Origin of the sequence: Mediannikoviicoccus vaginalis, from assembly GCF_928097925.1 — a bacterium.
In the GTDB taxonomy this organism is placed as follows: domain Bacteria; phylum Bacillota; class Clostridia; order Tissierellales; family Peptoniphilaceae; genus Mediannikoviicoccus; species Mediannikoviicoccus vaginalis.
Window position 1 is genome coordinate 346,030 of sequence record NZ_CAKMRI010000001.1, and the last position, 57,671, is coordinate 403,700.

Sequence of the window (57,671 nt, forward strand, 5' to 3'; positions counted from 1 at the left end):
GGGAATTATATTTTTAGTTGCCGCAATTACAGATTTTTTTGATGGGCACTTAGCAAGAAGTAGAAATTTAGTTACAACATTTGGTAAGTTTATAGACCCTCTTGCTGATAAGATGTTAGTTGCAGCCGCTTTAATAATGTTTATAGAGCAAGGTATATTTCCTGCGTGGACAGTTGTAATAGTTATAGCAAGAGAATTTTTAATAACTGGATTTAGAATAATTGCAGCTTCTGAAGGAGTAACAATTGCAGCTAGCAAGTGGGGAAAGTCAAAAACAGTAACACAATTTGTGGCAATTGTAATGGTACTTTTTATGTCAAAACTAACATTTATTCCATTTACAGTAACAAGTGTTATCTACTATATTTCAGTAGCGCTAACTGTTATTTCAGGAATGGATTATATTATTAAGAATAAAGAAGTATTGGATTTAGAAAATATTTAAGGAGAGTAAGAGCTATGAATATTTCAAGTGATAAGAACAAAAACGAATCGATACAAAACGCTTTTAAGCATATTGAAAAGCAATATGGTAAAGGTGCGGTTATGATTTTAGGTGAAGCACCTAAACAACAAATAGACTCTATTTCTACAGGTGCAATTAACTTAGATATAGCACTTGGTATTGGTGGTATACCTAGAGGAAGGATCATTGAAATTTATGGACCCGAATCTTCAGGTAAGACTACTCTTGCCCTTCACATTATAGCAGAGGCACAAAAAAAAGGTGGCATTGCTGCATTTGTTGATGCAGAGCATGCCCTTGATCCTATCTATGCTAGAAATTTAGGTGTAAATATAGATCAACTTATTGTATCTCAACCAGATACAGGAGAACAAGGACTAGAAATTGCAGAATCACTAGTTAGAAGTAGTGCCATTGATGTCGTAGTTGTAGACTCTGTAGCAGCCTTGGTACCAAGAGCAGAGATAGATGGAGATATGGGTGCTACACATGTTGGTCTTCAAGCAAGGCTTATGTCTCAAGCACTAAGAAAACTAGCTGGAGCTATTTCAAAAAGTAATACATCTGTAATATTTATTAATCAGCTTAGAGAAAAGGTTGGAGTTATGTTTGGAAACCCAGAAACTACAACAGGTGGTAGAGCTCTTAAATTCTACTCTTCAGTAAGAATGGAAGTTAGAAGGGGAGAGGCTATTAAACAAGGTGAAGATATTATTGGAAATAGAACAAGAGTAAAGGTAGTAAAAAATAAAGTAGCACCACCTTTCAAACAAGTTGAATTTGATATTATGTATGGACAAGGAATTTCAAAGTTAGGAACAATTCTCGACATGGCTTCCGATGTTGATATAATAAAAAAAGCTGGAGCATGGTATTCTTACGGAGATGAAAGACTCGGCCAAGGTAGAGAAAATGCTAAAGATTATTTAGAACAAAATCCAGATTTACTCAACGAAATAGCTGAAAAGGTATATAGCCATTTCAATATAGCTGGTCATGAAGTTGAAGAAGCTACACTGGATTTTAGTACAGATATAGAAAATGATTAAGCCTCCTGAAAAGGAGGTTTTCTTATAGGTGAAATATGAAATTTTTATTTTTTACAGACACTCATATTAGAGCTTCAAATCCATCATCTAGAAAAGATGACTATATAGAATCTTTAAAGCTTAAATTTGAAGAAGTTGGTGAAATTGCAAAAGAAAATAATGTAGACTATATTCTACATGGCGGAGATCTATTTGATAGGCCAGATGTCCCAGTAAGAATAGTTGGCGCTTTTGCAAATATTTTAAATTCTTATAACAAACCAATCTATATTATTTCAGGTAATCATGATATATATGGACATAATCCCAAAACAGTTGAAAGGTCTATGTTAGGACTTTTAAATCAAATTAATTTTGTAAAATTAATTAATTTTCAAGAACCAATTGTACTCACAAAGGATAATTTAAAAGTACAGATTTCAGGTGTTCCATATATTTACGATATAGAATCCAACTATAAGGATTATTATTTTCCAACAAGACTGGAAGGCGTAGATTATCATATAGTCATGATTCACAGTTTTTTAATAGATAAACCATTTATCGACTCTATTAGTCATACCTTAATTGACGAAATAAAGGACGTAGATGCGGATATAGTTCTAGCAGGACATTATCACACAGGTTTTGGTGTAAAGCGATTTAATGACAGATATTTTGTCAATCCAGGATCTTTAGCAAGAACATATAACTCAACTGCAGAAATTAATAGAATTCCAGCTGTTACTATTATTGAACTTTCAAAAGAAGAATTAAGAATAGATGAGATAAAATTAAAATCTGCAAAAAAGGGCGAAGACGTATTTAATAAAAGTGAAGATAGATATAAAATAAAAAATGAACAGATTGAAAACTTTAAGCAACTCATCAGAACAAGTGGAAACTTGGAAAACTATAATACACTTGAAATTTTAAAAGAAATTTCAAAGGATAAGAACTTTCCTAAACGTATAGTAGATGAAGCTATTAGAAGGCTGGGAGAAGTAAATGAATAACGATATTAAGATAGAATACATTGAAATAGAAAACTTCCAATCACATTCACATACAAAACTTGAATTTGATGAAGGTGTAAATGTCATAATAGGACCTTCAGATAGTGGCAAAACAGCAGTTATTAGAGCTATGAAGTGGATCTTCTTTAATGAGCCATCTGGTACGGATATTATAAAAAAAGGAGAAACTGCGGCTAAAGTTACCTTGAAACTTAACACTGGATTTAAGATTATTAGAGGAAGAGACAAAAGTAAAAACTATTATGAGCTAGTAACTGAGGACGGCGAAGTTCAAAGATTTGAAGGTTTTGGATTAAATGTGCCACAAGAGGTAATAGATATAACAGAAATGAATAAAATTGATCTTGGAAATATTAAGATGTCACTAAATATTTCAGAGCAATTGGAAAGTCCTTTTCTAATTACAGATAGCCCTTCAATTAAAGCAAATGCCCTTGGGAAATTAGCTGGTGTTGACATTATAGATAAGGCATTAGGAAATTTATCCAAAGATATCTACGAGATAAATAACGATAGAAAGTCAATTGAAAAGGAAAGAAAAAACCAAGAAAGTTTTTTAGAAAGTTTTAGGTATTTGGATGAAGAAAAGACTAAAATAGAAAGACTTGAAAATATTTTTCATCAAGTTGATGAATATAAATCTAAACTCAGTATTTTAACAAACTTAGAGAAAAAACATACAAACAATTTAGAAAAAACAAATGAAACAAAAGAATATTTAAAAAAGTTTAAAAATTTGGATGAACTTTCTATTTTATATGAAAAGCTTATTTTAAAAGAAAATAATCTTAAAATTTATTTGAATTTAAATAATAGGTTAGTATACACCGATTCGAAAATTAAAGAATTAAATTTATTTTTAAAAAAAGTTGACACTGATAAAGTTTATAATATTTATTCTAAGAGTTTTGAAATATATAAAAATCTAGAAAAGTACAATTTAGCTTACAAGAATTATACTAATATTACCAAACAGATAGGCCAGTTGGAAAATATTTTAAAAAAATATCCCGATACAGAACAATTAGATAAATTAGTATTAGAGCTTTCAGATTTAAATATAAAAAAAGAAAAAATGGAAAGTTTAAAAGTTAAGTATGATCACATAAATCAAAGGTTAAACGAAGGAAATAAGTATATTACTAAGTTAATTTCTAACTATAGAGCAGCTGTTAATACTTATATAGAACTTTTAAAAGAAAGCGGAACATGTCCTATATGCTATAACAAAATAGATGATAAACATATAGAGAGTATACTTAAAGAATTAGAGGTTTAAAAATGGAACAAAATACAGATTATAATGCTAAATTAAATGAATTGAAGAACAAATTAGATGTTGCAAAAGCGAATAAAACTAAAGCAGAAGGTATGCTTGAAACTTTGAACAATAATAAAGAAGAAATTATTGTTTCCATCAGAGAAATGGGAATTGAGCCTGAAGATCTTGAAAATGAAATATTGAACTTACAAACACAAATAGATAGTTTACTATTTGAAGCTGAAAAGTTATTAGCAGAGGAATAAATGTTAGAATTTAATTATGATAATCTTAAAAATACATTCATAGATAAAAAAAACAAATATTATCAAGCTCTTGGAGAAAAGAAATCTATTGAAAATAATTTAGAAAGATTAAAAGATAATCTTAAAAAATTAAATGAAGAATCAGAAGACCTGATACTTGTGGATACACTTTTAAAAGAAACTGCAGATTTTTCACGTCTACAATCATCGAAAGAGATAGAAGCAATCGTAACCACATGTTTAGATTTAGTATTTAATTCAAAAATGGAGTTTAAAATTGAGTTAAGTCAACTTAGAGGAAAAAATTCTGCGGAGTTTTTTATAATTGAAATGGATGAAGATAAAAAATATACTTACAAAATAGAGGATACAAGAGGTGGGGGAGTGATAGATATACTTTCACTTGCACTTAGAATTGCATTTATATTAAAAATTCATCCTTCAATAGAGGGCCCAATTGTCCTTGATGAACCTGCAAAACATGTTAGTGATGACTATGTCTTCAATATAGCAGATTTTATTAAAAAGATATCTGAGGAATTTGGAAAGCAAATAATTATAATTTCTCATAACGAACATCTTGCCTCTATAGGAGATAAAAGTTATAAAATACACAAAGAAAACCTAAGTTCTATAGTAGATGAACTTCAAATGTAACAACTTGACTTTTAGTCGTGAAAACCTTATAATTTATTTATATGTGTGATTATTAAATGTAATTATTCATATAAGAATCTTGAAAATTTAATAGAGGGGGCTTGTCAATGGACAATAATATTATTACTATAATTGCAAGTTTGATAACCCTTGTAATCGGCTTGGCAGTCGGTTTTTTAATCAGGAAAAACATCGCTGAAAAACAAATTGGTTCAGCAGAGGCTCATGCAGCTCAAATTATTAATGATGCTGGAAGAGAAGCTGAAACAACTAAAAAAGCGATGCTTTTGGAAGCTAAAGATGAGATATTTAAATTAAGAACCGATCAGGAAAATGAAAATCGAGAAAGAAGATTGGAAATTCAAAAATCTGAAAAAAGAATTCTTCAAAAAGAAGAAAACTTAGAAAAAAAGAGTGAAAAGTTAGACTCAAAAATTCAAAAACTTGACTCAGATTTAAAAGATGTTGAAGAAAAGAATAAAGAAGTACAACAACTTTTAGAAAAGCAAAATACTGAATTAGAGAGAATAGCTGGTCTTACTGAAGAAGAAGCTAAAGAAATTCTTCTTTCAGATTTGAAAGAAAAAGTAACACATGAACAAGCAATGATTATTAAGGAATTGGAAGCAGAAACGAGAGATAAGGCTGATGATATCGCTAGAGATTTAGTAACAGCATCTATACAAAGATATGCAGCAGACTTTGTAGCGGAATCTACAGTTTCGGTTGTTTCACTGCCTAATGATGAAATGAAGGGTAGGATTATTGGTAGAGAAGGTAGAAATATAAAGGCCTTCGAAACTCTTACAGGTGTTGATTTGATTATTGATGATACTCCTGAAGCAGTTGTATTATCCGCTTTTAATCCAGTTAGACGTGAAGTGGCTAGAATAACATTAGAAAAGCTAATAATGGACGGTAGAATTCATCCTACAAGGATTGAAGATCTTTTTGAGAAATCAACTCAAGAAGTTGAACAAGCTATTAAGAAACACGGTGAAGAAGCATGTTACGAAGTTGGACTTCATGGAATTCATCCAGAGCTAGTAAAACTTTTAGGTAAGTTGAATTACAGAACAAGTTATGGACAAAATGTACTTAAACACTCTGTAGAAGTTGCTCAAATAGCAGGAATGTTAGCACAGGAAGTTGGAGCAGATGTAAGACTTGCTAAAAGAGGTGGCCTAATGCATGACTTAGGAAAAGCAATAGATCATGAAATTGAAGGACCACATGTTCAACTAGGCGTTCAAGCGGCAAAAAGATACAAAGAAAGAGCTGAAGTTATTAACTGTATAGAATCGCATCATGGTGATGTGGAACCAACTTGTATTGAAGCTGTTTTAGTACAAGCAGCAGATGCTATTTCTGCAGCTAGACCTGGAGCTAGAAGAGAGGCTCTTGAATCTTATATTCAAAGACTTGAAAATCTAGAAGCAATAGCAAATTCTTTTGAAAGTGTTGAAAGTTCTTTTGCTATTCAAGCTGGAAGAGAGCTTAGAATTATGGTAAAACCAGAAAAGATTTCAGAAGACGAGATGATTTTACTTGCAAGGGACGTAGCTTCAAGAATAGAAAGCGAGCTAGAATATCCTGGACAAATAAAAGTAAATGTTGTTAGAGAAATCAGAGCAATAGATTACGCAAAATAATATAATAAACAAATTCTACTTCTGTAGGATTTGTTTTTTTATGGTAATATTAATTGGAGGAACTATGTTTGATTTACATATTCACAGTACTTATTCCGATGGAAAACTAGATCCAGAAAGTATAATAATTAACTTAAAAGAACAAAAAATTCAAGGATTTTCTATAACTGATCACGACTGTATAGCTGGTCTAGAAGAAGCAGCAACCATTTCAAAGATGTGTAATATTAAATTTATACCTGGCATTGAATTTGGTGTGTCTTATAATGGTAGAGAAATACATATTTTAGGATATTTTATAGACTATAAGAACGAAAAGTTGAATGATTTTGTAATTAAATTACAAGAGAATAGAAAAGTGCGAATTAGTAATACTTTAATAAGATTAAATGAACTTGGTGTTAAAATTAACGAAAGTAGTTTAAATATATATAAAGGTAGCGATTTTATTTCAAGATCACATATAGCAATGTACTTGGTTGATAATAATTATGTTAAAAGCATTAATGAAGCTTTTGAAAAATATCTTGGTGAAAGTGGATCTGCATATATTGAAAAAAACGAAGTGGAACTTAAAGATGTTTTAGATATTATAAAAATTTCATCAGGCGTATCAATACTTGCTCATCCATTTAAAATGAAGGAAAAGGAAATTATAGATATTATAAATTCAGGAATTGATGGAATTGAAGTTATTAATTCCAAACATAGTAGAGATACAATAATTAACTTAATGAAAATAGTAGATAAATATAATTTAATTCCAACTGCAGGTAGTGATTGTCACGGAAGATTATATGATGAAAATTATTTAATGGGAAAGTTCTTAAGTCCAAACTCATCAATAAAAAGGCTTGAGAGTCTACACAATTTAAGAAAGTAGGTATAAAATGTATAACATTAAAGCAGCAGAAGTAAAGCCATCTATTACTTTAGAACTATCAGCCAAGGCTAAAAAGTTAAAGTCAGATGGAAAGCAAATAATAAATTTAACAGTTGGAGAACCTAATTTTAATACTCCTGATTATATTGTAAAAGGTGCTTTAGAGGGAATTGAAAAAGGATTTACAAAATACACACAAACTTCTGGAATTATAGAATTAAAGGAAGAAATTGTTAAAAAGTTAAAGAGCTTTAATAATATTAAATATAATAGCTCCAATATTTTAGTATCAACAGGAGCTAAACAATGCCTGTTCAACGCTATATTTTCAATTATAAATGATGGAGATGAAGTTATTATACCAAGTCCTTACTGGGTTAGTTATACTGAAATGGTAAGACTTTCAGGTGGAAAATCAGTTATTGTTGATACATCAAAGGAAAATGAATTTAAGATAGATGTTAAATCTCTTGATGAAAAATTAACAAACAAAACGAAGATATTAATTTTAAATAATCCAAATAATCCTACTGGTTCAGTTTATAATGAGTCTGAACTTAAGGAAATTGGAAATTGGGCTGTAAAAAATAATGTAATTATAATTGCAGATGAAATATATGAAAGACTTACTTATGATACCAAACATGTTAGTATTGCATCATTAAGTGAAGAAATTAAAAATAATACCATAACAATTAGTGGATTTTCAAAAACATATTCAATGACTGGCTGGAGACTTGGTTATTGCGCTGCACATGAAGATATTATAAAGATAATGAATGCGGTCCAAAGTCATACTACAGCATGTGCAAACTCTATTGCACAATACGCTGGATACGTAGCACTTAGAGACGAATCAAAATATAATGGCATAACAAATATGATTGATGAATTTAATAACCGCCGTAAAAAAGCTATTGATTATATTTCAAAAAATTCAAATCTTACTATTAACTCACCAAAGGGAGCTTTTTATATCTTTATCGATATCGAATCTCTAATAGGTAAATCCTTTAATGGAAAAATTTTAAACAGTTCAATAGATATTTCTGAAGTATTACTTGATGAATTTAATATTGCAGTTGTTCCAGGAATAGGTTTTGGAAATGATGATTATATAAGAATTTCATATGCAGCAGATGAAGAACTAATTATTGAAGGCATTAAAAGGATTATAGAATTAGAAAAATTAGCAAAATAGTCTTAATAGTGGTACTTTCCTTTTAAATCCGTTTTTGATATGTTGATGAGTAATTAGTCACAAAATTATTTTAAAGGCCTTAGAACGCAAAATAAGGCCTTGTTTTTATGTTTATACCTATGATTTGAATATAAAGCTTCTTTACATATTCTGATTTATGCTGTATAATAAATTTAATGAACTTTGTCACAAAACTATTATTTTGCGACAAAATAAAAAAATTAAAAAGGTGACTTATGAAAGACTACCCTCTTATACTAATAGACTTTTTAGACTATATAGAAACAATTAAAGGACATTCCCCCTCCACAACTAAGGAGTATGGATATAGTATTTCTTGTTTCTTAAAGTACATTATATATCGATTCAATATGGAAAAATATAAAAAAGAAGAAATTGTTGGAATTAATATAAAAGATTTTCCTGAAGATTATTTGGATAAAATTGAGCTAGCGGATTTACATTCATATCTTGCTTACACAGATAGATATAAAAATCACTCCACTACTACTAGAGCAAGAACTGCTTCTAGCCTTAGAACTTTTTTCGACTATTTATATAAAATTCGAAAGATGATTTCAAACGATCCTGCTCATAATTTGGAAACTCCAAAAATAGAAAAGAAAAATCCCATTTATTTAACTTTAGATGAAGCAAAGAGATTAATAAACGCTGTAAAAATTGTTGAAGATGAATTTGTACAAAAACGAGATCTTGCAATAATACTCTTATTTTTAAACTGTGGTCTTAGACTTAATGAACTTACAAATATAAAGATTTCTGATTTTAAAGAAGACACAATAAATGTAACTGGAAAAGGAAATAAAGAAAGGACTATCTATTTAAATAATGTATGTAACAAAGCAATAGATGACTATTTAAAAATTAGACCTGATATAGAAGACCCTTACCTCTTTATCAGTAATAGAAACTCTAAAATAAGCAATCGTACAGTACAAAGAAGAGTTGATTTCTATTTAGAAGAAGCTGGATTAGATACAAATGTATTTTCCGTCCATAAATTGAGACATACTGCAGCTACTTTGATGTATAAGTATGGAGATGTGGACATATTGCTTTTAAAGGAGATTTTAGGCCACGAAAATGTATCTACAACTCAAATATACACTCATGTAGATAATGAAGGGCTTAGAGATGCAATTTCTAAAAATCCATTAAATGAATTATAGCGATCCCTATTTAGGTATCGCTATAATTTGTCCAGGATATATTTTAGAATCCTTTAAGTTATTTATTTCTATTATTTCATCTACAAAATTTCTTATATCTCCTTTATAATCCGATTCTTTTGCTATATCCCAAACTGTTTCATTGCTTCTAACTGTATATGACATATACTCAATCTTTGATTCATGCCCTTTTGACAATGTATAATTAAATGCAAGTGCTACTATTGTAATTAGTGTCAATATAATAATACTCATGCTTACATAAAATCTAAATTTATTTACTATTCTATACTTTTTCATAACGTCCTCCGTTCATATGTTCGTTAAATATATGATATCGAACATTTGAACGATTGTCAATACTTTTCGAACAAATTTTCGCAATTTAGAACTTATGTTTGTTTACTAAACATCTATATGCTATAATTTACTTAAATGAGGTGTTAATAATGTATGAAGATTTAAATAAAAAAGAAATGATACTTCTCGAATTTTTAAAGAATTTCATAAATGAAAATGGATATCCCCCATCATACCGAGAAATTATTGAAGATATAAAGATTATAAAATCAACGTCTACTATCAATTCATATTTAATACAGCTTGAGAAAAAGGGTTATATTAGAAGGGATCCTACTAAGAATAGAGCTCTTGAAATAATTGATATGGATGATTATATGACTGTTGGCAAAAAAGAAACATATGATATACCTATAGTGGGTATGGTCACAGCTGGCCAACCAATTCTTGCAATGGAAAATATTGAAGATACCTTTCCCCTACCTATTGAGTTTTCTCAAAAAGGTGAGTTATTTATACTAAATGTATCTGGAGAATCAATGATAGAAGCAGGAATTTTGGATGGAGATAAAATAATAGTAAGAAAACAAAATGTTGCAGAGAATGGAGATATAGTTGTAGCTCTTATAGAAGACTCAGCCACAGTCAAAACTTATTACAGACATAGTGATCATATTGAACTTAGGCCTGAAAACTCAAGCATGTATCCAATAATAACAAAGCAAGTTGAAATTTTGGGAAAAGTAATAGGATTGTTTAGAGAAATATAGATGGACTAATCCATCTATATTTTTATTTTGTTCATTTCTACAAATTTTTGTAAGACTTTCATCAAAGCCAACTTGCATTGATAGAAGTTAAGTCCACCTTGATAGTAAGCTACAAAAGGCTCCCTAAGAGGACCATCTGCAGATATTTCTATGGAAGAACCGTCTATAAAAGATCCTGAAGCCATTATAACCTTGTCAGTATATCCTGGCATATCCCAAGGATAAGGGGTTACAAAAGAATCTACTGCAGAAGCTTCTTGAATGCTTCTACAAAATTCAACTACTAATTCTTCATCTTCAAATTGAATTGCCTCAATTATATCGTATCTAGTTGAATTAGAGTTTGGAAAAGTTTTAAAACCTAAACTTTCAAAAGTAGATGCAAATAACAAAGCTCCTCTAAGTGCTTCCATTGTAACTTTAGGAGCAAAATACAGTCCTTGTAGTGTTGTTCTTGTAGTACCAAATGTCAAACCAGTTTCTTTCCCGAGGCCTGGAGATGTGAGTCTTATAGCAATTCTTTCAATTAATTTATGTGTACCTACAATATAACCACCACTTAGAGCTATTCCCCCACCTGGATTTTTTATAAGAGAACCAACCGTTAAGTCAGCCCCCAATTCTGAAGGTTCTTGTACTCTTGTAAACTCTCCATAGCAGTTATCTAGCATAACTATAATGTTTTTGTCTAGAGATTTAACAAAACTTATAGCCTTTTCTATCTGCTCCAAACTAAGTGCATCTCTTAGACTATAGCCTGTAGATCTTTGTATCATTACTAGTCTTGGTTTATTTTTTATAATCTTATCTTTCACAGTGAATAAATCTATATTACCATCTTCAAGTAAATCTACTTTGTCATATTTAACGCCAAGTTCTATAAGTGTACCTGTGTTCTCACCCTCAATACCAATAACTTGTCTTAATGTATCATATGGATCACCATTAATGGAAAGTATCGAGTCCCCTGGTAATAAACTCCCCTGTAAAGCCAATGCTAATGCATGAGTTCCAGAAGCAATATTTGGTCTAACCAATGCATCCTCAGCTTTAAATACTTTCTTGTATATATCTTCTACTTTATCTCTTCCAGGGTCTCCATATCCATAACCTGTGGTCCAGTTAAAGTCAGAAGATGAAAGTTTACTTTCCTGCATAGCGTTTAATATTTTTAAAAGATTGTATTCTTCTATTTCTTTTAGTTTATTAAATCTTTCCTGTAATCCTTCTTCAATATTGCAAACATAATAATATGTTTTTTCATCTATTCCATATACATCTTTGTAAAATTCTTTATTCATCTATATCCCTCAAAATATACTCGGCTATCTTTTCAAAATCGTAGCCATATTTCTCTATGTCAATCCAATTTATCCTATTATCTCTTCTGAACCATGTGTATTGCCTTTTTGCAAGTCTTCTAGAGTTTCTTTTAAGAAGTCTTAACATTTCATCATAATCGGTTTTATTTTCTAAATAATCTACAACCTCTTTGTATCCGATTCCCTTGAATGAAATAGAATTTTTATCATATTTTGAAATTAATGACTCTACTTCTTTTAAAAGACCTTCATCAATCATTTCGTCAACCCTATGGTTTATTCTTTCATAAAGCTTTGATCTTTCTTCTTCCAAACAATAGATATGAAAGTTATAATCTTTATTCTCTTCTCTAAAATTATCATTTTTTTCAGAGTATTTAAGGCCCGTCGTATGATTATACTCAATAGCCCTAATAATTCTTTTAATATTATTTCCATGTATTGTCTGAAGTGAGTTAGGATCCTTTGATTTGAGTAAATCTAAAAGAGCTTGAGATCCTTTCTCTTCATATATTCTCCAAAGTTTATTTCTATATTCTTCATTTGGCTCTTCATTACCAAATTCAAGTTTGTAAACTAAGGAGTTTATATATAGTCCTGTACCTCCAACAACAATAGGAGTTTGTCCTTTTAATAATAAATTGTCAATTATTTGAAAAGCATCTTCTTGAAAGTTTGATACATTGTACTCTTCATCAGGATTTACAACGTCAATTAAATAGTGCTTTATATCGTCTTGAATTTCTCTACTTACTTTTGCAGTTCCTATGTCCATTCCTCTGTATATTTGCATAGAATCTGCTGAAATTATTTTACTTTTGAGTTTATTTGCCAAGATTAATGATAGCTTGGTCTTCCCTACTCCCGTTGGACCAACAATTAAAATTACGTCTTTCATTATTTGACCCTCAAAAATAGTTTTTCAAGTTCATTTTTACTAACTTCTATTATAGTTGGTCGTCCATGTGGACAAGTTAGAGGATTTTCGCATTGTAAAAGTTGTTGTAAAAGTCCTTCAAGTTCCAAGTTCGACATAAAGTCTCCTGATTTAACAGATGCTTTACAAGACATAGAAATTATCTTATTAATAATTTCTGAATCATCAAAGCTGTTAATATCATCATTTAACCTATCCAATATATTTGTAAAAAGATCTCCTGTTTTTGGAATTTCTAAAATTTCAGGAAGTCCTCTTATTATAAGTGTATCGTTGCTAAATGCATCAACTTCAAAACCTAAATCATAGAACATATTAGAGAATTTCTTATATAAATCAATTTCTTCACTTGTAACAGTAATTAAAATTGGACTTATGAGTTGTTGACTAGCAACTTCTTTTTTCTCATATAAATTTAGAAATTTTTCAAAATTTATTCTTTCATGTGCAGCATGTTGATCCATTAGTATAATCTTATCTTCTGTAAGAGATTGAAAAATATTATAGGTTTTGAAAATAGTCCCAATATATTGATATTTTTTTTTTCTTTACTTGATTCACTAAAATAACTTATATTGTCAATTTCAATATCTTCTTCATCTTCAATTTCATTTTTAGTAAAATCATCAGAAGGCATATATTTCTCTTCTATGACAACGTCATATTTAGCATCCAGGTCTGAAATGGTAGAATCTTCTTCATTGTTAGAACAATTTTCAAAGTTTGTAATACTATGGATACCATTAAAGTTTAAACCTTTTTCTTCATCTGAATCAGAATATCTATTTAGTAAATCTTTAAGGTCATTATTATAAAGCTTTGGAACTTCTTCGTCCTTATCCTGTACAGATAAGTTTAATAGATTCTTGCTTTCATTTAAAATTCTAGGCAATTCTTTATTAATCGAATTTTTAATATCATCTAAAATAACAATAGAAACTTTTTCTTTATTTGGATGAATATTTACATCAATAAGATTTGGTTTTATATCAAAAAATAATTGAAAAGCTGGAAATCTTCCATTAGGTATTAATGAACCATAGGCTTTTTCTATTGCATTTGAAATATCTGAGTTTTTTACGTATCTTCCATTGATATAAATATATTCCATGGACCTATTGGAACGGTAATATCTATTATTTGATATATAGCCCTTGATGCTAAAATCCTTTTTATCAATATCAACTTCTAAAAGCTCTTTTGTAAATTCAAATCCAAAAAGCTCTGATAGATTGGATTTTAAACCTTGACCCTTAATAGTTCTAAAAATTTCTTTATCATCCTTTACATAAGTAAATCCAATATCATTATTACCTATAGCAAGTCGATACATAATTGAAGTTATAGCATTGGATTCTGATATTGTTGAACTTAAAAACCTCTTTCGAACAGGTATGTTGTAAAACAAATCTTCAACAATTATAGAAGTACCATTATTTTTTGCAATATCACTATGTGAAACCAGTTGTGATGACTCAAATATAAAAGAAGATCCTATATCGTCATCTTTAGTTTTTGTTTCTATAGTGGTTTTGGAAATGGAAGTTATACTTGCTAGAGCTTCACCTCTAAAACCAAGAGAAGATATATTATAAAGATCGTTAAAGTTATCAAGTTTTGAAGTAGCATGTCTTTTTACTGCAACTTCTACTTCTGACTTTGAAATTCCGCATCCATTATCTGTAACTTTTATATAATTCAATCCACCTTCAGAAATTTCAACTTTAATTTCAGTGGCCTTTGCATCTATTGAGTTTTCAACAAGTTCTTTAACTACAGAAAAAGGTCTTTCAATAACTTCTCCTGCAGCAATCTTTTGAATTGTGTCTTTTGAAAGTATTTTTATCATAGTACCTACAAATCCTTAGCTTCTTTAATTATTTCATCTAATTTTGTCAATGCTTGCATAGGGGTAAGCATATTTACATTAACATTTCTAATTTTATCAATAAAAATCTCATATGAGGAGTCAACTTCTTCGTGACTCATATCAAAAAGAGATTCTTCTATAATTTCTGAATCATTTTCTCTTTCTCTCTCAATATTTGAAAGTATCTTTTGGGCTCTATTTGTAAGCTCAAGTGGTAAACCGGCTATTTTAGCTACCTCAATACCATAAGATCTATTTGATTTTCCTTCCACAATTTTTCTTAGGAATACAATGCCATCTTTATTTTCTTGAATTTTAACCTTCAAGTTAATAATATTATCCATTTTTCCTTCAAGCTCTGTCAATTCATGATAATGTGTGGCAAATAGAGTTTTTGCTTTAATTTTCTTGCTAATATATTCAAGTACTGCCCAAGCTATACTTAGTCCATCAAAAGTGCTTGTACCTCTTCCAACTTCATCTAGAATTAAAAGGCTATCCTTAGTTGAGTTTTTTATAATATTACTAACTTCATTCATCTCAACCATAAAGGTACTTTCTCCCTTATATAGATTGTCCGATGCACCAATACGAGTAAATATTTTGTCCACAATGGATATATTTGCTTCATCAGCAGGAACAAATGAACCTATTTGTGCCATTATCACAATTATTGCTATCTGTCTTAAATAAGTTGACTTACCGCTCATATTCGGTCCAGTAAGTATTTGGATGTCATTGTATCCTAAGCCTATAGTAGTGTCATTGCTTATAAAATTCTCTAAACCTATAGAATTTTCAACAATGGGATGTCTTCCACCACTTATTTGTATAAGGCCTATATTGTTTAAATTTGGCCTAACATATTTATTTTCATATGCGACAATTGCAAGGGAATTGAATACATCTATTTCAGATATTATTTTTGATGTTTCCTTTATACGATTAATACAATCAAGTATTTCAAGTCTAATTCTATTAAATATCTCATATTCTAGGTTTACTATTTCAGAATCTGAACTTAAAATCATGTTTTCAATTTCCTTGAGTTCAGGAGTAATAAACCTTTCAGAATTAGTCAAAGTTTGTTTTCTTTCAAAATAATCTGGAACAAATTTTAAATTGCTTTTTGTTACATCTATAAAATATCCTAATTTTTTATTAAATACGACTTTTAAATTCTTTATTCCTGTTTCTTCTTTGAGCTCTATCTCGTATTCAATTAATCTTTTCTTTCCTTTTATTCTATTATCTCTAACTTCATCTAGATGTGCATCAAATCCAACTTTTATAATATTACCTTCTGTAATTAATATTGGTGGTTCTTCTACAATGGAATTATTTAATAGTTCATAGATATCAGTCAATGTGTCTAACTTGTCAACCATTGATTTTAAGACTTTACTGTCATTTTCTAAAATAACTCTTTTTATTTCTGGAAGTTTTTCAATAGAAATTTTTAAAGAAACTAAGTCTCTAGCATTAGCTCTTCCAAAGGATAATTTTCCAATAAGTCTTTCCAAATCATATATCTCTTTTAATAAATTCGATATATTATTTTGTAAGGCTCTAGAATTGTAAAAAGAGTTTACTATTTCCTGTCTATTGATAATTTCTTTTTTATCCATCAATGGCCTCTCTAGTAGACTATGGAGAAGCCTACTTCCCATAGATGTAGAGGTCTTATTTAATATTGAATAAAGTGAACCTCTTTTTGATTCCGTTGATAGATTCTTATGAATTTCTAAGTTTATAATTGTATGAGAATCAATGTTCAAATATTTATCTACTTCAAAATAATATGCGTTTTTAATATGCGTTAAGTTTTCACTTCTATAATTATAAATGTAACTTAATAGCATGCTTATAGCTTTGAAGCTTTTTAAATCTTTTAATTCAGAGGTAATTTCCTTTTCATTTATAATTTTCAAATGCTCATCTGTATCGATATTTTCTGAAGTAGTTAAGGTAATGTTATTTAACTCAGCTAAGTTACTTAAAAAGTCCTGCGAAAAGGCTTTATTCTCATTATAGATAATTTCTGATGGACTTACTTTTATCATTTCATTTTCTATCTTTTTTTCTAATTCTTCATAATTGGAATATCTGATTTTAGTGAAATGAATATTTCCATCTAATATATCAGAATATGCTAAAGTTACTATATTATCATCAAAGTAAATGGCCATTAAATAGTTAAAATCAGAAGAATCTGTCGATTCTTTATTAATTATTGTGCCAGGTGTTACCTTGTCAATTATCCCTCTTTTAACTATTCCCTTTGCCTCTTTTGGATCTTCTAATTGCTCACATATTGCAACTTTGTAGCCTTTTTCCACAAGTTTTGATATATAGGTATCAGCAACATGATATGGAATTCCACACATAGGACATTTTTGATTATTACCACAATCTCTTTTAGTTAAGGCTATTTCAAGCTCTCTTGAAGCTGTTATAGCATCATCAAAGAACATTTCATAAAAATCTCCCAGTCTAAAAAATAGAATACAATCTTTATTCTCTTCTTTTACTTTCATATACTGTTGCATCATTGGAGTTAAATTTTCCATTATATCACCTTATATTAATTCTCCGCTAAGTGAAAAAGAGTTATGACTATTAATTTTCACTTGAACCAGTTTTCCTATTAAGTCTTTAGGCCCTTCAAAATGAACAAGCTTATATCCTCTAGTTCTTCCCGTTAATATATCTTCGTTATTTTTGCTAGGTCCTTCAACTAATACTTCTACCGTCTCACCTAACATTTTTTCATTATTTTCATAAAATATTTGATACATCTCTTCTATTAGTCTGTCAAATCTTTTCTGACTTACATCCCTTGGTATTTGATCATCCATTGTAGCAGCCTTTGTGCCTTCTCTTTTACTATAGATAAAAGTAAATCCTTGGTCATATCTAACTTCTCTAACTATTTTAAGAGTCTCTTCAAAGTCTTCCTCTGTTTCTCCAGGAAATCCAACAATAATATCCGTTGATAGAGTTATTTCAGGAATTTTATTCTTTAATTTTTTTACAAGATTTAAATAATCCTCTTGAGTATATTTTCTGTTCATTGCCTTTAACACTCTGTCTGATCCTGCTTGGAATGGTAGGTGTAGGTTTTCGCATACTTTATCACATTCAGCCATTGCATCAATTAAATCATCTGATAGATCCTTTGGATGGCTAGTTAAAAATCGAATTCTTTCAATTCCATCAACCTTATTTATCATTCTAAGTAAATCTGGAAAAGAACAAGCTGTGTCTAAATTCTTTCCATATGAATTTACATTTTGTCCAAGTAGAGTGACTTCTTTATAACCCTTATGTGCAAGTATTTTTATTTCTTCTAATATACTTTCCGGACTTCTACTAACTTCTCTTCCCCTTGCATAAGGTACTATGCAATAGGTACAAAAGTTGTTACATCCTGTCATAATATTTACATATCCTATAAAGTCATGGTCTCTATTTAAATTTGGTATTTCGTCAATTAAATCTGTCTCTGATATATCTACTACCATCTTACCAGTATTTAAATGTCTGTCTATAAGGTTAGGTAGCATAGAAATATTTTTAGTACCGAATATTATATCAACATGTCTGTATTTTTCTCTAATGACATCCCTTGCATCACCCGTTTGCATCATACATCCACAAACCGCAATAATCATGTCTGGTTTTTCTCCTTTAAGTCTTTTTAAAGCACCAAGTTGTCCATAAACTTTAAGCTCTGCATTTTCTCTAACAAGACATGTATTGTATATAATAAAATCCGACTCTTCTAAATCTTCAGTTCGCTCGTATCCTAGATTTTCTAAAATATATCTAATCCTTTCAGAGTCATGTTCATTCATTTGACATCCATAAGTTATTATAGTGTATTTCTTTTTCATAAAATCTACTCTTCAATTGCCTTTCTAATTAAATCATATTTTTTTACAGGAAAGTCTATTTTTGTCTTAAATATCTCTTTAGCTCGCGGAACTACATTTACAACTTCTCCCTCAGCATTTGTCATTTCACCCATTATAAACTTTTTGTATTTATATTCTGGTCCAAACACTTCAAGTTCATCTCCTGAAAATATTCTATTTCTCTGCTCAATTGTAGCTATTTTTGTACTCTTGTCATAGTCTAGAACTACACCTACAAAATCATAATTTCTAATATATGAGCTGGTTGTATAGAGCTGATCATGTTCATCTGGTTTTTTGAAAAAGAATCCAGTTGTAAAATCTCTGTGAGAAACTTTTTTTATTTCATCTAAAAGCTCTGTTGCTAATTCTTCTGTATAAGTTCCATTATAATAAGCATCTATGGCAAGTCTATAGCTTCTAATTACTGTAGCAACATAATATAATGTCTTTACCCTTCCTTCAATCTTTAAGCTATCTACGTTGGCTTTAAAAAGTTCAGGAATATGCTTTATCATACATAAATCTTTAGAGTTAAATATGAAGGTACCATTATCATCCTCCTCAATTGGATAATACTCACCAGGCCTTTTTTCTTCAACTAAGTTATATTTCCATCTACATGCCTGAGCACAGTCTCCCCTATTAGCATCTCTACCTGTCATGTAGTTACTTAGTAAACATCTTCCAGAGTAGGAAATGCACATAGCTCCATGTACAAATACCTCAAGATCTACATCTGGTACTTCATTCTTTATATTTTCTATTTCTTCTAGTGATAGTTCCCTTGCAAGTACAATTCTCTTAACTCCCATATTTTCCCAAAATCTAACGGTCTCATAATTTGTTACGGAAGCCTGAGTTGATAAATGTATTTCAATATCTTTACTTACAGACCTAATAACTGAATATATACCAGGATCTGATACAATAAGTGCATCTACCTTGCTATCTACAAGAAACTGTACATATTCTTTTAATCCTACTAAATCTTCATTATGTGGAATAATATTTAAAGTTATATAAATCTTCTTATTATTCTCATGAACAAACTCTATAGCTTCTAACAATTGCTCATTAGTGAAGTTTTTAGAAGCCTTTCTCATTCCAAATTCTGGACCAGCTAAGTAAACCGCATCTGCTCCATAATGAATTGCATATTTTAATTTTTCTAAATCCCCAGCTGGGGCAAGTAATTCTATTTTTTTCAATCTAAACTCCTCATCAAAACAATATCCTATAAGAGATTAAATCTTATAGGATATTGACATTCCATCATCTATAGGTATAATTGACGTTTTGTATTCCTCTAAATTCGAAATATATTCAAGGAACTCATTTAATCTTTTGACGATAGTTATTTTTCTATGACGTTTTGTAAGTGCCTCTTCATCACATACCATACCTTTAAAAAGTACGTTGTCACATACAATAATACCTTTATCATTTATCAATTTCATAGACTCTTCAAAATACTTTAGATACTGTCCCTTTGCTGCATCTATAAATATCATGTCAAATTTTTCGTCACAATCTAATAGATATTCATAGGCATCACATTGAACGACATCAACACTATCACTAAACTCAAAATCCATTATATTTTTTTTAGCAATTTCAACCATTTTTTTATTTTTTTCTAAAGTTATTATTTTAGCATCTCTATATGCTAGATTCATAATAATGGATGAATAGCCTATTGCTGTTCCAAGTTCCAAAATCCTTTTAGGTTTTTGCAAACTAACAATAACATTTAAAAAGTTGGCCACTTCAGCTTCAATTATTGGAACATGGTTTTCTTTAGCATATTTTTCTAGCTCCAATAGCTTTGAATCTTTTGTACTTGATAAAGATCTTATATAATTTTCGACATTTGAATCTACTATCATTAATCTAATTTAATTTCCTCTTCAATAGCTTGAAACACTTCTTGAAGTTTCATAGAAAAACTAGCTTCAGAAAACAAAAACCTACTAACTTCTGGATTTAAGGACAATATATTTTGTAAATTTTGAAGATTTTTAAAGTCTTCATCTGTAGCCTTATTCTCTTGTTTTTTTAATTCATAATCCAGAATTTTTCTTCTGAAGTCATCAATCATATCCTTGTTTTTTTCATCTTTATAAACTGTTTCATGTAATTTTTTATATTCTATAAACTCAGAGCTTTGTGCAAGCTCTTTGCCTATTTCAGTTGCTTTTGAAACTAAATCCATCATAATCTCCTAAACTTCTATAATTACAGGAAGTATCATTGGTCTTCTCTTTATTTTACTAAATACAAATTTTTTCAAATCTTCTCTAACTTGATGTTTAATACTTCCCCAGTCTTTTAAATTATTCTCTTGACATTCTTGTAGAGAATTTTCAACAACATGCTTTGCATCATCCATTAAAGACATGCTTTCTTTAACATATACAAATCCTCTGGAAATAATATCTGGATCAGATAAAATTTCGTTTGTGTCTTTATTAACCGTGATTACAACCACAATAAGTCCATCTTCTGAAAGATGTTTTCTATCTCGAAGTACAACATTTCCAACATCACCTACTCCAAGACCGTCTACTAATATATTTCCAGCATAGTCTGTATCTAATAATCTTGCGCCCTTTTTAGTAAACTCATAGGTATTTCCATTTCTACCAATAAATATATTTTCGCTGTTCATACCCAGTGACTCTGCTAATTCTCCATGAACTTTTAAATGTCTATACTCGCCATGGGCTGGTATAAAATACTTAGGTTTAACAAGCACATGCATAAGTTTTAACTCCTCTTGACAAGCATGTCCTGAAACATGAACATCAGCTAAGGCATCATAAATTATATTTGTACCTATTTCAGTTAATTTATTTATTATTTGAGACACAGTCTTTTCGTTACCAGGTATTGGTGTTGCAGAAATAATAATAGTATCCGTAGGTGTAAGTTTTACCATCCTATGCTCTCCATAGGCCATTCTTGTTAAAGCACTCATTGGCTCACCTTGAGAACCTGTAGTTAATAATACAATCTTGTCACCATCATATTTATTAATATCTTTAAGTTCAATTAAAGTATTATCTCTAACATCAAGATAATTTAATTCCTTGGCAACGGAAATAATATTTATCATCGATCTACCTGAAAGGGCAACTTTCTTATTATAGTGCTCTGCAGCATAAATAACTTGTTGTATTCTATGCAAGTTAGATGCAAAAGTTGCAACAATGATTCGTGATTTCGCTTTTCCGAATAAATCTATAAATGTTTCTCCTACGGACCTTTCACTTAGAGTATAACCGCTTCTCACAACATTTGTACTGTCAGCAACAAGTGCTAAAACCCCATTTCTTCCTATTTCAGCAATTCTTGTAAGATCCATTCTATCACCGTCAATTGGAGTATAATCTATCTTAAAATCTCCTGTAAAGAAAACTACTCCCAGTGGAGTATTGATAGAAAGGCAAACGGCATCTGGTATACTATGACTTGCTTGTACAAATTCAATATCGAAACATCCTAGTTTTATAGTTTGACCTTTCTCAACAACTTTTAAATTGTTTGAGCTAAGATTATGTTCAATAATTTTATTTTTAATTAAACCAATAGTTAGATTTGTAGCATATACATCAATATCTAGTTTTTTAAGAACAAAAGGTATTGCACCTATATGGTCTTCATGTCCATGGGTTACTACAATCCCTCTAACTTTGTGTGCATTTTTCTCTAAATAATCAATATCTGGTATAACAATATCAATTCCAGGCATACTTTCATCTGGAAAAGTCAATCCAGCATCAACAACGATGATATCATTGCCATATTCAACCACAGTCATATTTTTACCAATTTCAGATATTCCTCCAAGAGGAATTATTTTCAACTTTCCATCCTTGTTATTTTTATTGTTTCTACCATTATATTTCTTATATGTTTTTCCTTTTTTATTTGGCATCTAAATCTCCTTACTTACTATTTTTCTCCTGACATTGAGAGCAGATACCAAAAAACTTCAAAACATAATTTGTTACTTTAAAACCATAATTTTTTCTTATACTTTCTTCTATATCACTTGTTAAGTCATAACTTACTTCTTCAACTTTATTACATTGTGTACAAATTAAATGATGATGTTGATGTTCTTCATCTCTTGTTAACTCATATCTATATCTATTGTCATCAAAATTTAATTTGTATACTAAGTTAAGTTCCTCAAATAATTGTAAAGTTCTATATACTGTTGCTATACCAATATCTTTATCTTTTTTATTTACAATTAAATGTAGTTCTTCCGGACTTAAGTGCTCAGAAGAATTTTCAAGTAATGTTTCAAAAATAACTTCTCTTTGCTTAGTTATCTTGTATCCATTATTTTGAAGTATAGATTTGAATTTATCTAAATCCATTGCTATCTACCTCCCTTTTTGTCGTTTTCCTCTTTTAATTCTAAATATATATCTACAACCTCATCAAGTTTTTTTTCATTTTCAATTCCTTCAAATAAAACTTGACCATCTTCATCTTTTACAGTTTTAAATATATATAACATTTCATCGTCTTCGTCTGTAGATTTTAAAACTACATAATCATCGTCTTCCACACCGAAACTATCTACAAGATAATATTCTTCTATTTCATTGTTTTCATTGTATATTTCAATTATATTCATAATATCTCCTTATTTTATCATATCCAAATATGATTGAAGTATATATGTTGAAGCAACTTTGTCAATCACTTTTTTTCTATTCTTCCTACTGACATTTCCTTCAATTAGAATACGCTCTGCAGAAACCGTAGTAAGCCTTTCATCTTGTAAAATTATTTCATTATTCAACTCTTTCTTCATACGAGAAACAAAGTCTAATACTTTTTCACCTTGTGGACCAATGGAATTATTCATGTTTTTAGGTAGTCCAACGACTATTTTGGAAACTTCATTTTCTTTAATTATTTCCTTTAGCTTTTGAATATCCTTTTTTATTCCGGTTCTAATAATAGTACTATGACCTTGAGCAGTAATAAAAAATGGATCACTAATAGCTACTCCAATAGTTTTATCTCCTACATCTAAACCCATAAATCTTTCCATTATAACTCCTTATATTACTTTGATATAAAAATCTTCACATACAGTGGCGCAATATCCACAAAGCACACATTTCTTAGGATTTACCTTTGCCTTGTTGTTTTCAAGGTATAATGCATTTTGATCACATCTCTTAACGCATTTTCCACATCCGACGCAATAATCCTCAATTATAAGTTTTCTCTTTCTAGATGAAAGTTTTTCTAATTTTTCGTTGTACTTGTCCTCAATAATGAGATCAACATTACAATCTATTTCGTCTTTTGATTGGCAACCTATTGCTATGCTATCAGCTAAATTTAGTTCTTTGACAAATTTAATTGAGTCATATACTTCAGGTATAAGATGACCTCCACCAAGCGGTTTCATACTATATATACCTTTATTGTAAGACTTTGCCTCTTTAAGAACTCTTATCATATCTTCTGCATTTCCATCGGGAATTCCAAGACCATTTTTATTTAATATTGGATGCAGAACTTCTATTTCATTAAACTTATTGGCACCTTCAACTCCAGAAATTCTGTGTGTTGATAACCCTACTGCTCTTATATACCCTTTTTCTTTAGCTTTAATAAGAAATTCTAAAGCTTCGTAATGTCCTTTAATTGTAAATTCTGATTCCTGTTCATGTAATAAAAACACATCGATATAATCAGTCCCCAATCTACTAAGAGCTTCTTCTAGGGCCTCTTTTGCAAGTTCTTTATTCCATGCATAGGTTTTTGTTGCTATAACATATTTATCTCTAGAAATTCCAGCGTATCCCTTTTTTAAATACTCATAATTATCATAAAGCTGGGCTGTGTCAATGAAATTAACGCCTTTTTCAAAGGCATATCTTATAAGATATGCCCCTTCATCTACAGGTAGATTGCTTTGAAAAGGCGTAATAGTTAAACTTCCGAAACACATTGGAGAAACCATAATTCCAGTGTTTCCTAATTCTACTAATTTCATTTTATTTTTCTTCTTTTAAATAATTTTTAAGAATTTCTTCAAGTAGATCATCTCTGTCAACTTGTCTAATAATATTTCTAGCGTTTCCATGAGAGGTTATATACGTAGGGTCATCAGATAGTAAATATCCTATGATTTGATTAATTGGGTTATATCCCTTCTCTTTTAGGAGTTCATAAACTGTTGTTAAAATTTCTTTAATTGATTTTTCAGAATCTTTTTGTGGTTCAAACATCATAGTTTCGTTCAAATGATCTTTATTCATAAAAACCTCCTTGTTATTACTAATATTACTTAATTAAACTTTCGATTATAGACTTAACAGATGATAAAGCTTCATCTACTTTGTCTATATCTTTTCCACCTGCCATTGCAAAATCAGGTCTTCCTCCACCGTTTCCTCCGGTAATTTTAGCTACTTCTTTAACTACATTTCCAGCAGAAATAGTCTTTCCTGCTAAATCTTTTGAAACTGCCGATAAGAAGTTTATTTTATCCCCGCTTATGTTAGCAAGTACAACTACTCCAGATTGTAATTTATCTTTTAGGTTATCTCCCAATGCTCTTAAGTTATCTACCGACATATCATTTACTTTATGAGCTATAAACTTTATTCCAGAAGTTTCTTGTACATGTTTAAGGATATCATCACTGCCTTTTAAACTGTCTTTTTCTTCAAGTTTAGCTAATTCTTTTTCCAAAGCTTTTAGCTCTAGGTGCATGTCCTTAACTTTTGAAGTCAAATCTTTCTTTTCTGACTTTAATTCATCTGATAATTCATTTAAAAGATTTTCATCTTCCTTTAGAACTTCATATACTTTTCTACCTGTTATGGCTTCAATTCTTCTTACACCTGCCGCAACTGAAGATTCTGAAACTATCTTTAGCATTTGAATTTCAGCTATATTTTCAACATGGCATCCACCACAAAGTTCTACAGAGAATTTGTCTCCTATGGAAACAACTCTAACAATGTCCTTATACTTGTCTTCAAACAGACCTACAGCACCATATTCCTCAGATTCTTTTAATGTCATATTTTGTTTTTCTACAGGTAAAGCTCTTGATATTGCCTCATTTACTATATTTTGTACTTTTAATAAATCTTCCTTAGAAATAGTTTCAAAATGAGTTATATCAAAACGAAGTCTGTCTGGACCAACATAGGAACCAGCTTGGTGAACGTGATTTCCAAGAACATCTCTTAGGGCCTTGTGTAACAAGTGAGTTGCTGTATGGTTTTTAGTAATATCACGACGTCTATCTACATCAACTTGAAGTTCTACATCATCTCCAACATTGATTTTTCCTTCTTTAACAGAAACGAAATGATAAATTCCATTATTTTTATTCTTTTTTGTATCAAAAACATCTATCAAGCTAGTTTTAGATTTTATTATACCTGTGTCTCCAATTTGACCTCCACCTTCTCCATAAAAAGGTGTAGTTTCTGTTACAATAATACCTTCTTCACCAGCTAATAAGCTATCGACTAAAGCTCCTTCTTTTAGTATCATATCAACTTTAGACTTTGCATAAGTATTGTCATACCCAACAAAGTTAGACTCTTTTAAATTGATTAGATAATCATTCTTTTCATTAGCCCATCCAACATTTCCACTTTGTCTTGAAGACCTAGATCTTTCTCTTTGTTCTTCAAGCAAATTTTTAAACTCATCAAGATTTACATTTAAAGAATTCTCTTTAAGAATTTCAACTGTTAAGTCTATTGGGAAACCATAGGTATCATATAATTTGAACGCATCTTCGCTTTTTATATAATCATGGTTAGCTTTTTTTGCATCGTCTATTAAATCTTCAAGAATTGATAGACCTTGATCTATAGTCTCTTGGAATTTACTTTCTTCAGAAGAAATAATCTTAGTAATTCTCTCTTTGTCTTCTAGAAGTTCTGGATATTCCATATTGTAAATTTCCATTACCTTGTCTACAACTTCCGGTAAGAAATTATCTTTAATACCAAGTAATTTTCCATGTCTTGAAGCTCTTCTAATTATTCTTCTAAGAACATATCCTCTACCTTCGTTACTAGGAATAATTCCATCGTAAACTAAGAAAGTCATCGCTCTAACATGGTCCGCAATTATTCTTATTGAAATATCTTTTTTACTGTCAGTTTTATACTGAACTCCTGAAATTTCTTCAATTTTATGGATAATATCCTTAACAAGATTTATTTCAAAAATATTGTCAGCATTTTCCATTACCATTGTAATTCTTTCAAGTCCCATTCCAGTATCTATATTAGGATGTTTTAGTGGAGTATAAGTTCCATCAGCGTCTTTATTAAACTGGGTAAATACTAAATTCCACACCTCTAAGAATCTATCACAGTCACAACCAGGCTTGCAGTTTGGGTCTCCACAACCATTTTCAACGCCTCTATCAACATGAATTTCTGAACAAGGTCCACAAGGTCCTTCTTCAAGCTCCCAAAAGTTGTCTGCTTTTCCAAGTCTTACAATCCTATCTTCAGGAACACCTATTTTATCTTTCCAAATAGAGTAAGCCTCTTCATCTTCTTCATATACAGAAACCCATAGTATTTCTTCTGGTATTTCCATTCTCTCTGTTAAAAACTCCCATGCCCAAGTAATTGCATCTTCTTTGAAGTAATTTCCAAAAGAGAAATTGCCTAGCATTTCAAAAAAAGTTCCATGTCTTTGAGTTATACCCACAGAATCAATGTCTGCTGTTCTAATACATCTTTGAGAAGACGCTGCCCTATTTCCTGGCATTTTTAATTCCCCTGTAAAATATTTTTTCAGCGGTGCCATACCTGCATTAATTAGAAGCAAACTGTCATCATCCATAGGTATTAATGGAAAGCTCTTTATTATATTGTGTTCTTTTTCGCGAAAGAATTCTAAAAATTCTTTTCTTATTTCATTTAAGCCTAAGTTTTTCATTCAATTCTCCTATATGTTTCTGTGATTATTATCAAAGAAAAAATTCTTTATATCATTTTTAAAATGTCCCAGCACTACTTTTAAAGTAGCTACAACAGGAACTGCAAATATCATTCCAGGAACTCCAAACATACCCGCTCCAAGTATCAAACTGGTCAATATTAAAAGTGGATTTAGACCTATGGTAGTTCCAAGTATTTTTGGTGCTAATATATTATTCTCAACCCATTGGATTAAAACAAAGGCCGCAGCCACAATAACAGCTTTGATTGGGCTATCCACCAAAGCTAAAACAACTGCTGGGATAAATCCTAAAGCCGGGCCTATATATGGTATTATATCTGCTACACATGTTATAATCCCAATTATTAGTGCATAGTCTATTCTCATAATTAATAAGAATATAGTAGTCATAACACCAACGGCTATTGCCATTATTAGTCTTCCTCTAACAAATTGAGAGTTAACTCTATCTATCTCTTTAAATAATGATGTTGTACTCTTATATTTATTTGGTGGAACTTGATTTTTTATCCACACAAAATACTTTTCTTTATACATGATAAAGTAAAAGGTAAATACAGGAATTAAAACAACCCTAATAATACCACTGGCAAGTCCAGATACTTTTTCTCCAATATTTCCCATTTCGAATATTAGATTGTCTTGAACTTTGTTTAGACTCTTTAAAATACTCTTGGTTCCATTTGTTATAAAGTCATTTGCTGCGGGATAGTCTGTGAACTTAGCTCCTATTTTCTCTCCTAGCTCGTTAATGTATTGAACTATTTGAGGTATTGACTGAACTAAATTTTTAAGCTGCTCTACAAGCATAGGCCATAAAAATACTACAATAATAGCAAAGAAAAGTATTACTATTAAATACACTACTAAAATAGCATACGATCTTTTTAAACCTAAATCTTCAAGCTTCATGGCTAGAGGATTTATTAAGTATGCAACAACTACAGAAATTATTGCAGTTGATAGTGTCCTACTAACGATTGGAAATTTATTAAAAATAAACAGGGTCATTAGTATTAATATAATTATAACCGTCGTTCTCTTTATGAATATTTGATCGAATTTTAACCTATTTCGTAAACTTACTTTCGTATTCCCAATATTAATCAAATAGTAGATGCTAAAAGATAACAAAAAAACCACTAAGACTAATATTGCATTTATAAGTAAATGTTGAACATCAAAAGGCATTTATATACACCCCTAAATCTATAATATCTCTCAATATAGTATATCATAGATTTTTGAAATATTTCAGTTACTTTAAAAGTCAAGAAAACAAGATAAAATTATCTTGTTTTCTTAACATTTCTATCTACCATATCCTGTAAACTTATGGAATTAATTGTATCGTTCATCTCATCTTCAATGACTTGCCAAACTTGTCTTGCAATACAGTGGTCTTCCTTACAACAAACTCCATCGGTACTTGAACATTCTGTAATGCCAAAAAAGTCTTCAGCTGACCTTAAAACATCTCCTACGGTTATATCTTTAGGATCTCTCGTTAAGAAATATCCTCCCTTTGGTCCTCTTATGCTGTCCACTAAGTTATCTTTTTTTAATTTTCTAACCAATTGTTCTAAATATCCCATAGGCAAATCGGTAGCTTTTGAAACTTCGCTTAGAGGAATTGGGTCTTCCCCGTAGTGTCTTGCTAATTCAAACATAGTATGCAGTCCATATCTGCCTTTAGTTGAAAGTCTCATCTTACTCCTCCAAATTACTTAGTATATTAATTCTCGATTAATATTTTATATCACTTATTAAATTAGGATAAAATTTTAAGCATCTATTTTATAACTAGATTAATTATTTTTCCTGACACATAAATCTTTTTAATTATCTTTTTACCTTCTAAAGCATCTTTGAATTCATCACTTGAAATGACTTTATCGAAGATAGATTCTTTTTCTTCATCAATATTAATCTTTATAGTGCCTTTAACTTTACCATTAATTTGTACTGGGATTTCTATTACATCTTCTACTAATTTTGATTCATCATATTCTGGCCAGCTTTGTTCGTGTACTTTGCCATTTTTTATATTTAATTCCCATAATTCTTCAGTTATATGAGGTGCAACCGGATTTAATAGTATTAGGAATGTTTCAAAATCTTTTAAAGTAAGTTTAGAATTTGAATAAAATTCGTTTAATAAAGTCATAAGCTGAGCTATAGCTGTGTTAAACTTTAAGTTTTCGTAGTCTTCAGTAACTTTTTTTATGGTTCTATGAATTTCTCCTTCTAAACTTTCTGAATACTCTTCACTTTTTTCTACCATGTCTTGAAGTTTCCAAACTCTTTCCAAGAATTTTCTACAACCCTTTACACCATTATCTGACCATGGCGCTGACTTTTCAAAATCACCTATGAACATTTCATAAGTTCTTAATGTGTCTGCTCCATAATCTCTTATAATATCATCAGGATTAACAACATTTCCTCTAGATTTTGACATTTTTTCGCCATTGTCTCCAAGAATCATTCCATGGCTTGTTCTCTTTTTATAAGGTTCTTTAGTATTTACTACTCCTATATCGTATAAGAACTTATGCCAGAATCTTGAATAAAGTAAGTGTAGAGTTGTATGTTCCATTCCTCCATTGTACCAATCTACAGGAAGATAATAATTTATTGCGTCCTTTGAAGCTACACCCTTATTATTTTTAGGATCTACATATCTTATATAGTACCATGATGAACCAGCCCATTGTGGCATTGTATCAGTTTCTCTCTTTGCATCTCCACCACAGCAAGGACATTTTGTATTAACAAAACTTTCTATATTTGCCAGTGGCGATTCTCCATCACCTGTAGGTTCATAATTATCTACTTCAGGTAATTTGACAGGTAACTCCTCTTCAGGTACTGCAACCCAACCACACTTTTCACAGTGAACTAGTGGAATTGGTTCTCCCCAATATCTCTGTCTTGAAAATACCCAGTCCCTTAATTTATAATTGGTTTTTCTATTTCCTATCTTTAACTCTTCGGCTTTGGAAATTATTTTTTCTGAAGCTTCTTTAACATCTAATCCATTTATAAAGTCTGAGTTGATTAACTTGCCATTGACTATTTCTGTTAATGGAAGTTCGTCTTTTTCTCCCTGTGAAATTACTTGGATTATTTCAAGTCCAAACTTCTTTGCAAAGTCATAGTCCCTTTGGTCATGGGCTGGAACTGCCATAATAGCACCTGTGCCATATGTTGTTAGAACATAATCTGAAACATATACTGGGATTTCTTTTCCTGTAAATGGATGAACAGCTGTTATTCCATCTATTAAAACACCGGTTTTATCTTTAACTAATTGAGTTCTTTCAAATTCGGATTTCTTTTCAGCTTCTTGTCTGTATGCAGCTATTTCATCCAGGTTTTTAATAATATCTTTATGTCTTTCTAGTAGTGGATGGTCAACTGCTATAACCATATAAGTAACACCAAAGATAGTATCAGGTCTTGTTGTATAAACTTTTATAAAGTCATCTGAGTTAGACACTTTAAAGTCTAATTCGCAGCCATGAGTTCTCCCAATCCAGTTAATTTGTTGCATTTTAACTCTTTCAGGGTAATCAACTTCCGCTAGATCATCTATTAATCTATCAGCATATTCAGTTATTTTAAGCATCCATTGGCTTTTTATCTTGTGTTCTACTTCACTTCCGCATCTTTCGCAGTTGCCGCCTATTACCTCTTCATTTGCAAGTCCTGTCTTGCATGATGGACACCAGTTTATAGGCATTTCCTTTTTATAAGCAAGCCCTTTTTCGAATAATTTTAAAAATATCCATTGTGTCCATTTATAATATTCAGGATCAGTTGTGTCTATTTCTCTGTTCCAGTCAAATGAAAGACCAATTGATTTCATTTGATTTTTGAATCTATCAATATTAGTTTTTGTAATTACTGCAGGATGTACTTTGTTTTTTATGGCATAGTTTTCTGCAGGAAGTCCAAAAGCATCCCAGCCCATTGGATAAAGAACATTGTATCCTTGAAGTCTTCTCTTTCTAGACACTATGTCCATAGCTGTGTATGGTCTTGGGTGGCCTACATGAAGTCCCTGTCCTGATGGATATGGGAATTCTATTAGTGCATAAAATTTCTCTTTATTTTCATCAATTTCCGTTTTAAAAGTTTTATTCTCTTCCCAATACTTTTGCCATTTCTTTTCAATGGCATTAGGATTGTATATGTCCATTTTTCCCTCCAAAATTTAATCTGAATAAGAAAAAACTTTCGTTTCAAAATGACACGAAAGTTAATTTCAGTTAATTAATTATTATTAGTTTTATTATAACAAAATTTTTTTCTTATCTTCTTGTCATTACAAGATTATCTTCTTATTAAAATTTAATTATCTAGTTAAATTGTAGCATTTTAGTTCAATTAAATCAATCTTCAAGCTCTTCTTTAAGAAGTTCTAACAGGATTTTTAACTCATCTTCCGTAAATGTTAGTCCCTTGCTCATTCTTGTATGATCTGGGTTCCATTCTCTTATATCATACTTTGCAGGTCTTTCAGCCCAACTTACAAGATTTAATTCTTTTCTCCATCCCTTGTCATTTTCAGATAGTATACCTAGATTCTCAACGATTTCATATTTAAATTCAGCCATATCTTCCCCCTACATAATGAAATTATTTTTATTTGGAATTACTGCAAGAAGCATACCATTTATTTCCTTTATTATATTGTTTAAGCGATTAATATCATCACTCAAGTCCTCTTCATATTTAAATACACGATTTAATAAAAGTCTATCCTCTTCGTTAAAACTTTGTAGTAATTCATCTAAATTTTCATCAAACTTCTCTCCGCTCTTTACTGCAGAAAAAAGTATGTTTAAAGTTTTGTCTTCATAGATATTTATCTTTTCTAAATCTTCATTCTTTAGTGCATTTAAGGAATTTAAAAGTATTTCATCTACTTCATTTTGCATCTTATTTATTTTAAAGTTTTCAAGAAGTTCTTTAATGCTATAGTATTTTTTCTCCATTACCTTCGACTTCTTTATATTTTCATTATCTAAATGAACACCTTTCATGAACTCTATGTCAATAATAGAGTCTATAGATTCAAGCATTCCATTACTAATATCAGTGTTTAAGTTTAAAGACTTTAAAACTTCAACTTCTTGCAACTTGTAGAAGAGTTCCTTTTGTTTCATGCTTCTTAAATTTTGCAAACTTTTAACCTTTTCTAAGCTTAAATTAAATTCTTTAATATTGTCAATCCTATCATTAATTAATTCAAGTAAATTATCCTCTTTCAGTTACAATCACCCCTATCAAGCTTAAGTTTATCATCAAATAAAAAAGTTTCAAAATTGATTTTGAATTTAATGATATGATATCATTAAACTATAAAAATTTGAACATTAATTTTAGGAGTAAGATATGAAAAAAAATAATTTTATTATTAAGTTAGTCGCTGGATTACTCGTTATAGCTATGATATTCCCTATAATTTTTTCATTTTTTGCAACATGGAAATAAAAGACATTAGTTTTGACGAAAAAAAAGGACTTTTTATAGTCGAGTTTGATAAAAACACTTTGAATGCAAGCTATAACTTATACAATGAACTAAATCTTTCAAAGGGTAAAGTTTTAGATGAAGATGAATTTAATAAACTTAGGGATTTTAATGACTACAATTTGAATTTCTCAAAAGCTCTTAACTTCATTAGTTATAGAATACGCTCAAAGAGGGAAGTGTATGACAAATTAAGAAAAGAGAATGTGTCAAAAAACCATATAGATAAGATAATCTCAAAACTTGAAGAAGATGGATACATCGATGACTATAGATTTGCTAAGGCTTTTTTCGAATCAAAGACAGAAATTAACAAGTGGTCTAATAGAAGAATTGAGTATGAGCTTATAAATAAAGGTATTGATAAAAATATTATAGATGAATTTTCGTTAAATTTTAAAGAACTTGAATTTGAAAACGCCATGGATTTAGTTGAGAAAAAATTACCTCAATGGGAAAACAAATTCGAAGGATTCAAATTAAAGAATAAAATTTATACCTTTCTTTCTTCAAAAGGCTTTGATTATAGTATTATAGAAAAGGTCATTGGTGAACTGATTTGAATTTCGTTTACATTTTAAAATGCAGAGATGAAAGCCTTTATACAGGATGGACCAACGACTTAGAAAAAAGAATCGAGACCCATAACTCTGGAAAAGGCGCAAAGTACACAAGGGGAAGAACTCCTGTAAAACTTATGTATTATGAAGAGTATGAAGATAAGCTTATAGCTCAAAGACGTGAAAGAGAAATAAAGAAACTACCTAGAGAAAAAAAGCTAGAGTTAATAAAAAACAAAAATAATAATGGATTAAAATGTAAAAACTAGGAGTTTAAGCTCCTAGTTACATTTTTATAATCATATATTCTTCTTCAAGATTTTTCTTTAGTAGAGAGAACATCAAAGTTCCTGGGCCTGAATGAGAACTTATAACAGGACCAATTTCATCTATATATATATTTGTGAATCCCATTTCATTTGCAAGTATTTCTTTAAAATCTAAAGCTGATTGTAAAGAATCAGAATGACCTATAATAACGAGCTGATCTTTGTTTATATCTGGATCTGTTTCTTTTTTTGTTAATTCAACAAATTTCTTATATACTTTTTTTATTCCCCTTGCCTTGTCAATCGGAATTAGTCGCCCTTCTTTATCTACATGAAGTACAGGTTTGATATTAAGCATTCCTCCTACAACTTTTTCTGCTGCGGATACTCGCCCTCCCCTGTAAAGATATTTTAAATCATCTACAGTAAAATATGTTAAAGTAGAATCTATAAGTTCATTTATTTTTAATACAACATCATCAAAATTCATACCATTTTTTATATATTCTACTGTTCTTCTTACTAACAAACCAAATCCATAAGAAGCAAGTTTTGAATCTATTACTTCTATAACAGCATTCGGATTTTCGTCCAGTAACATATTTTTAGCTAATCTTGCAGAATTTATCGAACTTGTTATACCACTTGATAATACTAATAAAATAACTTTATTCCCCTTTTCAGTTTCTTTTAAAAAGGCTCTATAATATTCATCGATTGGTATTTGAGCTGTTGTAAAGACATCTCCCTCACGCATTCTTTCATTTAATTCCTTAGATGTTATGTCTATTCCATCTTTATATTCTACTTCATTGCAAATTGCAGTAAAAGGTAATATGCCTACATTATATTTTTTAGCCAGCTCCTGAGATAAATCGCATCCCGAGTCAACTAAAAGTTTTATACCCATTTTATCACCTCACTTTTGTTTATTATAACATGAACATTGACCTAAAATCCATCTTTAAGTATACTATTAATGTTAATTAACAATTTAAATAATAGGAACGTGATGAAATGAGTAATTTAATAATACCAAAAGATTATAAATCAAGTCTTGATTTGATAAAGACTCAAAAAGCTATAAAGTTAATTAAAGATTTTTTTCAAATCAATCTATCTAAAAAATTAAATTTAATAAGAGTATCTGCTCCACTTTTTGTAGATAAACAATCTGGTTTTAATGACAACTTAAGCGGAACTGAAGTACCAGTTTCATTTAAAGTTTCTCAAGATGGTGAAGAAGTTGATCTTGAAATAATACATTCACTGGCAAAATGGAAGAGAAACGCACTTTCTTCATATAATATCGAAGTTGGTCAAGGGCTATACACAGATATGAACGCCATAAGATCTTGCGAAAATTGTGACAACACCCACTCCTACTATGTAGATCAATGGGACTGGGAAAAAGCTATCTCTCCTAACGAAAGAAGTGAAGAATACTTAGAAAAAGTTGTTAGAGATATTTATGATGTGCTTTTAGATACTGAAAATATGTTATTCGAAACCTATGATGACTATAATAAAATTTTGCCTAAGGAAATAACTTTTATTACTACATTTGAGTTAGAGGAAATGTATCCAAATAGTTCATTTGAAGAAAGGGAAAAACTATTTGCAAAAGAAAAAGGTGCTATTTTTATTTCAAAAATAGGTAGAAATTTAAAATGTGGCAAACCTCACAGCATGAGAGCTCCTGACTATGATGACTGGGATTTAAATGGAGATATTATTGTTTGGAATCCTATATTAGATGATGCTCTTGAACTTTCTTCCATGGGTATACGTGTTGATTCCGAAGCATTGAAGAAACAACTTGAAGAATCAAAAACTACTAATAGACTTAACTATGAGTTCCATAAAAATTTAGTTAATGGAAAATATCCTGAATGTATCGGTGGAGGTATTGGTCAATCAAGACTATGTATGTTCTTTTTACAAAAAGCCCACATTGGAGAAGTTCAAGCAAGTACTTGGCCTAAGTCTATGATTGAAGAATGTAAAGAAAACGGAATAAATTTACTATAATAATTCAAACTCATATTCGAGATTTTAACAATCTTTAATATGAGTTTTTAATTTATTGAGAAAAACGGTATCATTACACTTAAATTAAATCGAAAATTAATGTATAATAGTATTAGAATTTGTTTTGAGGGAGAAAAATGCTGAAACTTATTGTAATATCAGACTCCACTGGAGAAACTTGCGAGCAGATTGTTAGAGCTGCTTTTGCACAATTCGATATAGAAGAAAGGGAAATCGAGAGGCATTCTAATGTTCGAAATATAGAAGTTCTTAACAAGATAACCGATAAAATTGATAATTCTGAAAAAACTATCTTGTTTTATTCTCTTGTTGATGAGCATCTAATTGAACATTTGAAAAAGATTTGTGAGCTTAAAAACTTGCACTCTGTCGATATCTTAACTCCGGCCATAATAGCCATTGAAAGGGTTTCTAATTTGGAACCAAAGACTAAGCCAGGTGCCCTTAGAAATCTTGATGCTCAATACTTTAAAAGAGTTGACGCCATAGATTTTGCTGTGCGCTATGACGATGGTAAGGACCCAAGAGGTGTGCTATCTGCAGATGTAACTATTATAGGGGTATCACGTACTTCCAAAACTCCCCTATCAATGTACTTGGCCAATAAGAACTTCAGAGTGGCAAATATTCCTCTTGTGCCTGAAACACCAGTGCCTAAGGAAATTTTTGAAGTGCCAAGTAAAAAAATAATTGGGCTTACTAATTCACCGGTTAAACTTAATTCTATAAGAAAGTCAAGACTTCAATCGCTTGGCTTACCATCTAACTCTTCTTATTCAAATCTTGATAGGATATTGTTAGAACTAGAGTATGCCCATTCGATAATGAAGAAAGTAGGATGTCCTATAATAGATGTTTCTGATAGGGCTATTGAAGAAACAGCTGAAATAATTATTAGACATCTAAGAAAAATTAATAATAGGTTGTAGGAGGAATCAAATGACAAAAAAGTATGTTTACGATTTTTTAGAAGGTAATAAAGATATGAGAAACCTTCTTGGAGGAAAGGGAGCTAACTTAGCTGAAATGACAAACTTAGGACTTTCAGTACCTCCAGGATTTACTATTACGACTGAAGCTTGTAATAGATACTATGATAAAAATGAAAAGCTTTGGGAAGAGCTTTTAAACGAAGTAAGAGAACATATTAAGACCACTGAAGAAAAGTTAAACAAGAAGTTTTCTGACACAGAAAATCCTCTACTATTCTCCGTTAGAAGTGGCGCTGTTATCTCAATGCCTGGAATGATGGATACAATTTTAAATCTCGGTTTAAATGACGAATCTGTTATAGGCTTGGCTAATTCAACCGGAAATGAAAGATTTGCATTTGATTCATATAGAAGATTTATTCAAATGTTCTCTGATGTTGCTATGGAAATACCTAAGGTACATTTTGATACAGCATTGGATAATATGAAAGAAGATAGGAAAGCTGAACTGGATACAGATCTAACAGCCGAAGATTTAAAGCAATTAGTTTCAGAGTACAAGGAAATTTATAAAGAAGAAACGGGACATGATTTTCCTCAAGATCCTATTGTACAACTTGAACATTCAATAGAAGCAGTTTTCAAATCATGGAATAATCCAAGAGCAAAAGTATATAGAAAACTTAATGGTATTGACGATTCTCTTGGAACTGCAGTAAATGTTCAATCAATGGTTTTTGGTAATATGGGAGAAAATTCTGGTACAGGTGTTGCCTTCTCAAGAAACCCTGCTACAGGTGAAAATAAATTATTCGGTGAATACTTAATGAACGCTCAAGGCGAGGACGTAGTTGCAGGTATTAGAACACCTCATGAAATTATTGCACTACATGAAGAGATGCCTGAAGTTTATGATGAGTTTTTAGCAACTGCTGAAAAGCTTGAAAATCATTATAAGGATATGCAAGACCTTGAATTCACTATTGAAAAAGGAAAACTTTATATCCTACAAACTAGAAATGGAAAGAGAACTACTCAAGCAGCATTAAATATTGCTGTTGACTTAGTTGAAGAAGGCTTAATTTCAAAGGAAGAAGCTCTTTTAAGAATTGAGCCTCTTAGTTTAAACCAACTTCTACACCATACTTTCGATGAAAAACAACTTCAAAGTGCTGAACTTATTACTAAAGGGCTAGCTGCTTCACCAGGTGCTGCCAGTGGTAAGATGTACTTCCATGCACATGATGCTGTAGAAGCTGCCAAAAATGGAGAAAAAGTTATTCTTGTTAGACAAGAAACTTCCCCAGAAGATATTGAAGGAATGGTAACAGCAGAAGGTATCCTTACAGCAAGAGGCGGAATGACATCCCATGCTGCAGTAGTTGCAAGAGGAATGGGAAAATGTTGTGTTGCCGGCGCTTCTGATATAGTTGTTGATGAAATATCAAAAGTTATGAGAACATCTAAATATGTTCTTCATGAAGGAGATTATATATCATTAAATGGTAGTGACGGTTCAATCTATCATGGAGAAATTAAAAAAGTAGAACCTACCCTATCAGGAAACTTTGAAAAGTTTATGTCTTGGGCAGATGAAATCAGAGATATGGGCATTAGGACAAATGCGGATACTCCAAGGGATGCTAAACAAGCACTTGCATTTGGCGCCGAAGGAATTGGACTAACCAGAACTGAGCACATGTTCTTTGATGAAAATAGAATTCCTATTGTTAGAGAAATGATTTTATCAAAGACTTTAGAGCAAAGACAAAAAGCACTAGAAGAATTAAGACCTATGCAAGAAAAAGATTTCTATGAAATCTATAAAGTAATGGGAGAAAAATCTGTAACTACAAGATTACTTGATCCTCCTCTACACGAATTCCTTCCAACTAAAAAAGAAGATATTGAAGCTCTAGCTAAAAAAATGAATCTTACTTTTGACGAAGTTAACGATACTGTTAATGATTTGAAGGAAGTCAACCCTATGCTTGGTCACAGAGGCTGTAGACTTGCAGTGACATATCCTGAAATATACCGTATGCAAGCAAGAGCAATCATTACAGCTGCATTAAAATTAAAACAAGAAGGAATTAATGTAACTCCTGAAATAATGATTCCTCTTATAGGAGATTTAAAAGAACTAAAATATGTTAAGGCTGAAATCGTTGAAGAAATTAATAGTGTGTTTGAAGAATTCAACTCAAATGTTGAATATAAAATAGGTACAATGATTGAAGTTCCTAGAGCTGCATTACTTGCTGACGAAATCGCTAAAGAAGCCGACTTCTTTAGTTTCGGTACAAATGACATGACTCAAATGACATTTGGTTTCTCAAGGGATGACGCAGGCAAATTCCTAACAGACTATGAAGAAAAGAAGATTTATCCAAGAAGTCCATTCGAAGAAATTGATGTGGATGGCGTTGGTAAACTTCTTGAAATAGCTACTGAAGGCGGAAGAAAGACAAATCCGGATATCCACCTAGGTATTTGTGGTGAACATGGTGGCGATCCAAAATCAATCGAATTCTGCTATAGTACAGGACTTGATTATGTATCCTGTTCCCCATACAGAGTTCCTATTGCAAGACTTACTGCTGCACAAGCTAAGGTGAAAAAAGATAGAAATATAAAATAATATTATAGAGAGCTGTCTATTGATGGCTCTCTTTTTATTTTAAAATAAAAAAAGAGTTGCCCTTGGACAACTCTCAAATTATATTAGAATTTTTTTCTACTACCAGGTTTTACAAGCTCAAGTCCTTCTTTACAGAATGGACAGTCTTCTTTATCATAAATATTTATTTCAAGGCTTATGGCTGGATATAATTTTGTTCCAATATCCCTTCCTGAAGTTCTATCAGCTAAGCATGCAATTCCTAAACAGTTCGCCCCATGGTCTTCAATAACTTTGATAGTTTCAAATGAACTCTTTCCAGTTGTAACAACGTCTTCAACTACAAGCACATTTGCTCCTTCAGGGATTTCAAAACCTCTTCTAAGAGTCATAACATCATCTTGTCTTTCAGTAAAGATTGCGGGAACCCCCAATGCTCTTCCAAGTTCATAGGCTATTATTATACCTCCCATTGCTGGTCCAACAACTAAATCAACTTTTATACCGTCTGCATCAATTTTTTCTTTTATAATTTTGCATACTTCTTCAGTCTTATCAGGATATTGTATAAGTTTAGCACATTGAATATATCTATCGCTGTGTTTCCCTGATGATAATAAAAAGTGTCCTGTTAATAATGCCTTACTTTCTTCTAATAATTCTAAAACTCTATTTTCCATTTTATCCCCCTAAATAATTCCTCTTATTTCATCTAAACTCTTAATTCCCTGTTCAACCATAAACTTTTCCATTCCTTCCACTATTTCAACCATAGCGTTAGGGTTAACAAAGTTTGCCGTTCCAACTTGTATTGCAGTTGATCCTACCATTATATATTCAATGGCATCTTGCCAGTTCATAATTCCACCAATACCTATAATAGGCACATTTACAACTGACGCTACATCATGAACCATTCTTAATGCAATTGGCTTTATTGCCGGACCTGAAAGGCCTGCTGTTATGTTTGAAAAAACTGGTTTTTTATTATAAATATCCACAGCTAATGCATTAAATGTATTTACCAGTGAAAGTGCATCTGCCCCTGCTTCAACACACTTAACCGCCATATCTTTAATGTTCTCAGCGTTTGGAGAAAGCTTTACTATTAAAGTCTTTTCGGTTGCATTTCTAACTTCCCTCACGACTTCTTCCGCTATATCACATTTAATTCCAAATGCCATTCCACCTTCTTTTACATTAGGGCAGGAAATATTAAGTTCAATCAGTTCAATGTCGGTTTTGTTTAGTAATTCAATTGATTTTAGATATTCATCTATTGTAGCTCCACCAACATTAACCAATATTTTAGTATCATAATCTCTTAAAAATTCAAGATCATTTTTTATAAATTCTTCAGTAGAAGGATTTTGAAGCCCAATGCTATTCATTATTCCTGATGGTGTCTCATGAATTCTAATGCCTCTATTACCTGGTTTTGCTTTAAAAGTTACTCCAGAAGTTGCAATTCCACCAATCTTATTAAAGTCTACATATGGTTCGTATTCTCTTCCAAATCCAAATGTACCAGAAGCTGCAATTACAGGATTATTTAAAACAGAGTTACATAATTTTGTACTAAGCATCAAAAATCACCTCTTCTCCCTTAAATATAGGCCCTTCGTGGCAAACCCTCTTTACTCCCTTTGTGGTTTCTATTGCGCAGCCATAGCACGCACCTATTCCACAAGCCATGTGAGCTTCTAAAGAATAAAATGACTTTCCTGATAGCTCCCTTTTTTGAAGTGATTGCATCATTGGATTTGGCCCACATGCAAATACATAGTCATATTTGTCCTCTATGATATCTGTTACAAGTCCCTTATGACCTTCATCCCCAGTTATTGTAGTTATATTTACATTGTCCGCATGTTTCCTAAATTCGTTCATTAAATAGCTTTTATCATAGAATCCACAGTATATGTCTACTTTTCCTTTTAAAGTCTTTGCAAGGTACATAAATGGTGCTATGCCTATACCACCAGCCACTATGGCACAATTTTCCACTCCTTCTGTTGGAAAGCTGTTTCCTAGAGGTCCCAATAATTTGATATATGCTCCCTCTTTTAATTCAGAAAGGATTCCTGTTCCCTTACCAACAACCTTATAAAGAAAGGAAATTTTATTTTCTTCTAAATCGTATATACTAAGTGGTCTTGGAAGTAATGGGCTATCATCCCAAGCCCTAAGCATATAAAACTGTCCTGGTTTGCCTTCAAATTTTCCTTCAAGTTCCATTAAATAGATGTCATCTTGAATATGTTTGTTAAGAATAATTTTACTATCCCTGTAATTTTTCTTCTCCATATATATCCTTTCTCATTTTAAGTACCGCATCTCTTGTACATTCTTGGAATTTCTTTTCTCCACCTTCAACCTTTTTATAAGCTGTTATTATGCCTCTTGAAGAGTTTACAACACCACCATTAAAGTCGTTTAGGTAAAGTCTAATATCTTCTGCCTTTCCCCCTTGTGCACCGTATCCTGGAATTAAGAAGAATGAGTTTTCGTATCTCTCTCTAATTTCTTTAGCTTCTTCGCTATATGTTCCTCCAACTACAAATCCTAAAGAACTGTATCCACACTCCCCTATTATTTCTTGCGCCATTTTATAAATGTTATCGCCAATTGTGTAATACATAGGTTCATTATTGTACTCTAAATATTCGATGTCTTTTGCTCCTGGATTTGATGTTCTAAGTAATACGAAAACACCTTTGTCTCCATTTTTTAAATATTCCATATATGGAGTAATGCTGTCATATCCCATGTATGGATTAAGTGTAATGAAATCTACTTCAAAATCACCTGTAAAATGAGCTTTTGCATATTCCTTTGCTGTATTAGCAATGTCACCTCTTTTAACATCACCTATTGAAATGCAGTTTTTATCTCTAAGATATTTTAAAGTTCTGCTATAAGCCTTTAAACCTTCAATTCCCATGGCTTCATAATAAGCAATTTGAACTTTGTAAACTCCAGTGATGTCATATGTTGCATCTATGATTTGTCTATTGTATTCGAATACAATATCTTCAACACTTGAACTCATGTTTTTGATATTTTCAGGTATATAATCCATTGATGTATCAAGCCCTACACATACAAAACCCTTTTCTTCAACTGATTTATAAAGCTTATCGATTATCATTTATTCCTCCTTGTCATAAATTTGATCACAATATGCACATTTATATAATTTTTGTTCCCTATCTATAAGTTCAAATCTATGAACTATGTTTCTTTCACTTGTAGAAATACAACGAGGATTTTTGCATTGGATTACATCTTCAACCACCTCAGGAAGTTCTACATTAATCTTTTTAATTATTTTTTGATCTTCAATTATATTTACAGTTATTGTTTCATCAATTAATCCAAGAACTCTCAAGTCCAAATCAATTACATTTTCTATTTTTATGATGTCTTTTTTACCCATTGCCTTTGAACTTGCATTCATTATTAGTGCCACAGAGTAATCTGCTTTGTCTAAGTCAAGCATTTCATATAGCATATGTCCATGACCTGCTTTTATATGGTCTATTACAATCCCTTTGTTAATACTATTAATTGTTAACATTATTTCACCCCTAGTAGTTTTAATATAAGTGCCATTCTAACAATTACACCGTATCTTACTTGCTTAAAGTAAACCGCCCTTGGATCGCTGTCTACTTCTACGGCTATTTCATTCACCCTTGGAAGTGGATGTAGTATCGCTAAGTCCTTCTTAGCATTTTCTAGTTTTTCTAGAGTTAATATATAAGAATCTTTAAGTCTTATATAATCTTCTTCGTTAAAAAATCTTTCTCTTTGTACTCTTGTCATGTATAGAATATCTAAGTCTTGCATAACTGAACTAAGTTTTTCAGTTTCTACAAATTCAATATTTTTATTTCTTAATACTATTTTTATATACTCTGGAATTTTTAATTCTTCTGGTGATATAAACACAAATTTATTGTTAGGATACATACTCATTGCCTTTACAAGTGAATGAACTGTACGGCCGAATTTTAAGTCACCACAAAGACCAATAGTTAGGTTTTCAAATGTACCTTTTGTTTGCATGATTGTAAGTAAGTCAGTAAGGGTTTGAGTTGGATGTTGATGTCCTCCATCACCTGCGTTTATTAAAGGCACAGTTGTAAAGTCCTTTGATAATGTTGCAGATCCTTCTTTAGGATGTCTCATTGCTATTATGTCAACATAGCTACTTATGGTTTTTACTGTGTCTGCTAAGCTCTCTCCCTTTGCTGTAGATGATGAAGCACTCTCTGAAAAGCCTATACAATCTCCACCAAGTCTGTGAATTGCTGACTCAAAACTAAGTCTTGTTCTAGTTGATGGCTCAAAAAAAAGAGTCCCTAGAATCTTACCAGTACAACAACTGGAAAAACTCTCAGGACTCTTAATTATGTCTTGAGCTAAATCCATTATTTCGCTTATGTCTTCTTTAGAAAAATCATTAATCTCTATTAAATCTCTGCCAGATAACATTTTTTATGCCCCCTCTTTATTTTTTCTTAAACTAAGATACCATTTTAAAATCATATTGTCAAATAATTTTACAAAATTTTCCCAAAAAAATAAGAGGAACTAAATCCCCTTATATTCTTCTTTCAATTCTTTTATAGATTTTGAACTTATGTTTTCTTTTGAAATATTGAATTCATTAAGAAATTCATTTAATTCCTCCTCAGAATTTGCTTCAATTTCAGCATAGTCAAAAGGGAATGAATTTCTATCCCAATAGTCAAAATCTATTCTAATATTATTATATGAATAGCTGAATCTTTCTTTAAAGGTAGATTCAAAACTATCAAGTTTTATAAACTCTAATATCTTTTTAAGATTTGTTAAATTATCAAATTGAATACTATATTCCTCAGCTCTTTTAAACTTGGAATCTTCAACCATTTTTTTGTAAGTTAGATAATTATACGATTTATTATTAAGCAAATCTTTTACAAGCCTTATTCTCATATAGTCCCTATCGCATATTAATTTTGCCATTGTAGAAGAAATTAATATGTTTTCTTGTTTCTCATGATGAGTTAAGCTTGCACCGTTTTTTAGAAGTGAACTTTTAAAATCTTCTAAATCAATATTTATTAACTTTACTTCTAATTCTCTTTCCACTATCTTATTTTAACGCTCTCTTCATCTATAAATACCGTTACGTCATGATGTAACTTTAATAGTGAAACGGGAACTTTTGTTGAAATTTTGTCCTTATTAACTAAATAGTTTGTTGCTTCTTCTTTATTTTTCCCGCTAATTAAAAGAATAATTTTTTCTGCATTAAAGATTGTTCCCATACCCATAGAAATGGCCTTTGTTGGAACTTCCTCTTCACTTTCAAAAAATCTTGCATTTGCTTTAATTGTACTTTCTTCTAGTTCAACTACTGAAGTTGAGTAATTTAATTCTTCATCTGGTTCATTAAATGCAATATGACCATCTGGACCAATACCAAGTAATTGAATGTCTACTCTTTCAGACTTTCTTATATCATTTTCGTAATCTACTACCTCTTGTTCAGGATTTTTATTTCCTTGAGGGATTCTTATATTTTCTCTTTTTACATTTACGTGGTTTAATAAATTATCAAACATAAAATAGTTATAGGATTGAGGATTGTCAGGAGTTAAACCTATATACTCATCAAGATTAAAAGTCTTAACTTCTGAAAAATCTAAACCGTTAACATGAGCTTCTATTAAACATTTGTATAGTCCAACAGGTGTTGAACCAGTTGCAAGGCCTAATATAGAATCTTTTTTATTTTCTATTTGTTCTATTACCATTTTTGCAGATTGTTTGCTCATTTCATCATAGTTTTTTGTGTAAATTACTTTCATTTCTTCCTCCTATTTTGCTATAGTTGTTTCAACTATTTTAATTGGTTTGAACTGAAGATAGTCACTAGATGTGCAGAAGTACTCAACTCCATCAACAACCCCTTCAACCACATTACTAAGTCCAGGTCCGTGTAAGTGACCATAGACACATTTAGTAACACCATGTTCCTTTAAGATATAATGAAAATCATCGGGTTTTTTTTCATTTGTGAAAGGTGGATAGTGAAGCATACATATTTTTTTCTTGCCTTTTGGCGCTGAATTTAAGGAAAGTTCTAACCTCAAAAGCTCTCTCCTATAGATATTATACTCTTCACAATCCTCTGTAAGGTAGTCCCATCCTCTTGTTCCCACTATACAATAATCATTAAATTCAAAATAATTATTTTGTAAGAAGAAAATACTCTTCAAATTTAAAGAATTATTTTTATTTAGAGAACTCCACCAATAGTCGTGATTGCCCTTAATAAAAACTTTTTGTCCAGGCATTTCATCTATTCTGATTAGGTCATAATATGCAGACTTTAAACTCATAGCCCAAGAAATATCTCCAGCTACAAGCACCAAGTCCTCATCCTTAACAGTTTCTTTCCAGTTATGAAAAATTCTCTCTTCATAATCTGCCCATCTATCTCCAAACAGGGTCATTGTTTTTTCTTTTGTATAATCCAAATGTAAATCTGAAATACTATAAATCATTATCTCACCTATAAATTTAAAATTTTAACATCTTGATATGACTTTAAAATTTCCATTTCTCTATCTTGGCAGCTAAGTATTATAATCTGATTATGAACTAGCTCCTTTTTTAAGACAGAAATTATTTTTTTAAGCCTGTCATCATCTAAGTAATTAAAAGCATCGTCTAGAATAAGAAAACCTGATTTATCATATAATTCAGTGCATATGGCTATCTTAAGAACGAAAAAAATTATATCTTGCGAACCTTTACTCAAGCTTAAAGACGATTTTAGATTACTACTTCCATTTTCTCTATAGGAAACATTCAAAAACTCATCTATATAAAATTTTATATCATTTCCATAGATTGGTTTCAATAATGAGTTTACCCTATTTATAAGTTTTGGAACAAAACTTGCCTTTAACTCTTCAAAGGATTGTTCCACAAGTCCTATAGTAAGATCAATAATCTTCAAGTTATTTTCTAATTCTTCAATTTTTTTAGCCGTACTCTTCTCTTTATCTAACAAACTTGGTAGCTTTATTATTTCGCTATCCAGTATTTTAATTCTTTCTTTTATTCTGACGATTTCACTGTTAAGCAAATCTTTTTCTTTTCTTAATTCTTCAATACCCATATTTTCTACAATATAAAAATCTTTTGAAAATTCTATCTTATTAACATTAGAAGTTTTTGTTAAGGGTTTTGTCTTTACTATGAAATCAAGTTTCGACTTAGATTCTTCTAACTTCTTTTTGCAGTTTAGTAGTTCCTCATCAAGTTCTTTTATCTCTTTAATACCAATATTGAATTTGTCATTAATTGTCTTATCAATATCTAAAAGAGAATTATTTTTATCCTCTTCATCATTTAATAAGTACTCAATTTCCCTATCTAGATCTTCTATCTTTTTAAAATAAAAATCCCTATCCCTTTTAACTTTTTCATATTCTTCATCATCTGATTTCCCAGATTTACGATTTTGTATCATAAAAGATACTAGGTTTACCACAACAAAAGCCATAAATATAGAAGAACTTAAAAGTTTTGTGTATTGTTTTAAAAGATAACTTGCAATAATTGAAAAGAAGAACACTAAAAAATATCTTATTTTAAGTGATTTTTCACTTTTTTTATGGCTTTTTACTGTATCATCTAGCGTTTTTGAAATATCTAAATACTTTTTGTATACCAGTCTCTTTTCCTGTGAAAGCTCGTCAAACGCCTTCTTTAAATATTTTTCTTCATCCTTTATTTTTTCATATTCCTTTAGATATGGTTCATAGATTCTTTTTGAATTTTCAATTTCAGATTTCTTTTTATTTAAATTAGCAATGTCATTTAATAACTCATCTTTCTCATTTAAGACGTTAACATCATTTTCCTGTTTCTCAAAGGATAACTGTTTTTCTTTTAATTCAAATAGATTATTCTTTTCTATAAAATCTTCTTCCAAGTCTGAAAGCTTATTTAAAGAAATGTCATACTCCTCTTTTAATTCTGAAATTCTTTTTACTTCCGAGCTTATAGTTTTATAGTCCTCGTATGCTTTTCCAAGAGGCTTATTCGTATTTGCTGTTGTGCCAATATCTCTTCTTAGCTCTTTAAGATACTCAACGCTTTTTTTACTCGATGTTAAGTCTTCATGATTATCTTTATTTTTAAGCATAGTATCTGTAATATATCTTGATGCCTGATCTTTTATTCCAACATTATTCTGTCCTATTATTTTAGTATTATTGAAAACTTCACTACTTACTTTGAAGAAATACTCTCCAGGAAAGCTTTTATTGGACTGTTTATATCCTTCTAGAGTTTCTGTAATATCCTTACCTGTCTTTTCGTTATATATTTTATAATCGCCAGTTTGGAAGTTTCTATATACCCTTAAAATCTGTCCACTTTGTTCAATTATAACTGAACCTTCATAGTTAGGAGAATTCCATGGTCTATACTTTTCTAAATCATCTGTATATCTGGTTGTTTTTAAATATGGTTTTACAAATCCATAAAAAACACCTTCAATAAATTTGACACATGTACTCTTACCGGCCTCGTTATCTCCTCTAATTAAAATAAAGTCCTCTTTTAAGTCAATTATTTTATTTTTAAATTTTCCAAATCCAGATATTTCAAGTTTTAAAAGCTTCATGAATCCTCCCTCATTAAAGCATTTAATCCATATTTTAATATTTTTTCTTTTATTTCTTGACTTTCATTTAATGAGTTGACCTTGTCTATAAAAATTCCTATTTGATTTTCTCTATTTAAGTCAAGAATTTTTTCAATGTCATAATTTTCTTCTGTATTATCAATTACTTCAATGTAGTGTACATACTTTTTAAGAGCCTCTTCAAGTCCTTTTATATCCAAGTCAAAACCCATTGGAAGTTTTCCTGTAAGGGTCAGTCTAATATAATTATTTTTATCTTCCACAAGTACATTATCTTTCAAATGTTCTAGCAGATAATAAAAATCAAAACTCTCTTTTAATTCGTAGTTTACCAATGTAAAGATTGAACTTGAAAGAGGTATAAATTTTTTATATAGCTTTCTATTTTCAAATTCACCATAAATTGCACCATGAAAACCAGTTTCCTTAAATGAAAGTGGTTCTAAAGATCCTGGATATATAATGTTTTCCTTGACTTTTTGAGGCTTATGAATATGCCCAAGGGCAATATAATCAAATCCTAAATTCTCTATATCACTCAAATTTAAATTCATATAATTAAAATTAGGCATTAAAATATCTGTGTGTAACAGTAAAATATTGATCTTTTTTCTATCTAGTTTTATGTCTTCAAAGTAAGAAGATTTATTTAAAATTCTATCAGTATAACTTATTCCATATACATTAAAATCTTCAAACTCAAAAGATTTTACATTATCGTCATCAAATACAAAAACATTTGAAGCAAGATTTAAATATTTGAATTTTGAATTTTTTGAATATGGATCATGATTTCCAAATATTATAAAAATCTTTGTTTCAGGTACCGTTTTAAATAGAGAGTTGAGTCTTTCTAAAATTGATAGTGTTACATAATTTTCATTAAAAATATCTCCACATAAAAATATACAGTCCGTTTTCTTTTCCTTGGCATAAGAAAATAGGCTTTCAATTGAAGCCCATATATTTTCCCTACGATTTTCTACTAACTCAACAGGTAAATCTGAAGAATAAAAATATGATCCTAAATGAAAGTCCCCACTATGCAAAAATGTTAACTTGTTATTTTTCATAATACCTATGCTCTTCCTTCCTGTCCTGTCTAATATATATTTCCAATATATCAAAACTCAAATTGTAAGCACTAAACATTTTAATTAGTAAGTCCCTAATTTTATTTGCCGGAAATTTTGTTTCAATATAGACGCTATTGCCTATTAAAACCGCATTCCTAATCTTATTTTTCTCTAAGCTAAAGTAAGTCCTCTTCCAACCATTAAAATCAGTTTTTTGCGGAAAAGATCTGAAGATTACTGGATTGAGTTTATAGAAGTACTCACAAAGACTTACATATAAATCATAGTAAGAGCTAATTGACACTATCTCACCTCTATAGAGTCTATAGCCTTCAGGTTTAGTATAGGTGAAATCGTGATCTAGCGTTACTTTATTAGTTACTATCTTACTAAGCTCAAATTCTTTTAATCTAAGCTGAATATTTATTGGCTCAATAACATCTAAAATTGAATTAGTAGTGTCCAAAAACTTTTCTATTTCTTCCCTATCTTTTGTAGTTAAGTCATATTCTAAAGCTTTCTCGAAATATTTAATTTGATCTTCCAAAGCTGTTTTTATATTTAAAACAAGCTCCGGGTCTTTTTCTGTTAATTGGTCAAAAAATTTCTTCATATTATCCCTCTAGAGATATTCTTTTTTTAAGTACTCCACAAATTTACTAGCATCATTTAAATCAAAAGTTTCTACATCAAATTGTTTTTTTTCTAAATCGGTTATAATGCCTTTTAAGTGTCCTGATGAAATAATTTCATTTGAGTTACCTTTTCTCACTATCTCGTATTTATTAAAATTTGAATCTTTAAGCCCTTCAATAATAACTAAATCGTACTTCCTTGAGTCTTTTAAAAAATATTCTACGCTTTTTGATGGTTTTTCAACAATTTGATACTTATAATCCGAGTAGACAATAGTTGTGATTGCACCATTTAAAAATGCTATATTTGAATCCCTGTCTTCACCCAATGTAAAATCATGTCCGTCATGTTTTATATATTTTATTTTGTAGCCTTCTGTACTTAGTAAATTTATTACATTTGAAATAAAAGTGGTTTTACCAGAGTTTTTCCTTCCACAAATGCAAATTATATTGTCATCTAAAAGCTTTTTATATTGCGATGGATAATTTATATTAGAAAGGATTATAGAATTAAACTTACTGTATTTTAACGGAACGTTTTTAGCATCTTCGTCATATAAAAGGTCCATAAGTTTGTATTCTTGATTCCTAATTCTCTCTTCAAGTACAGGAATAATATTCTTTGGATAAATTGAACCAAGTGGATTTAACTTTCCATTATCTTCAAATGTTATTATCCTATTTTCAGTAGACACATAGGTTGATAAAAATTCTGCTACTTCTAAAGTCATAAACTGCATATCAACGCCAACTATAAATACATTTTCCGTTTCTGCTTCTTTAAGTATTTCAAGAATACCTGATATAGGACCAATGTTTTCATATTTATCCCTTACGATTTTATATCCTGCGATATCGGTGTCGGGGTTATTATTTGAAATTATTATTGGATAGCATTTAAATTCATCTACTAAATTTTCTAAAAAAGTTTTATTTTTATATAGCAGTTTTGCTTTATCAGCACCCATTCTGGTACTTTTACCGCCTGAAAGAATTCCTATAGTTAAGTCCATTTAAAACAAGTAAATAATATTTACTTTATCTCCTTCCTTAATCTCTTCATTAGGATTTTGTAGAACTAGACAATTACATTCTGCAAGGTTAGAAATAACAGATGAATTATGGAAATTTTCCAGCACTACAAAATTTCCATCGGTCTTAGCTCTCACAAATCTATTTAACTTACTAGGTTTTAGGTAACTGTCTTTTACTATTCGTTCATACAATTTATTTCTGTAATAAGAACATCCATAATATTTTTCCACTGCTGCCCAAAATAGCACTTGAAAGTTCACCATGGCTGCAAATGGATTTCCAGATACGCTAAGTATAAGTGTGTCATCATATATACCTGATGTAACAGGAGTTCCTGGTTTCATTTTAACTTTTGTAAATAGAGTTTTCATATTTAAAAGCTCATATACTTTTTTAATATAGTCATATTTACCAACTGAAACCCCTCCAGTTGTGATAATAATATCAGCATCTTTTGATTCTTTTTTTAATGAACTTTTTATGTGGTCAATGTCATCATCAATAATCTTATTTGAAACAACTTCAATCTTATATTTTTCTAAGATAGACTCTATCATAAAAGTTGATATGGCATAAATTTTTCCAGCTTCAAGTTTTTCTCCTGGTTTTGTTAGCTCAGATCCAGTAGAAATTAACGATACTTTTAAAGGCCTACATACTTTTATTTTGTCTAGCCCAATTCCTGCAAAAATTCCAATGTGTCCAGAGTTGATTACAGTTCCACTTTTAATTAAAATTTCGCCCTTTTTAATATCCTCTCCAACAACGCAATAATTAAAATGTTTTCCAACTGGATTTAAAACTTTTATCATGTCATTTTCTATTAAGACATCTTCCTGTTTAACTACACAGTCATAACCTTCCGGAACATATCCACCAGTCATTACTCTTACGCAAGTATTCTTTTCATAATCATAATTATTAAAGTCCCCTGCTGCATTTTCACCAATTACTTTGAATTTATCACCATCAATTAAGTCCTTGTGATTAAAAGCATATCCGTCCATTGCAGACTTTGGAAAATCAGGCACATTTATATTTGAAATAATATCTTCTGCTAAAACATATCCTGCAGATTCAAAAAATGGAATCTCAATAGTTTCTTTGCAAGTTTTTATATTTTCTATAATTTTTTCTCTAGCTTCATTTACTGTTAACATATCACACCTTCTTAATATTCATTATATCAAAAGCTTTGTAATTACTCTAATTTAAAAAGCCGACGGTAAAACCATCGGCCATAAATTTATTTTTTTGATTTTATCTCATCTAATAGATTTTTTGCAAACTCATCTACTGAAATTGAACCCTTGTCTCCCTCGTCTCTCTTTCTTACAGAAACTGTTTTTCCTTCAACTTCCTTTTCACCAACTATTAAGCTGTAAGGAACTTTTTGAATTTGAGCTTCTCTGATTTTAAAACCAACTTTTTCAGCTCTATCATCTACTTCAGATCTTATTCCTAACTCTTTAAGCTTTTCATTTATTTCATAAGCATAGTCGTTGAACTTGTCTGAAATTGGTAAAATTCTTGCTTGAACTGGTGCAAGCCATGCAGGGAACTTACCAGCATAATGTTCAATTAATATTCCTAAAAATCTTTCAATTGATCCAAGAATTGCTCTATGAACCATTACCGGTCTTTTCTTTTCTCCGTCACTATCTATATAAGTTAGTTCAAATCTTTCTGGCATTTGGAAGTCAAGTTGAATTGTTCCACATTGCCAAGTTCTTCCAATTGCATCTTCTAGATGGAAGTCGATCTTTGGTCCATAGAAAGCTCCATCGCCTTCATTTATTGTGTATTCAAAGTCTTTTGAATCTAAAGCTTCCTTTAGACTATTAATAGCTATATCCCAATCTTCATCAGAACCCATTGAGTTCTCAGGTCTTGTTGAAAGTTCAACATTATATTTAAATCCAAATACAGAATAAATATAATCACAAAGGTCAATAACTTTTGATACTTCTTCCTTAATTTGTTCCTTTAACATATAAATATGGGCATCATCTTGTGTAAATGCTCTAACTCTAAATAGACCGTGTAGAGCTCCGGATAACTCATGTCTATGAACAAGACCCATTTCTGCAAGCTTTAACGGAAAGTCTCTATAGCTATGCATTCCAGATTTATAAACTAATATAGATCCTGGACAGTTCATAGGTTTAACTGCATAATCTTGGTCATCTATTTTTGTAAAGTACATATTTTCCTTATAGTGATCCCAGTGACCAGATTTATGCCATAGACTTTCACTTAAAATTATAGGTGTTTGAATCTCTCCATAACCTTCTTTCTTATGAACTTCTCTCCAGAAATTCATTAGCTCATTCTTCACTATCATTCCATTTGGATGGAAGAATGGAAAACCTGGACCCTCTTCTTGGAAACTGAATAAATCTAATTCTTTTCCTAGCTTTCTATGGTCTCTCTTCTTTGCTTCCTCTATGAATTCTAAATATTCTGTAAGTTGTTTTTGCTTTTCAAAGCTTATTGCATATATTCTTTGAAGCATGTTATTCTTTTCATCGCCTCTCCAATATGCTCCTGCAACTGAAAGAAGTTTTACAGCTTTTATTTTTTTTATGTCATATAGATGAGGTCCCTTACAAAGATCTATAAACTCGCCTAGTTTATAGAAAGATATAATTTCATCTTCTGGAAGATGCTCAATAAGATCAACTTTGTAATTTTCTCCTTTTTCCTCGAAGAACTTCACAGCTTCATCCCTTGGCATTTCATATCTTTCAACCTTGTGACCCTCTTTTATAATCTTTTTCATCTCTTCTTCAATTTTAGGAAGATCTTCGTCTGTAAATCTGTGCTCAAGGTCAAAGTCATAGTAAAATCCATTGGCAATTGCAGGTCCTATACCAAATTTAACATCTTTGTACAATCTTTGTACCGCAAGAGCCATAATATGTGCTGAAGTATGCCAAAAAATTTGTTTTCCTTCATCATCTTCAAACTTTACAAATCTAACATGGCTATCTTCTCTAATAGGCTCCTGTAATCCCATTATATTGTCATTAACTACAGCACCTAAGACAACCCTAGCAAGCCCTTCTGAAATATCTTTTGCAATTTCTCCTAGTAATACTCCTGATTCGTATTCCCTAACAGAATCGTCAGGTAAAATAATTTTTATCATCTCTGCCTCCTATTAAATAAAAAAGACTTCTCCATCCCTACATAACGTAGGGACGAAAAAGCCGTGGTTCCACCCTAATTTCTTCTCAATTAATTATTCACTCCGGATTAGTATTCACATATTCATTTACTTATGGAAACTCTCAGCTATGTTACCAATCTCTTGAAGTTTAAATATGTTACTTGGATCCATCATCATTTATAAATATTTAATTAAATCGTCATATGAACAAGAGATTTGCTCTCCTGTAACCATATTTCTTAAAGAGTAAGTTTTTGTTTTAACTTCCTCTTCTCCAATAATAATCGTATATGGAACATTTAGCTTATCAGCATATCCAAATTGCTTTTTAAGCTTTCCACCTTCCAAATAGATTTGTACCATTTTATCATCTTTTCTAAGGGATGTCAATAACTCTATACCTTTACTTTCATACCCTTTCATAGGTATTATTAAACATTCTGTAATATGAGCATTTGATTCTTTTAATAGATTTGATTCTTTCAGTTGATAGAAAAGCCTTGTTAATCCAATACTCATTCCAACTCCTGGAAGTTTTTGTTTTGTATAGTTCTCAGCTAAGTTTTCGTATCTTCCACCAGAACATACCGATCCAATAGACTCATAGCCAGTTAATATAGTTTCATATACAGATCCCGTATAATAATCAAGCCCTCTAGTAATACTTAATTGAATTTGAATATTCTCTTCCTTAACTCCAAGAGCTTTCATATTTTCATATACAAATTTTAATTCATCAAGACCTTCATTGAATAACTCATTGGAAATATTTAGGCTTTCTAAATATTCTATAATTTCATCATTACTTCCTTTCGTAGCAATAAACTCCAATAAGCTATCAATAACATCAGATTCTAAACCATATTCTAAAAACTCTTTTCTTACATTGTCTTTACCAATTTTATCTATTTTATCAATTGTTCTTAGTGTAAAAATAAAGTCATCAAGACCTATGGACTCAAAGAATCCATTAAGAAGTTTTCTATTATTGAAAAGAAATTTAAAATTACTAAATCCAAGCTTAATAAATACTTCATTCATTACTGCAGGTATTTCTGCATCATTGTATAGAGAAAGTTTTTCATGACCTACCACATCAATATCGCATTGGTAAAACTCTCTATATCTTCCTCTTTGGTTTCTCTCTCCCCTATACACCTTTGCAATATGATATCTTCTAAATGGAAAATTTAAATCACTAAAATATTGAGAGACATATCTTGCAAGTGGAACAGTTAGGTCAAATCTAAGACCAATTTTTGAAGAACCCTTTTCAAATGCATATACTTGTTTAGAAGTCTCTCCTCCACCTTTGGCAAAAAGTATTTCTTGCTTTTCCATAACTGGAGTATCCAGTGGTAAAAAACCATACTTTTTAAATGTTTCTTCAATTGTATCTTTAATTTCATTAAATAGTATCTGGTCTTGTGGTAATAATTCCATCATCCCCGATAAAATACTTGGTTTAATCATCTATTCCTCCTCTAATACCTATAATAGAACCTAGGTCAACGAATTCGCAGTCCCTAGGATAGTAATATTTTATATTTTCACTTTTAAGTATTTCAACTAACTGTTTGCTATATTTATATCTTTCCAAATTTCCATAAAATAAAATTTCATCATCTGAAATCATTCCTCCACATCCACCAATAAAACCTGTGTCATATCCTGGTAGGAGAATATCTCCAAATGGTATTAAATAACATTTTATTCCATTATTTAAATAAGCTTTATAAAGCCCTTTATCAGAAGTTATAACCGTGTCTTTGTCAATTATTAAAGATGAGCACTTACTGTAACCTTGTTTAACTAATACACTTTTTGAGATTTTCTTTAAATAATTTTCTATACTCAAGTCAATAGAGTTTTCCTTATAGAAATAATAATCATTTGTCCTGGAAACATTAAGCGCTATATCATTTGGATAAAATTTATTTAATTCATTTGAAGATGGAATAATAGTAACTCCATATTCTTTTAATTTTCGTCCATAGTAGTTTCTATGCTTATTATAAACCACAAATTTATTATAATCTATAGGATGAACTGCCATATCGGGATGATCCTTAACTGGTTCATCAATTTCTTCTATGGGTAATGTTTTTATTATATCGATTTTTAAATCACTAAGTAACCGTTCAAAGTCTTCGCTTATTTTATAACTTACAATCACAGCTTTAACTCTTTTATTAAATACAAATGGATTTATTCTTTTCACCCGATTTTTCAATAATTAAATAAAAATTTTAGAAATTGGAAATTAAATCTAAAATCTGGTATAATTTTACTGTAACATCTGAAATGTAACTATTAACATACATCAGATTTTACTCTTATATAATTTAATTTGACTTTTCTACAAAATTATTGTATCATAAAGCTTGTAGTTAGTTAAATATTTAAAGTGAAATATGATTTTATTATCCGACATTAACTTAAGCTTTGCGAAGCAAAATAAGAATGAGCGGATGGTATATAATATAATAATCTTTCAATGAAAAATCTTAATAAAAACATCTATATTGTGCGCCCAGATAGCTCAGTCGGTAGAGCAGAGGACTGAAAATCCTCGTGTCGCTGGTTCGATTCCGGCTCTGGGCACCAAGAAGTATTTGCGGAAGTGGCTCAGTGGTAGAGCATCGCCTTGCCAAGGCGAGGGTCGCGGGTTCGAGTCCCGTCTTCCGCTCCAATATGGCGACATAGCCAAGTGGTAAGGCAAAGGTCTGCAACACCTCTACCCCCGGTTCAAATCCGGGTGTCGCCTCCAAGGTAGTATATTTTGAGTATACTACCTTTTTTATTTTAAAATTTTAAATAGATCATAATTCTCCACATAAAAAAAGGCTCTAAAGAATCCATTGGGGGATGCTAACCTATAAAGTTGGCATCTCCTCTTATTTATACATCATTATTCACTTACTTTTAAAAGACCTAACTAAATAGTCACTTTTTTACTGTTTTTAGGTTCACTTAATAAGCCTATAGGCTTATTTTTCCTAAAAGCTAATTCTTTTATTCAGTTCTTGTATATTATTCGAGTGCTAATATCCTATTTCTAAATCTTTTGAAATTTTTCATTCCAAATGTTATTCTCTTTAATACTTTTATTTTGTTGTTCATTCCTTCTACGTACCCATTGGTGAATTCGTAGTCAAAGCTATTAGATATTGGGTCTATCCAGTTCTTAAAGGCTGTTAAACAGGCTCTCCACTTAATGGATCCGTCTTTTAACAGGTATTCTATCCAACCTTGTATGTTTTTTTGTGCTTTCTCTTTGTTTTCGCTCTTCATTACTAGGTTGTAGAAGGT

Annotated in this window: 57 protein-coding genes and 3 tRNA genes (2 of these 60 only partly in view); 19 read left to right on the forward strand and 41 right to left on the reverse strand. The window is 30.6% G+C overall.

Annotated features, from left to right (window positions below):
- The 10 genes from pgsA to L6651_RS01760 all read left to right on the forward strand — a co-directional run.
- A protein-coding gene (gene pgsA, locus L6651_RS01715; RefSeq protein ID WP_237036335.1) for a CDP-diacylglycerol--glycerol-3-phosphate 3-phosphatidyltransferase crosses the window boundary here: on the forward strand, positions 1-445 show its 3' portion. It extends 95 nt beyond the left edge of the window; the window shows 445 of its 540 coding nt (coding positions 96-540); its start codon lies beyond the left edge, outside the window; its stop codon occupies positions 443-445.
- Positions 446-465: 20 nt separating this feature from the next.
- Positions 466-1,515 carry a recombinase RecA gene (gene recA / locus L6651_RS01720; RefSeq protein ID WP_305067693.1) on the forward strand — a complete coding sequence of 350 codons (1,050 nt, stop codon included), beginning with the start codon at positions 466-468 and terminating at the stop codon, positions 1,513-1,515.
- Between the two features lie 35 nt (positions 1,516-1,550).
- Positions 1,551-2,510 carry a metallophosphoesterase family protein gene (locus L6651_RS01725; RefSeq protein ID WP_237036337.1) on the forward strand — a complete coding sequence of 320 codons (960 nt, stop codon included), beginning with the start codon at positions 1,551-1,553 and terminating at the stop codon, positions 2,508-2,510.
- On the forward strand, positions 2,503-3,810 hold the full coding sequence (locus tag L6651_RS01730; protein ID WP_237036338.1) for an AAA family ATPase: 1,308 nt from the start codon (positions 2,503-2,505) through the stop codon (positions 3,808-3,810). Before L6651_RS01725 ends, L6651_RS01730 begins: the two co-directional genes overlap by 8 nt.
- A gap of 2 nt (positions 3,811-3,812) precedes the next feature.
- A complete protein-coding gene (locus L6651_RS01735) occupies positions 3,813-4,058 on the forward strand; it encodes a hypothetical protein (RefSeq protein WP_237036339.1) in 246 nt (81 codons plus the stop codon).
- Positions 4,059-4,715, forward strand: coding sequence for an ATPase (locus L6651_RS01740; RefSeq protein ID WP_237036340.1), 657 nt, complete (start codon positions 4,059-4,061; stop codon positions 4,713-4,715). It abuts the gene before it with no gap.
- Between the two features lie 122 nt (positions 4,716-4,837).
- On the forward strand, positions 4,838-6,367 hold the full coding sequence (gene rny / locus L6651_RS01745) for a ribonuclease Y (protein WP_255784926.1): 1,530 nt from the start codon (positions 4,838-4,840) through the stop codon (positions 6,365-6,367).
- 64 nt (positions 6,368-6,431) lie between these two features.
- Positions 6,432-7,250 carry a PHP domain-containing protein gene (locus tag L6651_RS01750; RefSeq protein WP_237036342.1) on the forward strand — a complete coding sequence of 273 codons (819 nt, stop codon included), beginning with the start codon at positions 6,432-6,434 and terminating at the stop codon, positions 7,248-7,250.
- A 7-nt stretch (positions 7,251-7,257) separates the two neighbouring features.
- Positions 7,258-8,451: a pyridoxal phosphate-dependent aminotransferase gene (locus tag L6651_RS01755; RefSeq protein WP_237036343.1), complete on the forward strand. Its 1,194-nt coding sequence runs from the start codon at positions 7,258-7,260 to the stop codon at positions 8,449-8,451.
- A gap of 236 nt (positions 8,452-8,687) precedes the next feature.
- Positions 8,688-9,641 (forward strand): tyrosine recombinase XerC, encoded by a 954-nt coding sequence (locus L6651_RS01760; RefSeq protein ID WP_237036344.1) that lies wholly within the window; start codon positions 8,688-8,690, stop codon positions 9,639-9,641.
- Positions 9,642-9,647: 6 nt separating this feature from the next.
- Here the strand turns inward: L6651_RS01760 and yneA are convergent, their stop codons facing one another.
- Positions 9,648-9,941, reverse strand: coding sequence for a cell division suppressor protein YneA (yneA, locus tag L6651_RS01765; RefSeq protein WP_237036345.1), 294 nt, complete (start codon positions 9,939-9,941; stop codon positions 9,648-9,650).
- 149 nt (positions 9,942-10,090) lie between these two features.
- On the opposite strand from yneA, the gene lexA reads away from it, so the two are divergent.
- Positions 10,091-10,711, forward strand: a complete 621-nt coding sequence (lexA, locus tag L6651_RS01770) for a transcriptional repressor LexA (RefSeq protein ID WP_237036346.1) — start codon at positions 10,091-10,093, stop codon at positions 10,709-10,711.
- A gap of 14 nt (positions 10,712-10,725) precedes the next feature.
- Here the strand turns inward: lexA and L6651_RS01775 are convergent, their stop codons facing one another.
- The 21 genes from L6651_RS01775 to L6651_RS01875 all read right to left on the reverse strand — a co-directional run bounded on the left by L6651_RS01775 (position 10,726) and on the right by L6651_RS01875 (position 32,937).
- Positions 10,726-12,012: a methionine gamma-lyase family protein gene (locus tag L6651_RS01775; protein ID WP_237036347.1), complete on the reverse strand. Its 1,287-nt coding sequence runs from the start codon at positions 12,010-12,012 to the stop codon at positions 10,726-10,728.
- The gene (miaA, locus tag L6651_RS01780; protein WP_237036348.1) at positions 12,005-12,931 is read right to left on the reverse strand and encodes a tRNA (adenosine(37)-N6)-dimethylallyltransferase MiaA; all 927 of its coding nucleotides are present in this window, start codon (positions 12,929-12,931) and stop codon (positions 12,005-12,007) included. Before miaA ends, L6651_RS01775 begins: the two co-directional genes overlap by 8 nt.
- The gene (locus tag L6651_RS01785; RefSeq protein ID WP_331473713.1) at positions 12,931-13,497 is read right to left on the reverse strand and encodes a DNA mismatch repair MutL family protein; all 567 of its coding nucleotides are present in this window, start codon (positions 13,495-13,497) and stop codon (positions 12,931-12,933) included. The genes miaA and L6651_RS01785 overlap by 1 nt, the downstream gene beginning before the upstream one ends.
- Positions 13,434-14,819 carry a DNA mismatch repair endonuclease MutL gene (gene mutL, locus L6651_RS01790; protein WP_237036349.1) on the reverse strand — a complete coding sequence of 462 codons (1,386 nt, stop codon included), beginning with the start codon at positions 14,817-14,819 and terminating at the stop codon, positions 13,434-13,436. Before mutL ends, L6651_RS01785 begins: the two co-directional genes overlap by 64 nt.
- 5 nt (positions 14,820-14,824) lie before the next feature.
- Positions 14,825-17,410, reverse strand: coding sequence for a DNA mismatch repair protein MutS (mutS, locus tag L6651_RS01795; RefSeq protein ID WP_237036350.1), 2,586 nt, complete (start codon positions 17,408-17,410; stop codon positions 14,825-14,827).
- Positions 17,411-17,419: 9 nt separating this feature from the next.
- A complete protein-coding gene (gene miaB, locus L6651_RS01800) occupies positions 17,420-18,736 on the reverse strand; it encodes a tRNA (N6-isopentenyl adenosine(37)-C2)-methylthiotransferase MiaB (protein WP_237036351.1) in 1,317 nt (438 codons plus the stop codon).
- A 5-nt stretch (positions 18,737-18,741) separates the two neighbouring features.
- Positions 18,742-19,968 carry a peptidase U32 family protein gene (locus L6651_RS01805; protein WP_237036352.1) on the reverse strand — a complete coding sequence of 409 codons (1,227 nt, stop codon included), beginning with the start codon at positions 19,966-19,968 and terminating at the stop codon, positions 18,742-18,744.
- A gap of 36 nt (positions 19,969-20,004) precedes the next feature.
- The gene (locus L6651_RS01810; RefSeq protein WP_237036353.1) at positions 20,005-20,646 is read right to left on the reverse strand and encodes an O-methyltransferase; all 642 of its coding nucleotides are present in this window, start codon (positions 20,644-20,646) and stop codon (positions 20,005-20,007) included.
- Positions 20,646-20,972, reverse strand: coding sequence for a YlbF/YmcA family competence regulator (locus tag L6651_RS01815; protein WP_237036354.1), 327 nt, complete (start codon positions 20,970-20,972; stop codon positions 20,646-20,648). Before L6651_RS01815 ends, L6651_RS01810 begins: the two co-directional genes overlap by 1 nt.
- 9 nt (positions 20,973-20,981) lie before the next feature.
- On the reverse strand, positions 20,982-22,697 hold the full coding sequence (locus L6651_RS01820; RefSeq protein WP_237036355.1) for a ribonuclease J: 1,716 nt from the start codon (positions 22,695-22,697) through the stop codon (positions 20,982-20,984).
- 10 nt (positions 22,698-22,707) lie between these two features.
- Positions 22,708-23,148: a Fur family transcriptional regulator gene (locus L6651_RS01825; protein ID WP_237036356.1), complete on the reverse strand. Its 441-nt coding sequence runs from the start codon at positions 23,146-23,148 to the stop codon at positions 22,708-22,710.
- Positions 23,149-23,150: 2 nt separating this feature from the next.
- Positions 23,151-23,411: a DUF1292 domain-containing protein gene (locus L6651_RS01830; protein WP_237036357.1), complete on the reverse strand. Its 261-nt coding sequence runs from the start codon at positions 23,409-23,411 to the stop codon at positions 23,151-23,153.
- Between the two features lie 9 nt (positions 23,412-23,420).
- Positions 23,421-23,834 carry a Holliday junction resolvase RuvX gene (ruvX, locus tag L6651_RS01835; RefSeq protein WP_237036358.1) on the reverse strand — a complete coding sequence of 138 codons (414 nt, stop codon included), beginning with the start codon at positions 23,832-23,834 and terminating at the stop codon, positions 23,421-23,423.
- Positions 23,835-23,843: 9 nt separating this feature from the next.
- Positions 23,844-24,791 carry an aldo/keto reductase gene (locus tag L6651_RS01840; RefSeq protein WP_237036359.1) on the reverse strand — a complete coding sequence of 316 codons (948 nt, stop codon included), beginning with the start codon at positions 24,789-24,791 and terminating at the stop codon, positions 23,844-23,846.
- A gap of 1 nt (position 24,792) precedes the next feature.
- A complete protein-coding gene (locus L6651_RS01845; RefSeq protein WP_237036360.1) occupies positions 24,793-25,056 on the reverse strand; it encodes an IreB family regulatory phosphoprotein in 264 nt (87 codons plus the stop codon).
- A 25-nt stretch (positions 25,057-25,081) separates the two neighbouring features.
- Entirely contained in the window at positions 25,082-27,721 is a 2,640-nt protein-coding gene (gene alaS, locus L6651_RS01850; protein WP_237036361.1) for an alanine--tRNA ligase, read from the reverse strand.
- A gap of 9 nt (positions 27,722-27,730) precedes the next feature.
- Positions 27,731-28,936: an AI-2E family transporter gene (locus L6651_RS01855; RefSeq protein WP_237036362.1), complete on the reverse strand. Its 1,206-nt coding sequence runs from the start codon at positions 28,934-28,936 to the stop codon at positions 27,731-27,733.
- A gap of 98 nt (positions 28,937-29,034) precedes the next feature.
- A complete protein-coding gene (locus L6651_RS01860) occupies positions 29,035-29,454 on the reverse strand; it encodes an RrF2 family transcriptional regulator (protein ID WP_237036363.1) in 420 nt (139 codons plus the stop codon).
- 83 nt (positions 29,455-29,537) lie between these two features.
- Positions 29,538-31,949: a leucine--tRNA ligase gene (gene leuS, locus L6651_RS01865; RefSeq protein WP_237036364.1), complete on the reverse strand. Its 2,412-nt coding sequence runs from the start codon at positions 31,947-31,949 to the stop codon at positions 29,538-29,540.
- Positions 31,950-32,142: 193 nt separating this feature from the next.
- Positions 32,143-32,367 (reverse strand): YdbC family protein, encoded by a 225-nt coding sequence (locus L6651_RS01870; RefSeq protein ID WP_237036365.1) that lies wholly within the window; start codon positions 32,365-32,367, stop codon positions 32,143-32,145.
- Between the two features lie 9 nt (positions 32,368-32,376).
- Complete coding sequence (locus L6651_RS01875) at positions 32,377-32,937, reverse strand: hypothetical protein (protein WP_237036366.1); 561 nt, start codon at positions 32,935-32,937, stop codon at positions 32,377-32,379.
- A gap of 300 nt (positions 32,938-33,237) precedes the next feature.
- Between L6651_RS01875 and L6651_RS01880 the strand changes: the two genes are divergently transcribed.
- Together L6651_RS01880 and L6651_RS01885 are read left to right on the forward strand one after the other, a co-directional pair.
- On the forward strand, positions 33,238-33,849 hold the full coding sequence (locus L6651_RS01880) for a regulatory protein RecX (protein ID WP_237036367.1): 612 nt from the start codon (positions 33,238-33,240) through the stop codon (positions 33,847-33,849).
- The gene (locus L6651_RS01885; protein ID WP_237036368.1) at positions 33,846-34,115 is read left to right on the forward strand and encodes a GIY-YIG nuclease family protein; all 270 of its coding nucleotides are present in this window, start codon (positions 33,846-33,848) and stop codon (positions 34,113-34,115) included. The genes L6651_RS01880 and L6651_RS01885 overlap by 4 nt, the downstream gene beginning before the upstream one ends.
- 16 nt (positions 34,116-34,131) lie before the next feature.
- Here L6651_RS01885 and L6651_RS01890 read toward each other — a convergent pair whose 3' ends face one another.
- The gene (locus tag L6651_RS01890; protein ID WP_237036369.1) at positions 34,132-35,025 is read right to left on the reverse strand and encodes a DegV family protein; all 894 of its coding nucleotides are present in this window, start codon (positions 35,023-35,025) and stop codon (positions 34,132-34,134) included.
- A 107-nt stretch (positions 35,026-35,132) separates the two neighbouring features.
- Here L6651_RS01890 and asnA point away from each other — a divergent pair, with 107 nt between their 5' ends.
- The 3 genes from asnA (at position 35,133) to ppdK (ending at position 39,740) form a co-directional block, all read left to right on the forward strand.
- Positions 35,133-36,146, forward strand: a complete 1,014-nt coding sequence (asnA, locus tag L6651_RS01895; RefSeq protein ID WP_237036370.1) for an aspartate--ammonia ligase — start codon at positions 35,133-35,135, stop codon at positions 36,144-36,146.
- A 137-nt stretch (positions 36,147-36,283) separates the two neighbouring features.
- Entirely contained in the window at positions 36,284-37,096 is an 813-nt protein-coding gene (locus tag L6651_RS01900; RefSeq protein WP_237036371.1) for a pyruvate, water dikinase regulatory protein, read from the forward strand.
- Between the two features lie 10 nt (positions 37,097-37,106).
- Entirely contained in the window at positions 37,107-39,740 is a 2,634-nt protein-coding gene (ppdK, locus tag L6651_RS01905) for a pyruvate, phosphate dikinase (RefSeq protein WP_237036372.1), read from the forward strand.
- An 83-nt stretch (positions 39,741-39,823) separates the two neighbouring features.
- Here ppdK and pyrE read toward each other — a convergent pair whose 3' ends face one another.
- The 17 genes from pyrE to L6651_RS01990 all read right to left on the reverse strand — a co-directional run bounded on the left by pyrE (position 39,824) and on the right by L6651_RS01990 (position 56,580).
- The gene (pyrE, locus tag L6651_RS01910) at positions 39,824-40,399 is read right to left on the reverse strand and encodes an orotate phosphoribosyltransferase (RefSeq protein WP_237036373.1); all 576 of its coding nucleotides are present in this window, start codon (positions 40,397-40,399) and stop codon (positions 39,824-39,826) included.
- A gap of 9 nt (positions 40,400-40,408) precedes the next feature.
- Positions 40,409-41,305, reverse strand: a complete 897-nt coding sequence (locus L6651_RS01915; RefSeq protein ID WP_237036374.1) for a dihydroorotate dehydrogenase — start codon at positions 41,303-41,305, stop codon at positions 40,409-40,411.
- Entirely contained in the window at positions 41,298-42,026 is a 729-nt protein-coding gene (locus L6651_RS01920) for a dihydroorotate dehydrogenase electron transfer subunit (RefSeq protein ID WP_237036375.1), read from the reverse strand. The genes L6651_RS01915 and L6651_RS01920 overlap by 8 nt, the downstream gene beginning before the upstream one ends.
- Complete coding sequence (gene pyrF, locus L6651_RS01925; RefSeq protein WP_237036376.1) at positions 42,001-42,870, reverse strand: orotidine-5'-phosphate decarboxylase; 870 nt, start codon at positions 42,868-42,870, stop codon at positions 42,001-42,003. The genes L6651_RS01920 and pyrF overlap by 26 nt, the downstream gene beginning before the upstream one ends.
- Positions 42,871-43,299, reverse strand: coding sequence for an aspartate carbamoyltransferase regulatory subunit (locus tag L6651_RS01930; RefSeq protein WP_237036377.1), 429 nt, complete (start codon positions 43,297-43,299; stop codon positions 42,871-42,873).
- Positions 43,299-44,219: an aspartate carbamoyltransferase gene (gene pyrB, locus L6651_RS01935; protein ID WP_237036378.1), complete on the reverse strand. Its 921-nt coding sequence runs from the start codon at positions 44,217-44,219 to the stop codon at positions 43,299-43,301. Before pyrB ends, L6651_RS01930 begins: the two co-directional genes overlap by 1 nt.
- A gap of 99 nt (positions 44,220-44,318) precedes the next feature.
- The gene (locus L6651_RS01940) at positions 44,319-44,861 is read right to left on the reverse strand and encodes a CYTH domain-containing protein (RefSeq protein ID WP_237036379.1); all 543 of its coding nucleotides are present in this window, start codon (positions 44,859-44,861) and stop codon (positions 44,319-44,321) included.
- Positions 44,861-45,583, reverse strand: coding sequence for a glucosamine-6-phosphate deaminase (gene nagB / locus L6651_RS01945; protein WP_237036380.1), 723 nt, complete (start codon positions 45,581-45,583; stop codon positions 44,861-44,863). The genes L6651_RS01940 and nagB overlap by 1 nt, the downstream gene beginning before the upstream one ends.
- A gap of 9 nt (positions 45,584-45,592) precedes the next feature.
- A complete protein-coding gene (locus L6651_RS01950) occupies positions 45,593-46,282 on the reverse strand; it encodes a metallophosphoesterase (protein WP_237036381.1) in 690 nt (229 codons plus the stop codon).
- Between the two features lie 8 nt (positions 46,283-46,290).
- Entirely contained in the window at positions 46,291-48,417 is a 2,127-nt protein-coding gene (locus tag L6651_RS01955) for an ATP-binding protein (RefSeq protein ID WP_237036382.1), read from the reverse strand.
- Positions 48,414-49,511, reverse strand: coding sequence for a metallophosphoesterase family protein (locus L6651_RS01960; protein ID WP_237036383.1), 1,098 nt, complete (start codon positions 49,509-49,511; stop codon positions 48,414-48,416). The genes L6651_RS01955 and L6651_RS01960 overlap by 4 nt, the downstream gene beginning before the upstream one ends.
- Positions 49,501-50,127, reverse strand: coding sequence for a hypothetical protein (locus tag L6651_RS01965; protein ID WP_237036384.1), 627 nt, complete (start codon positions 50,125-50,127; stop codon positions 49,501-49,503). Before L6651_RS01965 ends, L6651_RS01960 begins: the two co-directional genes overlap by 11 nt.
- 9 nt (positions 50,128-50,136) lie before the next feature.
- Positions 50,137-51,165: a molybdopterin-guanine dinucleotide biosynthesis protein B gene (gene mobB / locus L6651_RS01970; protein ID WP_255784605.1), complete on the reverse strand. Its 1,029-nt coding sequence runs from the start codon at positions 51,163-51,165 to the stop codon at positions 50,137-50,139.
- Complete coding sequence (locus tag L6651_RS01975) at positions 51,166-52,347, reverse strand: molybdopterin molybdotransferase MoeA (RefSeq protein WP_237036386.1); 1,182 nt, start codon at positions 52,345-52,347, stop codon at positions 51,166-51,168.
- An 86-nt stretch (positions 52,348-52,433) separates the two neighbouring features.
- Complete coding sequence (gene thrS, locus L6651_RS01980) at positions 52,434-54,338, reverse strand: threonine--tRNA ligase (protein WP_237036387.1); 1,905 nt, start codon at positions 54,336-54,338, stop codon at positions 52,434-52,436.
- A gap of 198 nt (positions 54,339-54,536) precedes the next feature.
- Entirely contained in the window at positions 54,537-55,832 is a 1,296-nt protein-coding gene (gene hisS / locus L6651_RS01985) for a histidine--tRNA ligase (protein WP_237036388.1), read from the reverse strand.
- On the reverse strand, positions 55,825-56,580 hold the full coding sequence (locus L6651_RS01990; protein WP_237036389.1) for a DUF6873 family GME fold protein: 756 nt from the start codon (positions 56,578-56,580) through the stop codon (positions 55,825-55,827). Before L6651_RS01990 ends, hisS begins: the two co-directional genes overlap by 8 nt.
- A 310-nt stretch (positions 56,581-56,890) precedes the next feature.
- On the opposite strand from L6651_RS01990, the gene L6651_RS01995 reads away from it, so the two are divergent.
- The 3 genes from L6651_RS01995 to L6651_RS02005 all read left to right on the forward strand — a co-directional run bounded on the left by L6651_RS01995 (position 56,891) and on the right by L6651_RS02005 (position 57,129).
- Positions 56,891-56,966 (forward strand) — tRNA-Phe (locus tag L6651_RS01995).
- Positions 56,967-56,976: 10 nt separating this feature from the next.
- Positions 56,977-57,051 (forward strand) — tRNA-Gly (locus tag L6651_RS02000).
- A 4-nt stretch (positions 57,052-57,055) separates the two neighbouring features.
- Positions 57,056-57,129, forward strand: a tRNA-Cys gene (locus L6651_RS02005).
- 263 nt (positions 57,130-57,392) lie between these two features.
- On the opposite strand, the gene L6651_RS02010 is transcribed toward L6651_RS02005, so the two are convergent.
- Positions 57,393-57,671, reverse strand: the final stretch of a protein-coding gene (locus L6651_RS02010; RefSeq protein WP_237036390.1) for an ISL3 family transposase. It continues 900 nt past the right edge of the window; only the last 279 of its 1,179 coding nucleotides appear in the window; the start codon falls outside the window, past its right edge; the stop codon is at positions 57,393-57,395.

What these genes read in the sequence shown, in the direction of transcription:
- L6651_RS01725 (WP_237036337.1), top strand. Translation starts at nt 1,551, where the DNA reads ATGAAATTTTTATTTTTTACAGACACTCATATTAGAGCTTCAAATCCA.
- L6651_RS01730 (WP_237036338.1), top strand. Translation starts at nt 2,503, where the DNA reads ATGAATAACGATATTAAGATAGAATACATTGAAATAGAAAACTTCCAA.
- L6651_RS01735 (WP_237036339.1), top strand. Translation starts at nt 3,813, where the DNA reads ATGGAACAAAATACAGATTATAATGCTAAATTAAATGAATTGAAGAAC.
- L6651_RS01740 (WP_237036340.1), top strand. Translation starts at nt 4,059, where the DNA reads ATGTTAGAATTTAATTATGATAATCTTAAAAATACATTCATAGATAAA.
- L6651_RS01750 (WP_237036342.1), top strand. Translation starts at nt 6,432, where the DNA reads ATGTTTGATTTACATATTCACAGTACTTATTCCGATGGAAAACTAGAT.
- L6651_RS01755 (WP_237036343.1), top strand. Translation starts at nt 7,258, where the DNA reads ATGTATAACATTAAAGCAGCAGAAGTAAAGCCATCTATTACTTTAGAA.
- L6651_RS01760 (WP_237036344.1), top strand. Translation starts at nt 8,688, where the DNA reads ATGAAAGACTACCCTCTTATACTAATAGACTTTTTAGACTATATAGAA.
- yneA (WP_237036345.1), bottom strand. Translation starts at nt 9,941, where the DNA reads ATGAAAAAGTATAGAATAGTAAATAAATTTAGATTTTATGTAAGCATG.
- lexA (WP_237036346.1), top strand. Translation starts at nt 10,091, where the DNA reads ATGTATGAAGATTTAAATAAAAAAGAAATGATACTTCTCGAATTTTTA.
- L6651_RS01775 (WP_237036347.1), bottom strand. Translation starts at nt 12,012, where the DNA reads ATGAATAAAGAATTTTACAAAGATGTATATGGAATAGATGAAAAAACA.
- miaA (WP_237036348.1), bottom strand. Translation starts at nt 12,931, where the DNA reads ATGAAAGACGTAATTTTAATTGTTGGTCCAACGGGAGTAGGGAAGACC.
- mutL (WP_237036349.1), bottom strand. Translation starts at nt 14,819, where the DNA reads ATGATAAAAATACTTTCAAAAGACACAATTCAAAAGATTGCTGCAGGA.
- mutS (WP_237036350.1), bottom strand. Translation starts at nt 17,410, where the DNA reads ATGGAAAATTTAACTCCAATGATGCAACAGTATATGAAAGTAAAAGAA.
- miaB (WP_237036351.1), bottom strand. Translation starts at nt 18,736, where the DNA reads ATGAAAAAGAAATACACTATAATAACTTATGGATGTCAAATGAATGAA.
- L6651_RS01810 (WP_237036353.1), bottom strand. Translation starts at nt 20,646, where the DNA reads ATGATAGTAGATTCAAATGTCGAAAATTATATAAGATCTTTATCAAGT.
- L6651_RS01815 (WP_237036354.1), bottom strand. Translation starts at nt 20,972, where the DNA reads ATGGATTTAGTTTCAAAAGCAACTGAAATAGGCAAAGAGCTTGCACAA.
- L6651_RS01820 (WP_237036355.1), bottom strand. Translation starts at nt 22,697, where the DNA reads ATGCCAAATAAAAAAGGAAAAACATATAAGAAATATAATGGTAGAAAC.
- L6651_RS01825 (WP_237036356.1), bottom strand. Translation starts at nt 23,148, where the DNA reads ATGGATTTAGATAAATTCAAATCTATACTTCAAAATAATGGATACAAG.
- L6651_RS01830 (WP_237036357.1), bottom strand. Translation starts at nt 23,411, where the DNA reads ATGAATATAATTGAAATATACAATGAAAACAATGAAATAGAAGAATAT.
- ruvX (WP_237036358.1), bottom strand. Translation starts at nt 23,834, where the DNA reads ATGGAAAGATTTATGGGTTTAGATGTAGGAGATAAAACTATTGGAGTA.
- L6651_RS01840 (WP_237036359.1), bottom strand. Translation starts at nt 24,791, where the DNA reads ATGAAATTAGTAGAATTAGGAAACACTGGAATTATGGTTTCTCCAATG.
- L6651_RS01845 (WP_237036360.1), bottom strand. Translation starts at nt 25,056, where the DNA reads ATGAATAAAGATCATTTGAACGAAACTATGATGTTTGAACCACAAAAA.
- alaS (WP_237036361.1), bottom strand. Translation starts at nt 27,721, where the DNA reads ATGAAAAACTTAGGCTTAAATGAAATAAGAAAAGAATTTTTAGAATTC.
- L6651_RS01855 (WP_237036362.1), bottom strand. Translation starts at nt 28,936, where the DNA reads ATGCCTTTTGATGTTCAACATTTACTTATAAATGCAATATTAGTCTTA.
- L6651_RS01860 (WP_237036363.1), bottom strand. Translation starts at nt 29,454, where the DNA reads ATGAGACTTTCAACTAAAGGCAGATATGGACTGCATACTATGTTTGAA.
- leuS (WP_237036364.1), bottom strand. Translation starts at nt 31,949, where the DNA reads ATGGACATATACAATCCTAATGCCATTGAAAAGAAATGGCAAAAGTAT.
- L6651_RS01870 (WP_237036365.1), bottom strand. Translation starts at nt 32,367, where the DNA reads ATGGCTGAATTTAAATATGAAATCGTTGAGAATCTAGGTATACTATCT.
- L6651_RS01880 (WP_237036367.1), top strand. Translation starts at nt 33,238, where the DNA reads ATGGAAATAAAAGACATTAGTTTTGACGAAAAAAAAGGACTTTTTATA.
- L6651_RS01890 (WP_237036369.1), bottom strand. Translation starts at nt 35,025, where the DNA reads ATGGGTATAAAACTTTTAGTTGACTCGGGATGCGATTTATCTCAGGAG.
- asnA (WP_237036370.1), top strand. Translation starts at nt 35,133, where the DNA reads ATGAGTAATTTAATAATACCAAAAGATTATAAATCAAGTCTTGATTTG.
- L6651_RS01900 (WP_237036371.1), top strand. Translation starts at nt 36,284, where the DNA reads ATGCTGAAACTTATTGTAATATCAGACTCCACTGGAGAAACTTGCGAG.
- ppdK (WP_237036372.1), top strand. Translation starts at nt 37,107, where the DNA reads ATGACAAAAAAGTATGTTTACGATTTTTTAGAAGGTAATAAAGATATG.
- pyrE (WP_237036373.1), bottom strand. Translation starts at nt 40,399, where the DNA reads ATGGAAAATAGAGTTTTAGAATTATTAGAAGAAAGTAAGGCATTATTA.
- L6651_RS01915 (WP_237036374.1), bottom strand. Translation starts at nt 41,305, where the DNA reads ATGCTTAGTACAAAATTATGTAACTCTGTTTTAAATAATCCTGTAATT.
- L6651_RS01920 (WP_237036375.1), bottom strand. Translation starts at nt 42,026, where the DNA reads ATGGAGAAGAAAAATTACAGGGATAGTAAAATTATTCTTAACAAACAT.
- pyrF (WP_237036376.1), bottom strand. Translation starts at nt 42,870, where the DNA reads ATGATAATCGATAAGCTTTATAAATCAGTTGAAGAAAAGGGTTTTGTA.
- L6651_RS01930 (WP_237036377.1), bottom strand. Translation starts at nt 43,299, where the DNA reads ATGTTAACAATTAATAGTATTAACAAAGGGATTGTAATAGACCATATA.
- pyrB (WP_237036378.1), bottom strand. Translation starts at nt 44,219, where the DNA reads ATGTTATCTGGCAGAGATTTAATAGAGATTAATGATTTTTCTAAAGAA.
- nagB (WP_237036380.1), bottom strand. Translation starts at nt 45,583, where the DNA reads ATGAAAGTAATTTACACAAAAAACTATGATGAAATGAGCAAACAATCT.
- L6651_RS01950 (WP_237036381.1), bottom strand. Translation starts at nt 46,282, where the DNA reads ATGATTTATAGTATTTCAGATTTACATTTGGATTATACAAAAGAAAAA.
- L6651_RS01955 (WP_237036382.1), bottom strand. Translation starts at nt 48,417, where the DNA reads ATGAAGCTTTTAAAACTTGAAATATCTGGATTTGGAAAATTTAAAAAT.
- L6651_RS01960 (WP_237036383.1), bottom strand. Translation starts at nt 49,511, where the DNA reads ATGAAAAATAACAAGTTAACATTTTTGCATAGTGGGGACTTTCATTTA.
- L6651_RS01965 (WP_237036384.1), bottom strand. Translation starts at nt 50,127, where the DNA reads ATGAAGAAATTTTTTGACCAATTAACAGAAAAAGACCCGGAGCTTGTT.
- mobB (WP_255784605.1), bottom strand. Translation starts at nt 51,165, where the DNA reads ATGGACTTAACTATAGGAATTCTTTCAGGCGGTAAAAGTACCAGAATG.
- L6651_RS01975 (WP_237036386.1), bottom strand. Translation starts at nt 52,347, where the DNA reads ATGTTAACAGTAAATGAAGCTAGAGAAAAAATTATAGAAAATATAAAA.
- thrS (WP_237036387.1), bottom strand. Translation starts at nt 54,338, where the DNA reads ATGATAAAAATTATTTTACCTGACGATTCTGTTAGGGAATACGAATCA.
- hisS (WP_237036388.1), bottom strand. Translation starts at nt 55,832, where the DNA reads ATGATTAAACCAAGTATTTTATCGGGGATGATGGAATTATTACCACAA.